At 61.7% G+C, this 55290-nt stretch carries 59 protein-coding genes and 1 other RNA gene (1 of these 60 cut by a window edge); 37 read left to right on the top strand and 23 right to left on the bottom strand.

The features are described from left to right. Positions 1–320, top strand: the 3' portion of a protein-coding gene (locus AAD018_RS03470; protein WP_367313524.1) for a Hint domain-containing protein. The gene continues 856 nt to the left of window position 1, outside the view; only the last 320 of its 1176 coding nucleotides appear in the window; its start codon lies beyond the left edge, outside the window; it ends in the stop codon at positions 318–320. Positions 321–327: 7 nt separating this feature from the next. Here the strand turns inward: AAD018_RS03470 and AAD018_RS03465 are convergent, their stop codons facing one another. Next, positions 328–2019, bottom strand: a complete 1692-nt coding sequence (locus AAD018_RS03465; protein ID WP_367313525.1) for a tetratricopeptide repeat protein — start codon at positions 2017–2019, stop codon at positions 328–330. A gap of 146 nt (positions 2020–2165) precedes the next feature. On the opposite strand from AAD018_RS03465, the gene AAD018_RS03460 reads away from it, so the two are divergent. The 7 genes from AAD018_RS03460 to AAD018_RS03430 all read left to right on the top strand — a co-directional run bounded on the left by AAD018_RS03460 (position 2166) and on the right by AAD018_RS03430 (position 10155). After that, positions 2166–2495, top strand: coding sequence for a response regulator transcription factor (locus AAD018_RS03460; protein WP_367313526.1), 330 nt, complete (start codon positions 2166–2168; stop codon positions 2493–2495). Between the two features lie 91 nt (positions 2496–2586). Continuing rightward, complete coding sequence (locus tag AAD018_RS03455; RefSeq protein ID WP_367313527.1) at positions 2587–5400, top strand: molybdopterin oxidoreductase family protein; 2814 nt, start codon at positions 2587–2589, stop codon at positions 5398–5400. Between the two features lie 28 nt (positions 5401–5428). Next, positions 5429–6466 (top strand): M42 family metallopeptidase, encoded by a 1038-nt coding sequence (locus tag AAD018_RS03450; protein WP_367313528.1) that lies wholly within the window; start codon positions 5429–5431, stop codon positions 6464–6466. Beyond that, entirely contained in the window at positions 6466–7221 is a 756-nt protein-coding gene (locus AAD018_RS03445; RefSeq protein ID WP_367313529.1) for a 4Fe-4S dicluster domain-containing protein, read from the top strand. The genes AAD018_RS03450 and AAD018_RS03445 overlap by 1 nt, the downstream gene beginning before the upstream one ends. A 78-nt stretch (positions 7222–7299) precedes the next feature. Further along, entirely contained in the window at positions 7300–8187 is an 888-nt protein-coding gene (locus AAD018_RS03440) for a dimethyl sulfoxide reductase anchor subunit family protein (protein WP_367313530.1), read from the top strand. Next, on the top strand, positions 8184–9167 hold the full coding sequence (locus tag AAD018_RS03435) for an ester cyclase (protein WP_367313531.1): 984 nt from the start codon (positions 8184–8186) through the stop codon (positions 9165–9167). Before AAD018_RS03440 ends, AAD018_RS03435 begins: the two co-directional genes overlap by 4 nt. Position 9168: 1 nt before the next feature. After that, positions 9169–10155, top strand: coding sequence for a nuclear transport factor 2 family protein (locus AAD018_RS03430; protein ID WP_367313532.1), 987 nt, complete (start codon positions 9169–9171; stop codon positions 10153–10155). Between the two features lie 68 nt (positions 10156–10223). Here the strand turns inward: AAD018_RS03430 and AAD018_RS03425 are convergent, their stop codons facing one another. After that, positions 10224–11282 carry an ABC transporter ATP-binding protein gene (locus AAD018_RS03425; protein WP_367313533.1) on the bottom strand — a complete coding sequence of 353 codons (1059 nt, stop codon included), beginning with the start codon at positions 11280–11282 and terminating at the stop codon, positions 10224–10226. Positions 11283–11287: 5 nt separating this feature from the next. Further along, on the bottom strand, positions 11288–12085 hold the full coding sequence (locus tag AAD018_RS03420; protein ID WP_367313534.1) for an IclR family transcriptional regulator: 798 nt from the start codon (positions 12083–12085) through the stop codon (positions 11288–11290). Positions 12086–12213: 128 nt separating this feature from the next. Here AAD018_RS03420 and AAD018_RS03415 point away from each other — a divergent pair, with 128 nt between their 5' ends. From AAD018_RS03415 to AAD018_RS03365, 11 genes are all read left to right on the top strand, one after another. Then, positions 12214–13470 (top strand): ABC transporter substrate-binding protein, encoded by a 1257-nt coding sequence (locus AAD018_RS03415; RefSeq protein ID WP_367313535.1) that lies wholly within the window; start codon positions 12214–12216, stop codon positions 13468–13470. 112 nt (positions 13471–13582) lie between these two features. After that, the gene (locus AAD018_RS03410) at positions 13583–14512 is read left to right on the top strand and encodes a carbohydrate ABC transporter permease (RefSeq protein ID WP_367313536.1); all 930 of its coding nucleotides are present in this window, start codon (positions 13583–13585) and stop codon (positions 14510–14512) included. Next, entirely contained in the window at positions 14509–14868 is a 360-nt protein-coding gene (locus tag AAD018_RS03405) for an MmcQ/YjbR family DNA-binding protein (protein ID WP_367313537.1), read from the top strand. Before AAD018_RS03410 ends, AAD018_RS03405 begins: the two co-directional genes overlap by 4 nt. Positions 14869–15057: 189 nt before the next feature. Then, a complete protein-coding gene (locus AAD018_RS03400; protein ID WP_367313538.1) occupies positions 15058–15906 on the top strand; it encodes a carbohydrate ABC transporter permease in 849 nt (282 codons plus the stop codon). Continuing rightward, positions 15906–17249, top strand: coding sequence for an alpha-glucosidase/alpha-galactosidase (gene melA / locus AAD018_RS03395; protein WP_367313539.1), 1344 nt, complete (start codon positions 15906–15908; stop codon positions 17247–17249). Before AAD018_RS03400 ends, melA begins: the two co-directional genes overlap by 1 nt. After that, the gene (locus tag AAD018_RS03390; RefSeq protein WP_367313540.1) at positions 17246–18010 is read left to right on the top strand and encodes an SDR family NAD(P)-dependent oxidoreductase; all 765 of its coding nucleotides are present in this window, start codon (positions 17246–17248) and stop codon (positions 18008–18010) included. Before melA ends, AAD018_RS03390 begins: the two co-directional genes overlap by 4 nt. Continuing rightward, a complete protein-coding gene (locus tag AAD018_RS03385) occupies positions 18007–18900 on the top strand; it encodes a 2-dehydro-3-deoxygalactonokinase (RefSeq protein WP_367313541.1) in 894 nt (297 codons plus the stop codon). Before AAD018_RS03390 ends, AAD018_RS03385 begins: the two co-directional genes overlap by 4 nt. Further along, positions 18897–19499 (top strand): 2-dehydro-3-deoxy-6-phosphogalactonate aldolase, encoded by a 603-nt coding sequence (locus AAD018_RS03380; protein ID WP_367313542.1) that lies wholly within the window; start codon positions 18897–18899, stop codon positions 19497–19499. Before AAD018_RS03385 ends, AAD018_RS03380 begins: the two co-directional genes overlap by 4 nt. After that, entirely contained in the window at positions 19496–20344 is an 849-nt protein-coding gene (locus tag AAD018_RS03375) for an SMP-30/gluconolactonase/LRE family protein (protein ID WP_367313543.1), read from the top strand. Before AAD018_RS03380 ends, AAD018_RS03375 begins: the two co-directional genes overlap by 4 nt. Before the next feature lie 25 nt (positions 20345–20369). Beyond that, positions 20370–22265 carry a beta-galactosidase gene (locus AAD018_RS03370; protein ID WP_367313544.1) on the top strand — a complete coding sequence of 632 codons (1896 nt, stop codon included), beginning with the start codon at positions 20370–20372 and terminating at the stop codon, positions 22263–22265. Beyond that, positions 22262–23251, top strand: a complete 990-nt coding sequence (locus tag AAD018_RS03365; RefSeq protein ID WP_367313545.1) for an aldose epimerase family protein — start codon at positions 22262–22264, stop codon at positions 23249–23251. The genes AAD018_RS03370 and AAD018_RS03365 overlap by 4 nt, the downstream gene beginning before the upstream one ends. A gap of 24 nt (positions 23252–23275) precedes the next feature. Here AAD018_RS03365 and AAD018_RS03360 read toward each other — a convergent pair whose 3' ends face one another. Next, positions 23276–24496 carry a urate hydroxylase PuuD gene (locus AAD018_RS03360; RefSeq protein WP_367313546.1) on the bottom strand — a complete coding sequence of 407 codons (1221 nt, stop codon included), beginning with the start codon at positions 24494–24496 and terminating at the stop codon, positions 23276–23278. 182 nt (positions 24497–24678) lie between these two features. On the opposite strand from AAD018_RS03360, the gene AAD018_RS03355 reads away from it, so the two are divergent. After that, entirely contained in the window at positions 24679–25629 is a 951-nt protein-coding gene (locus tag AAD018_RS03355; protein ID WP_367313547.1) for a DUF808 domain-containing protein, read from the top strand. 11 nt (positions 25630–25640) lie between these two features. On the opposite strand, the gene uraH is transcribed toward AAD018_RS03355, so the two are convergent. Further along, positions 25641–25976, bottom strand: coding sequence for a hydroxyisourate hydrolase (gene uraH / locus AAD018_RS03350; RefSeq protein ID WP_367313548.1), 336 nt, complete (start codon positions 25974–25976; stop codon positions 25641–25643). 67 nt (positions 25977–26043) lie between these two features. Here uraH and puuE point away from each other — a divergent pair, with 67 nt between their 5' ends. The 3 genes from puuE to AAD018_RS03335 are packed head-to-tail and all read left to right on the top strand — an operon-like array spanning position 26044 to position 28738. Continuing rightward, entirely contained in the window at positions 26044–27453 is a 1410-nt protein-coding gene (puuE, locus tag AAD018_RS03345; protein WP_367313549.1) for an allantoinase PuuE, read from the top strand. Further along, positions 27450–28274, top strand: coding sequence for a bifunctional allantoicase/(S)-ureidoglycine aminohydrolase (locus AAD018_RS03340; protein WP_367313550.1), 825 nt, complete (start codon positions 27450–27452; stop codon positions 28272–28274). The genes puuE and AAD018_RS03340 overlap by 4 nt, the downstream gene beginning before the upstream one ends. Further along, positions 28271–28738 carry an ureidoglycolate lyase gene (locus tag AAD018_RS03335; protein WP_367313551.1) on the top strand — a complete coding sequence of 156 codons (468 nt, stop codon included), beginning with the start codon at positions 28271–28273 and terminating at the stop codon, positions 28736–28738. The genes AAD018_RS03340 and AAD018_RS03335 overlap by 4 nt, the downstream gene beginning before the upstream one ends. A gap of 4 nt (positions 28739–28742) precedes the next feature. Here the strand turns inward: AAD018_RS03335 and AAD018_RS03330 are convergent, their stop codons facing one another. Genes AAD018_RS03330 through nudC form a run of 3 tightly spaced genes read right to left on the bottom strand, consistent with a single transcriptional unit; the run spans position 28743 to position 30457 of the window. Continuing rightward, positions 28743–28958 carry a lipoprotein gene (locus tag AAD018_RS03330; RefSeq protein WP_367313552.1) on the bottom strand — a complete coding sequence of 72 codons (216 nt, stop codon included), beginning with the start codon at positions 28956–28958 and terminating at the stop codon, positions 28743–28745. A 38-nt stretch (positions 28959–28996) separates the two neighbouring features. Then, the gene (locus tag AAD018_RS03325) at positions 28997–29458 is read right to left on the bottom strand and encodes an SRPBCC family protein (RefSeq protein ID WP_367313553.1); all 462 of its coding nucleotides are present in this window, start codon (positions 29456–29458) and stop codon (positions 28997–28999) included. 48 nt (positions 29459–29506) lie between these two features. Continuing rightward, positions 29507–30457, bottom strand: a complete 951-nt coding sequence (gene nudC, locus AAD018_RS03320; protein ID WP_367313554.1) for an NAD(+) diphosphatase — start codon at positions 30455–30457, stop codon at positions 29507–29509. Positions 30458–30514: 57 nt separating this feature from the next. Between nudC and AAD018_RS03315 the strand changes: the two genes are divergently transcribed. After that, positions 30515–32518 (top strand): bifunctional 2',3'-cyclic-nucleotide 2'-phosphodiesterase/3'-nucleotidase, encoded by a 2004-nt coding sequence (locus AAD018_RS03315; RefSeq protein ID WP_367313555.1) that lies wholly within the window; start codon positions 30515–30517, stop codon positions 32516–32518. A 42-nt stretch (positions 32519–32560) separates the two neighbouring features. Beyond that, positions 32561–32658, top strand: an RNA gene (gene ffs, locus AAD018_RS03310) — signal recognition particle sRNA small type. Between the two features lie 25 nt (positions 32659–32683). Here ffs and AAD018_RS03305 read toward each other — a convergent pair. Continuing rightward, complete coding sequence (locus AAD018_RS03305) at positions 32684–33562, bottom strand: alpha/beta hydrolase family protein (RefSeq protein WP_367313556.1); 879 nt, start codon at positions 33560–33562, stop codon at positions 32684–32686. A 90-nt stretch (positions 33563–33652) separates the two neighbouring features. Here AAD018_RS03305 and AAD018_RS03300 point away from each other — a divergent pair, with 90 nt between their 5' ends. The 4 genes from AAD018_RS03300 (at position 33653) to recR (ending at position 37058) form a co-directional block, all read left to right on the top strand. Beyond that, the gene (locus AAD018_RS03300) at positions 33653–34219 is read left to right on the top strand and encodes a TetR/AcrR family transcriptional regulator (protein WP_367313557.1); all 567 of its coding nucleotides are present in this window, start codon (positions 33653–33655) and stop codon (positions 34217–34219) included. 80 nt (positions 34220–34299) lie between these two features. Continuing rightward, a complete protein-coding gene (locus AAD018_RS03295) occupies positions 34300–36027 on the top strand; it encodes a DNA polymerase III subunit gamma/tau (RefSeq protein WP_367313558.1) in 1728 nt (575 codons plus the stop codon). A 70-nt stretch (positions 36028–36097) separates the two neighbouring features. Continuing rightward, positions 36098–36433, top strand: a complete 336-nt coding sequence (locus AAD018_RS03290) for a YbaB/EbfC family nucleoid-associated protein (protein ID WP_367313559.1) — start codon at positions 36098–36100, stop codon at positions 36431–36433. A gap of 31 nt (positions 36434–36464) precedes the next feature. Then, on the top strand, positions 36465–37058 hold the full coding sequence (recR, locus tag AAD018_RS03285) for a recombination mediator RecR (RefSeq protein WP_367313560.1): 594 nt from the start codon (positions 36465–36467) through the stop codon (positions 37056–37058). Between the two features lie 54 nt (positions 37059–37112). Here recR and AAD018_RS03280 read toward each other — a convergent pair whose 3' ends face one another. Then, complete coding sequence (locus AAD018_RS03280; RefSeq protein ID WP_367313561.1) at positions 37113–37883, bottom strand: DUF1013 domain-containing protein; 771 nt, start codon at positions 37881–37883, stop codon at positions 37113–37115. Positions 37884–38007: 124 nt separating this feature from the next. Here AAD018_RS03280 and AAD018_RS03275 point away from each other — a divergent pair, with 124 nt between their 5' ends. From AAD018_RS03275 to AAD018_RS03255, 5 genes are all read left to right on the top strand, one after another. Further along, a complete protein-coding gene (locus tag AAD018_RS03275) occupies positions 38008–38637 on the top strand; it encodes a ribonuclease T2 family protein (RefSeq protein ID WP_367313563.1) in 630 nt (209 codons plus the stop codon). Between the two features lie 98 nt (positions 38638–38735). Next, the gene (locus AAD018_RS03270; protein ID WP_367313564.1) at positions 38736–39077 is read left to right on the top strand and encodes a hypothetical protein; all 342 of its coding nucleotides are present in this window, start codon (positions 38736–38738) and stop codon (positions 39075–39077) included. Between the two features lie 9 nt (positions 39078–39086). Then, positions 39087–39644 carry an RNA polymerase sigma factor gene (locus AAD018_RS03265; RefSeq protein ID WP_412005171.1) on the top strand — a complete coding sequence of 186 codons (558 nt, stop codon included), beginning with the start codon at positions 39087–39089 and terminating at the stop codon, positions 39642–39644. After that, a complete protein-coding gene (locus tag AAD018_RS03260; protein WP_367313566.1) occupies positions 39641–39895 on the top strand; it encodes a hypothetical protein in 255 nt (84 codons plus the stop codon). Before AAD018_RS03265 ends, AAD018_RS03260 begins: the two co-directional genes overlap by 4 nt. Then, the gene (locus AAD018_RS03255) at positions 39895–40335 is read left to right on the top strand and encodes a periplasmic heavy metal sensor (protein WP_367313567.1); all 441 of its coding nucleotides are present in this window, start codon (positions 39895–39897) and stop codon (positions 40333–40335) included. Before AAD018_RS03260 ends, AAD018_RS03255 begins: the two co-directional genes overlap by 1 nt. A 242-nt stretch (positions 40336–40577) precedes the next feature. Here AAD018_RS03255 and AAD018_RS03250 read toward each other — a convergent pair whose 3' ends face one another. Beyond that, positions 40578–41558, bottom strand: a complete 981-nt coding sequence (locus AAD018_RS03250) for an NAD(P)H-quinone oxidoreductase (RefSeq protein WP_367313568.1) — start codon at positions 41556–41558, stop codon at positions 40578–40580. Further along, entirely contained in the window at positions 41559–42254 is a 696-nt protein-coding gene (locus tag AAD018_RS03245; RefSeq protein ID WP_367313569.1) for a COQ9 family protein, read from the bottom strand. Positions 42255–42359: 105 nt separating this feature from the next. On the opposite strand from AAD018_RS03245, the gene rpsU reads away from it, so the two are divergent. Next, positions 42360–42566, top strand: coding sequence for a 30S ribosomal protein S21 (gene rpsU, locus AAD018_RS03240; RefSeq protein WP_018302784.1), 207 nt, complete (start codon positions 42360–42362; stop codon positions 42564–42566). Between the two features lie 266 nt (positions 42567–42832). Continuing rightward, on the top strand, positions 42833–44212 hold the full coding sequence (locus AAD018_RS03235; RefSeq protein ID WP_367313571.1) for a calcium-binding protein: 1380 nt from the start codon (positions 42833–42835) through the stop codon (positions 44210–44212). Positions 44213–44259: 47 nt separating this feature from the next. Here AAD018_RS03235 and mscL read toward each other — a convergent pair whose 3' ends face one another. Further along, on the bottom strand, positions 44260–44694 hold the full coding sequence (mscL, locus tag AAD018_RS03230) for a large conductance mechanosensitive channel protein MscL (RefSeq protein ID WP_367313572.1): 435 nt from the start codon (positions 44692–44694) through the stop codon (positions 44260–44262). 148 nt (positions 44695–44842) lie between these two features. On the opposite strand from mscL, the gene AAD018_RS03225 reads away from it, so the two are divergent. Continuing rightward, on the top strand, positions 44843–45535 hold the full coding sequence (locus AAD018_RS03225) for a glutathione S-transferase N-terminal domain-containing protein (protein WP_367313573.1): 693 nt from the start codon (positions 44843–44845) through the stop codon (positions 45533–45535). Between the two features lie 149 nt (positions 45536–45684). Here the strand turns inward: AAD018_RS03225 and pheT are convergent, their stop codons facing one another. The 10 genes from pheT to AAD018_RS03175 all read right to left on the bottom strand — a co-directional run bounded on the left by pheT (position 45685) and on the right by AAD018_RS03175 (position 55167). Beyond that, a complete protein-coding gene (gene pheT, locus AAD018_RS03220) occupies positions 45685–48084 on the bottom strand; it encodes a phenylalanine--tRNA ligase subunit beta (protein ID WP_367313574.1) in 2400 nt (799 codons plus the stop codon). Between the two features lie 66 nt (positions 48085–48150). Further along, positions 48151–48642 (bottom strand): hypothetical protein, encoded by a 492-nt coding sequence (locus AAD018_RS03215; RefSeq protein ID WP_412005170.1) that lies wholly within the window; start codon positions 48640–48642, stop codon positions 48151–48153. 172 nt (positions 48643–48814) lie between these two features. After that, entirely contained in the window at positions 48815–49240 is a 426-nt protein-coding gene (locus AAD018_RS03210; RefSeq protein WP_412005169.1) for a hypothetical protein, read from the bottom strand. 146 nt (positions 49241–49386) lie between these two features. Beyond that, positions 49387–50460 (bottom strand): phenylalanine--tRNA ligase subunit alpha, encoded by a 1074-nt coding sequence (gene pheS / locus AAD018_RS03205; protein ID WP_367313577.1) that lies wholly within the window; start codon positions 50458–50460, stop codon positions 49387–49389. A gap of 333 nt (positions 50461–50793) precedes the next feature. Beyond that, positions 50794–51867, bottom strand: a complete 1074-nt coding sequence (locus AAD018_RS03200) for a Hint domain-containing protein (protein WP_367313578.1) — start codon at positions 51865–51867, stop codon at positions 50794–50796. Positions 51868–52146: 279 nt separating this feature from the next. Next, positions 52147–52509 (bottom strand): 50S ribosomal protein L20, encoded by a 363-nt coding sequence (gene rplT, locus AAD018_RS03195; protein ID WP_367313579.1) that lies wholly within the window; start codon positions 52507–52509, stop codon positions 52147–52149. 12 nt (positions 52510–52521) lie between these two features. Next, positions 52522–52722, bottom strand: a complete 201-nt coding sequence (gene rpmI, locus AAD018_RS03190) for a 50S ribosomal protein L35 (RefSeq protein ID WP_367313580.1) — start codon at positions 52720–52722, stop codon at positions 52522–52524. 118 nt (positions 52723–52840) lie between these two features. Next, positions 52841–53062, bottom strand: a complete 222-nt coding sequence (locus AAD018_RS03185; protein ID WP_367313581.1) for a hypothetical protein — start codon at positions 53060–53062, stop codon at positions 52841–52843. A gap of 35 nt (positions 53063–53097) precedes the next feature. Next, positions 53098–54543 carry a pyruvate kinase gene (pyk, locus tag AAD018_RS03180; RefSeq protein ID WP_367313582.1) on the bottom strand — a complete coding sequence of 482 codons (1446 nt, stop codon included), beginning with the start codon at positions 54541–54543 and terminating at the stop codon, positions 53098–53100. Between the two features lie 198 nt (positions 54544–54741). Further along, positions 54742–55167 carry a hypothetical protein gene (locus AAD018_RS03175; RefSeq protein WP_367313583.1) on the bottom strand — a complete coding sequence of 142 codons (426 nt, stop codon included), beginning with the start codon at positions 55165–55167 and terminating at the stop codon, positions 54742–54744. Positions 55168–55290 lie beyond the last annotated feature (123 nt).

Genomic DNA, 55290 nt, shown 5'->3' with positions numbered 1-55290 from the left:
TGCTTGTGCCCGCGAAGGACCTGCTGGCGGTTCCGGGCGTGGACGTGGCCCCGATCGATGGGCCGATCACCTATTATCACATCCTGATGGAACGGCATGAGGTCCTGCTTGCCAATGGTCTGGCCGCCGAAAGCCTGTTTCTGGGCGACGAGACGGTCAAGACGATCCCGCCCGAAGCGCTGGAAGAGATCCGGCTGCTGCTGGGATCAGATCCAATCCCGCAGCCCGCCCGTTTTCTGGCCAAGGGCCGCAAAGCGCGCAATCTGGTGGAGCGGCATATCCTGCACGGGCGGTCCTTCCTTGAGCCGAGCGAAGGCTGATGGCCTGCTAGAGCCCCGACTGCGCGATCGCCTCTTCGAGCTTTTCGATCAGCGGCTCGCTTCGGACCCAGAAGCGCAGGCCGCCGAGGGGATCTCCGTCGAAAAGGTCTCGGTTTTCGGCGATGGTTCCGGCGCAGGCCTCTGCCAAATCAGGCTGATCGGCAAAGACGGCTGCGGCGACGATGAAACCGCAATCGTTGCGGTCTCCACTGCGGATGAGCTCGCGGCTGTAGCCCAGTGCCGTGTCGTAGTCGCTGTCCATCAATGCGTAGATCAGGGGCGCAACGAAGTACCAGGCCGGAGGCTGCGCGGTCAGGGACAAGGCACGCTCGGACAGAGGTTCGGCCTCGTCGCAGCGGCCATAGAGGCACCCGAACAGGGCGAGATCGGCCATATGCTGCGGATCGGAGGGATTGAGCGCCATGGAGCGGCGAAAGCTTTCGAGCGCGGCCTCTTCCTGTCCGTTAATCCATTGCACGAGACCGAGATGGGTATGGACGAAATCGCTTCCCGGCGAGGCCTGCACCGCGTCGAGCGCGAGCGACAAAGCGCGCTGGCGCCGCCCGTCAAGATTGCCGGGCTGATAGAAGCCCCGGGAGGCATCGGTCGAGAGCGCAAGGATCCAGGCGCGCGCGGCAAGTGCCGAGGCGTTGGCGGGATCGTCGCGCACGATCCGGTCGAGGCAGGCGCTGGCCGCCGCCGCACCCTGATCCGAGCCGCGCTGCACCCAGGCGGCGTAGCGCAGCAGGCAGACATAGCTGTCGACGCCCTCGTTCTGATCGAGGCCGATCCCATCGCCCAGCGTGTCGAGCACATCCTGTCCGACAACGCCGAGCGGTTGACCGACCTCCGCCGAGATCCGGGCCGACATATCGGTCAGCAGATCGCTGTAGCTGCTTTGTCCCAGACGGGCGACGTCGCGGTTGCGCCACAGTGCGGTGTTGCTATCGGCGCGCCTGAGCGAGGTCGAGATCGACATGGCCGCCTCGTTGCTGAGGATCGCGCCGGAGAGAAGATAGTCGACCTCCAGATCTTCGGGCACATAGAGCAAGCGGCCATCCACAACGCGCAATTCGGCGGGATCGTAGATCGTGAAGACGCGCATCGTCTGGAAGCGCCAGAGATCGGACGCGATCTGGTGCTGGATCCCGGTGCCGAGAAAGTCGAGCCGCTCCTCCCCGGTCAGGTTGGCGAAGGGCAAGATGCCGGTGATCGGACGCTCGGACGGCGGAATGGCAGAAGCGTCCGCCCGGTAGAGCACGGCGAGGCTGCCGATGACGACCGCGAGAAGCAGCGCCGCGGTCACACCGATCCGCCGGATGCGGGATGTGCCCAGCCACGAGGTCGAGGTTCCTTTCGTGCCAGCGCGCGCGGCTTGCCTTGCAAACCGCAGCCGGTAGCTACGTTGGGGAAGAGAGATGCGCACGGCATCCTCTGCGCCGTCGGTTTTGGCATCCTGATCGAGCGCCTTTCGCAGGCGCGCCATCGCAACACGAACGATCGGATCGGTCGAGGGATCAAAGTCGTCCCCCCGTCCGAAGACGTCGAAGGCGATGGCATAGGGCGTCAGCTCGCGCCCCGAAATCGAGGCCTCGCCCAAGTACTTGAGCAGGCTCGTGCTGCGATCCGACCGCGAAATCGCTGGTCGGTCCAGAAGACGCGCAAGTGCCGCGCGCTGTTCGCTTTCTGTCAGGGACACTTGGCCACTCCCCCCCGATATCAGACCCTTATACCCCAAATTCGCTGTCACGGTAACGCGTTACATGGCCGCTCGTATCACCCGTTACTTCCTGCATTGTCCGGCGCCGGTCTATTCGGCGGCACCGTCCCGTCAGGAGATCCGCGATGCAACCCGCTTTCAAGTCCGCTACCCCTTCCCCCCGAGCCTCCCGCATTCAGCCCGTCTTTGCCGTTCGGCGTCCTATTCCAGCTTCCACCGTTCCGTTGCCGGAGCCTGGAAAAGTCCAGGATTTCGGACGCCTCGCCCCGCGCGAGATCGAGGTGCTGACCTGGATCGCCTTCGGCAAAAGCAACACGGTGATCGCCGATATCCTCGGGATTTCGATCCACACGGTCGATACGCTGTGCCGCCGGGCGATGCGCAAGTTCGAAACCTCGAGCCGGACGACCGCCGCCGTGCGCGCCGCGCAGATGGGTCTGCTCCCCCGGGTCTGACGCCGGGTTACGCGAGAATGACGCAATCGCCCCGGCGGAGCGTCGCTTTTGCATCTCGCATCGGCACCGGAAATCTGGTCTTGTGCAGGCAATGACACAGCCCAGCCTCGACACCTCGCCTCCCGTCTCGGACGAGGTGCGCCAGACCACCTGCTACATGTGTGCCTGCCGCTGCGGGATCAACGTCCATCTCAAGGACGGCAAGGTCGCGTATATCGAGGGCAACCGCGATCACCCAGTCAATCGCGGCGTTCTTTGCGCCAAGGGATCGGCGGGCATCATGCAGCACAATTCGCCCGCCCGGCTGCGCGCGCCGCTGCGCCGGACCGGGCCGCGTGGATCGGGCGAGTTCGAGGAGATCACCTGGGAAGAGGCGCTCGAGACGGCAGTATCCTGGATGGCGCCTTTGCGCGAGACGGCGCCAGAAAAACTGGCCTTTTTCACAGGACGCGATCAGTCGCAAAGCTTCACCAGCTTCTGGGCGCAATCCTTCGGCACGCCGAACTACGCGGCCCATGGGGGGTTCTGCTCGGTCAACATGGCGGCTGCCGGGATCTCGACCATGGGCGGGGCGTTCTGGGAGTTTGGTCAGCCCGATTGGGATCGCGCCAAGCTGTTCCTGATCTTCGGCGTGGCAGAGGATCACGACAGCAATCCGATCAAGATGGGGATCGGCAAGCTCAAGGCGCGGGGCGCGCGGGTGATCGGGGTGAACCCCATCCGGACGGGATATAACGCCGTGGCCGATGACTGGTTCGGGATCACGCCCGGCACGGATGGGCTGCTGATCACGGCGCTGATCCACGAGCTGTTCAAGGCGGGGCAGATCGACCTGGACTACCTCGCCCGGTTCACCAACGCGCCTTGCCTCGTCGATGCGCGCGAGGGCGCAACGCAGGGCCTGCTGCTCAAGGATGGCGAGGGGCGCGCTTTGGTCGTGGACCGGCGCACGGGCAGCCTCGCGCCCTGGGACGGCAAGGGCGTCGAGCCGGATCTCGCACCCGGCAAGACGCTGAGCGGGACGAAGCATCGGACCGTCCTCGATCATATGGCCGAGCATTTCCTCGACCCGTCCCACGCACCGGATGCGGTCGCAGAGCGCACCGGCATCCCGGCGGACCGGATCCGCGCCCTCGCCGCGCTACTGGCCAAGACGGCCTTTGATGATCCCATCGTGCTGGACCGGCCCTGGACAGACTTCCGCGGACACCGGCACGAGACGATGATCGGACGGCCCATTGCGATGCATGCGATGCGCGGCATCTCGGCCCACTCCAACGGCTTTCAGACCTGCCGCGCGCTGCATATCCTTCAGATCCTGCTGGGGACGGTCGAAGTGCCCGGCGGCTTCCGGTTCAAGCCGCCTTATCCCAAGCCGATGACGGCCCATCCCAAGCCGCATGCGAAATGCGAGCCGGGTCAGCCCCTGGCCGGGCCGCATCTGGGCTTTCCGCACGGTCCCGAGGATCTGGCGCTCACCCCCGAGGGCGATCCGATCCGCATCGACAAGGCCTTCACCTGGGACAACCCGCTCTCGGCCCACGGCCTGATGCATATGGTGATTGCCAATGCCCATGCGGGCGATCCCTACAAGATCGACACGCTGTTCCTCTACATGGCGAACATGGCGTGGAACTCGTCGATGAACACGCGCGCCGTGATGGATATGCTGTCCGATACGGAGGAGGATGGCAGCTACAAGATCCCGCATATCATCTATTCGGACGCCTATGCCTCGGAGATGGTCGCCTATGCCGACCTGATCCTGCCCGACACGACTTATCTGGAGCGGCACGACTGCATCTCGCTGCTCGACCGGCCGATCTGCGAGGCGGATGCGGTGGCCGATGCGATCCGCTGGCCCGTGGTCGAGCCGGACCGCGACGTGCGGGGGTTTCAGTCGGTGTTGGTCGATCTGGCAAACCGGATGAAGCTGCCGGGCTTCACCCATGAGGACGGCACGGCGAAATACGCCGACTACGCCGATTACATGGTAAACCATATGCGCCGCCCGGGCATCGGTCCTCTGGCGGGTTGGCGGGCGGGCGAGGCCGGGTCCGGAGGACGCGGCGAGTCCCGGCCCGACCAACTCGAGAAGTATATCGAAAACGGCGGCTTCTGGATGGAGCATGTCCCCGAAGAGGCCGCCTTCTTCAAGCCGTGGAACGCTGCCTATCAGGACTGGGCCGTCGCCAAAGGCTTTTACGACAGCCCGCAGCCCTATATCTTCAATCTCTGGCTGGAGCCGCTGCGCCGCTTCCAGCTCGCCGCCGAAGGTCATGGCAGCCGCCAGCCTCCCGATCACCTGCGCGAGCAGATCCGGACCCATCTGACGCCATTGCCGCATTGGCACGCGCCCCTGTCGGACAGGCTGACGGATCCCGAGACCTATCCGATCCACGCTCTGACCCAGCGGCCTATGGCGATGTATCACAGCTGGGGCAGCCAGAATGCGTGGCTGCGCCAGATCCACGGGCGCAATCCGCTTTATGTGCCGACGGCGCTGATGGCGCTTCATGCGCTGAGTGATGGCGATTGGGTGGCGCTTACCTCCCCTCATGGGCAGATTACGGTGCCCGTTGCCCATATGGCCGCGCTGAACCCGCATACGGTCTGGACCTGGAACGCCATCGGCAAACGCAAAGGGGCCTGGGCGCTCGAGGAGGATGCGCCCGAGGCCACCAAGGGCTTTCTGCTCAACCACCTCATCCACGAGCTTCTTCCGCCGCGCGGCGATGGCCTCAGGTGGTCGAACTCCGATCCCGTTACCGGACAGGCGGCCTGGTTCGATCTGCGGGTCCGGATGGAGAAAACGGCCGCCCTGCCCGAGACGCTGCCCAAGACTGGGCGCCAGACTTCGCCGGTGCCCGAAGCGCCGAAGAGCCTCGCCTGGAGCGTCCGATGACCCTCTTCCCCGATCAGGATCCCCAGCCATGAATATCGATCTCCTCAAACGTCTATGCGAAACCCCCGGTGTGCCTGGCCATGAGGCCCGCGTGCGCGATCTTATCCAAGACGAGATCGACGGCCTCTTCGACCATATAGAAATCGACCCGATGGGCTCGCTTCTGTGCCGTCGCGACGCCGCGCCGGGCACGGATAATCCGATCCGCATCCTGCTGCTCTGCCATATGGACGAGATCGGATTTCTGGTCAGCCACATCACCGAGACTGGCTTTGTCCACATCCTGCCAGTGGGCGGTTTTGATCCCCGCAACCTCTTTTCCCGACGGGTGCTGATCGCGGCGCGGGACGGGGATCTGAAAGCCGTGATGAACCCGGCGGGTCCTCCGGTTCACATCGCGTCGAAAGAGGACGTGAAAAAGGTGCCGGATCCGCATGAGTTCTTCCTTGATACCGGGTTGGGCAAAGCGACCAAGGACAAGGTGCGCGTGGGCGACATGGTTGTCATGGATGAGCCGCTGATCGAGATGGGCGAGCGCATCGTTTCCAAAGCGCTCGACAACCGGATCGCCTGCTGGCTCGGGATCGAGGCAATCCGGGGGCTGGGCGATCATCGCGGCGCGGCCGAGATCCATGTGGTCTTCACCGCGCAGGAAGAAGTCGGCCTGCGCGGGGCGCGCACTTCCTCCTATGCAGTGAAGCCCGATATCGGGATCGGCATCGATGTGACGCTGGCCTGCGATACGCCCGGCGTGCCCGAGCATGACCGGACGAGCGAGCTGGGCAAGGGGTTTGGGCTGCATCTGCGCGATGGCAGTTTCATCTCGGACACGGCTTTGGTCGACGAGATCGAGGCGCTGGCTATCCGCGAAAAGATCCCGTTCCAGCGCACGATGCTCCGCTCGGGCGGGCAGGACGGAGCCGCGGCCCAGCAGGCCGCCGCCGGAGCTCGCGCGGTCGGGATCGTCGTCGGCACCCGCTATATCCATACCGTGACCGAGATGATCGACCGCAATGACCTACAGGCGGCGCGGGATATTCTCGTGGCCTATCTCAAAGAGACCTGATGACCCAGCTGCCGCCCCCCTCGGAGGTCAAGCTTGGCCTTGTGATCGATCTCGATACCTGTGTCGGCTGCCATGCCTGTGTGACGGCGTGCAAGGGCTGGAATACGGAGAACTATGGCGCGCCGTTGGCGGATACAGATCCTTATGGGGCGGAGCCGTCAGGGACGTTTCTCAACCGGATCCATTCCTATGAGGTGCAGCCCAAGGACGGGGCGGCTCAGCTGGTGCATTTTCCGAAGAGTTGCCTGCATTGCGAGGACGCGCCTTGCGTGACGGTCTGTCCGACCGGCGCGAGCTATAAGCGGGCCGAGGACGGGATCGTCTTGGTGAATGAAAGCGCCTGTATCGGCTGCGGCCTATGCGCCTGGGCCTGTCCTTACGGCGCGCGCGAGAAGGATCCGACCGAAGGCGTGATGAAGAAATGCACACTTTGCGTAGACCGGATCTATAACGAGAACCTGCCCGAGGAGGATCGCGTACCCGCCTGCGTGCGCACCTGTCCGGCGGGCGCGCGTCATTTCGGGGATCTGGGCGATCCCGGTAGCGACGTCTCCCGTCTGGTCGCCGAACGCGGCGGGATCGATCTGATGCCCGAGCAAGGCACCAAGCCGGTCAACCAGTACCTGCCGCCGCGCCCCAAGGATGCCGATCTGAACGTGCTTGCCCCCCTGCTCGCGCCCGTCGCCGAGACGCCCGAGGGCTTTTTGGGTTGGCTGGACAAGACGCTCTCCAAACTGCCGGGAGCCTCGCAATGAACGGCACGGCCCTGGGTCGGTGGGCGGGCGAGGCCGCGGCACGCGGCGAGTCCCGGCCCGCCGACTAAAGAGAGCCCCATGCATCCTGCCCCTTCGATCATCCTCTTTTCCACGCTTTCGGGCCTGGGCTTTGGTCTTCTGGCCTTTCTCGGCCTCGGCGCGCCTGCCCCCACCGGATGGGTTGCTTTCGTTTTCTACGCCGTCGCCTTCGCGCTGGCCGTGGGCGGTTTGATCTCGTCGACCTTTCACCTTGGCCGACCCGAACGCGCCTGGCGCGCCTTCACCCAATGGCGCACAAGCTGGCTGTCGCGCGAAGGCTGCGTTGCGGTTGCCGCCCTTCTCATCATGGGCATCGTCGCGCTGGCGCAGATTTTCTGGGACCGCCCGCTGCCGCTTCTGGGCGGGATTGGAGCAGTGCTGTGCCTTATCACGGTCTTCTCGACCTCGATGATCTACGCGAGCCTCAGGACTGTTCCGCGCTGGCACGACCTCACGACGCCTGCCCTGTTCCTGGCGTGGTCGGTTGCAGGCGGCGCGCTGCTGGCAGCTCACACGACACTCGCCGGTGGTCTTTTGCTTGCGGCTCTCGCAATCCAGATCGCCCATTGGCTGCGCGGCGATACGGCGCTTCGCCGCTCGGGTACGACGCTGGGCACCGCCACCGGACTGACCGGCGGCGCTTTGCGCAGCTTCGAGCCGCCGCATACGGGCGGCAATTACCTCACCCAGGAGATGGTCTTTCTGATCGGGCGCAAGCATGCCCGCAACCTTCGGATCATCGCTGCCGTGCTGGGCGGAGCACTCCCCGCCGCGTTGCTACTGCTTGCGCCGGCAGGCCATGTTGTGGCCGGGCTCGCCCTGCTTAGTCACCTTGCCGGGCTGATCGTGACACGCTGGCTCTTTTTTGCCGAGGCAGAGCATGTGGTGGGCCTCTATTACGGGGCGCATAGGGGCAAGACCGCATGAGCTTTGCCGTCGGGTTTGACGCCAGATGGATCGATCAGGCCGACTACGTCCTCGGCATCACCCGCGCCATCTGGGAAGATCGCGGAGTTCATTCGCTTCACGACTATTACGGGAAGGATCTGATCGTCCGGTCTCCCGCCGGGATCGTCAAAGGCAATGACGGGATTATCGCGGCGACGCTGGCTACGCTGGCCGAGTTTCCGGACCGCGAATTGCTGGGCGAGGACGTGATCTGGCAGATGACGGGGGAGGAGAGTTTCCTGTCCTCCCATCGTCTCTATTGCACCGCAACCCATAGCGGTGCGGGCGTTTACGGCGCGCCGACCGGGCGGCGGCTGGCCTACCGGATCCTCGCCGACTGCTTTTGCCGTGCGGATGGGGTCCATGACGAATGGCTGGTGCGCGATCAGGGCGCCATTGTCGCCCAGATGGGGCAGCAGGTCCCGGACTGGACACGCGCGCTGATCGCCCGCGAAGGCGGTCCGGAGCGGTGCGCTTCGCCTTTCCGTCCAGATATCGACAGAGCCGGGCCCTATACCGGACGCGGAAATGACAATGAATGGGGGCAGCGGCTCGAGCGGATCCTGACCGAAGCGATGGCGGGCGATTTCTCGGTTTTCGAGCGGGACTACGATCGGGCGGCCCGATCCTGCTATCCGGGCCATGTGACAGCCCGCGGGCCGCGCGCGGCCGCAGATTTCTGGCTGTCGCTGCGGAGCGCCCTGCCCTCGGCGCGCTTCGAGGTTCATCACCGCATCGGGCGCGCCGATGCGCGGATGCCGCCCCGGGCCGCCATTCGTTGGTCGCTGGACGGGATCCATGACGGCTATGGCCGATTCGGGCCGCCGACCGGCGCCCGGATTCATATCATGGGGATCACACATGCGGAATTTACGCCGCATGATCTTAAACTGGAATGGACTCTGATCGACGATACGGCAATCTGGAAGCAGATTCTGCTCGCGACCGGAGACCTTTGATATGCTTGATATCCACCTGCCGAGCTCCGGTCTGCGCGAGGAGATCCGGTCGGGTCTGGATGCCCTGTTCAAGGACCCGGAGCAGGCGGATGTAATTGCGGCCGATGCTGTTTTCGATCTCGCGTGGCCCCTGCCGCAGACCACAGGCCAGGGCAAGATCATTGAGCAGTTTGTCGCCCCGTTACAGGCGGCCTTTACCGGGCTCCACCGCCGGGATCTGATGTTTATCGGAGGCGAGAATATCCGATCCGAAGGTGGCTTCTGGTGCACGGCGGTGACCCATTATGTCGGCAATTTCGACGCGCCTCTCTGGGGGATCTCTCCGTCGCACAAGCTTTCCTTCCTTCGCGCCGGAGAGTTCTTCCGGATCGAAGACGGCCAGATCATCAAGGCCCGCATCATCTTCGATCTGCCCGATCTGATGCGCCAGATCGGCCGCGCGCCCCTTCCCTCGCTCGGGAACGAGATAACTTTCCCGGCCCCTGCCACGCAGGACGGGCTTTGCCCCGATCCGGCGGGCGGCGCGGCCTCGCTCACGCTGGTCGAGCGGATGCTGGCCAGCCTTCATGTCTTCGATCCCCGGACGATGACCTCGCCCGAACAGACCGGAGAGCATGGGACCTGGGCGAATGACATGATGTGGTACGGGCCCGGCGGGATCGGATCGAGCTATCTCTGGGACGGCTTCGTGAAGGACCATCGCGAGGCGTTTCTGACCGCCTTTCCAGACCGTAAGGGCGGCAATCACTATTGCCGGATCGGCGATGGCGCCTATGCCGCCGTTTCGGGCTGGCCGTCGATGACAATGACCCATCGAGGGGATTATCTTGGCGTGCCCGCGACAGGAAAATCGCTGACCCTGCGCGTGATGGATTTCTACCGGACGGCATCGGGCCGGATCGCCGAAAACTGGGTACTGCTCGATTACGGGGAGCTGTTCGATCAGATGGGTATCAACCTCATCGAACGGTCGGAGGCCCTGCGCTAACATCACCGCGGGGGGCAGAATTTTCTAGAAAATTCTGACTTTCAAAATCTTCTAGAAGATTTTGGCACCTAGCGGATCCGGTGGCCGGTTTCGGCATCGAAGAGATAGGCCTGTTCGGGATCGACCGTGAGGCCGACCATCTCGCCTTCTTTGGAACGGATGTCGCCCCGCTCTTCGACGACGATCTTCTCGCCGCTCTGTCCTATCAGATGGACATAGGAGACCCCGCCCAAGCTTTCAGCAAGATCGACGCGGTGGCTGTCTCCTGCGCGATCGACGCCAAGATGTTCGGGCCGCAGCCCCAGATCGACCGCCCGGCGGCTGTCGGCGGCCGCGAAGCTGAATGGAACCGGCGCCGCGAGACCCGGCGTATGGACTGCGCCGTCATAAAGCTCTCCGCGCAGAAAGTTCATGGCGGGCGATCCGATAAAGCCGCCGACGAATTTGTTGTCCGGATCGCGGTAAAGATCCATCGGCGCGCCCACCTGTTCGATCCGGCCCGCGCGGAGGACGACGATCTTGTCGGCCAGCGTCATCGCCTCGACTTGATCGTGGGTGACGTAAATCATCGTCGCGCCGATTTCCTTATGCAGGCGCGCGATCTCGACCCGCATCTCGACGCGCAGTTCCGCGTCGAGGTTCGACAGCGGCTCGTCGAAGAGAAACACTTCAGGGCCGCGCACGATGGCGCGCCCGATCGACACCCTTTGCCGCTGACCGCCAGAAAGGGCGGCGGGCTTGCGCTTGAGATACTCGTCGAGCTTGAGGATCCGGCTCGCCTCAGACACCTTGCTGTCGATCTCGGCCTTGGGATGGCCGTTCATCTTGAGCCCGAAGCCCATATTCTGCTCGACCGTCATATGCGGATAGAGCGCGTATGTCTGGAACACCATGGCCACGCCGCGCTCGGACGGATCCATGCGGGTCACGTCCCGGTCGCCGATGTGGATCTGTCCGTCCGTTGTTTCTTCCAGCCCTGCGACCATCCGCAAAAGCGTGGACTTGCCGCACCCTGACGGGCCGACGAAGACGCAGAACTCCCCGTGGTCGATCTGAAGATCGATCCCATGGATCACCTGCGTTTCCCCGTATTTCTTGATCACATCGCCTAGAACGACACCCGACATGGTCTTTACCTCCCTTTCGCCTCCACCGGGCGGTCCGGAAACCGCCAGTGCTGCGCCTCTTCCGAGATCGCCTTTGCCGCCGCCTTGATGCGCGGCACATATCCTTCGAGCGCCGCCAGTCTGGTCCGCGCGGTCGTGCCCGTCACCGAAAGCGCGCCCAGAAGCCGCCCGCGCGGCGTCAGGATCGGCACCGCGACACAGATGATCCCGGGCTCGTGTTCTTCGCGGTCAAAGCCGTAGCCATGACGCCGGATTTCCGCCAGTTCCGACCGCAACGCATCTTCGTCCGCCAGCGTCGCCCCTGTGAAGCGGTGAAAGCTTTGCTGGGGCAGCACCCGCGCCAGATCGGGCTCCGGCAGATGGGCCAGCATCGCCTTGCCCACACCGGTGCAATAGGCCGGCCCCACTTTGCCCGATTGCGAATACATTTCAACCGGCTCGGCCGCATTGCGCTTGTCGACATAAAGGACATGCCCCCCGTCGAGTTGCGCCAAATGCACCGTCTCGCCGACCTCGCGGCTTAGCGCCTCCAGATGCGGCCGTGCGATGGGCGCGAGTGAAGATTGCGCCCAGGCCGCATGGGCCAGCCGCACCAGCCGGATCCCGGGACTGTAGACGCCCCGGTCTGGCTCGTAGATCAGCATCTCCTGATTGGTGAGCGTCTGCAGCAGCCGGTAGAGCGTCGCCTTGGGCAGATCAGATGCCTCGAGCAATTCGGAAAAGCGCACCGGACGACCGAAGCCCGCCACCTGGTCGAGCACGCCAAGGGCCTTTCCGACGGTCCCGTCCCCGCGTCCGGTCATTTGTCCTCCCTGGGGTCGGGTCTTCGCCCGCCACCTGTTGACAAGCATGGGTGAGTCGGGGTGTCATTTCAATATCCAAAACCAAGTTCCGAATAATGGAACTGAATGGGATGCAAAGGGAGGAACCAATGTCATCCATTCTCAAGGGTGCGGCGCTGGCCGTGCTGATGGGCTCGTCCGCCTTCGCGGCAGGCCATTCCGAACCGCTCACCGGCGATCTTACGATCTTCCTCGACACATCGAACCCCGCGCCCCGCGCGACGATGGAAGAGATGATCGGCCGCTTTCAGGAGATGCATCCCGATCTGAACATCGAGACCACGATCATCGATCGCGAGGCCTACAAGACGCAGATCCGCAACTTCCTGACGGCCAACGCGCCCGACGTGGCGACTTGGTACGCGGCCAACCGGATGCGTCCCTACGTCGATGCGGGTCTCTTCGAGGATGTGTCTGACCTGTGGGAAGAGCCCGAGATCGCCGAGAATCTCGCCTCCACCAAGGGCGCGATGACGATCGACGACAAGCAGTGGGGCGTGCCGTACACCTACTACCAGTGGGGCGTCTATTACCGCGAGGATATCTTCAACGAGCTGGGCCTCGAAGAGCCGACCACTTGGGAGGAAGAGAAAGCCAACTGCCAGGCGATCATCGACTCGGGCCGCAAATGCTACACGATCGGCACCAAGTTCCTGTGGACCGCCGGCGGCTGGTTCGACTACCTGAACATGCGCACCAACGGGTTCGACTTCCACATGGATCTGACGCAAGGCGAGGTGGAGTGGACCGATGACCGCGTTCGCCAGACCTTCGCCAACTGGCGCGAGCTGATCGATATGGGCGCCTTCATCGACAACCACCAGACCTATAGCTGGCAGGAGGCCCTGCCCTTCATGGTCAACGGCGAGGCGACGGCCTACCTGATGGGCAACTTCGCCGTTGCGCCTTTGCGCGAGGCGGGTCTGGGAGACGATCAGATCGACTTCTACCAGTTCGTGCAGATCAACTCGGAGGTGGAGATGTCGGAGGATGCACCGACCGATACCTTCCATATCCCGGCCAATGCCGAGAACAAGGAGAATGCCCGCGAGTTTCTGCGCTTCGTCGTCTCGGCTGAAAACCAGACGATCATCAATGGCGGAGACGCTCTGGGTCAGCTTCCGGTGAATGCCGCATCATCGGTGGATGATGACGAGATGCTGCAGCAGGGCTTCGAGATGCTGTCGTCGAATTCGCCTGGCGGTGTCGCGCAGTTCTTCGATCGGGATGCACCAGCCGAGATGGCCTCGATCGCGATGGAAGGCTTTCAGGAGTTCATGGTCTTTCCCGACAATCTCGACGATATCCTCGGGCGCCTCGAACAGGCGCGCCAGCGAATCTACTGATCGCCTTGCCACGGTGCCTTCGGGTGCCGTGGCGCCAAAATCTTCTAGAAGATTTTGCCTTCGCAGATTTTTCTAGAAAAATCTGGCCCTTGACAGAAACCGGAGCCGCCCCATGACCGTCTCCCCTGCCGTACCGACAGACCGCTATGTTCCGCCGCGCGGCTGGTACAAGCGCAACGAGATTCGCGTGACGCCCTGGCTCTTTCTGGCGCCAGGGATCCTGTTCTTTCTCTTCTACGTGATCTTCCCTGTCTTTCAGAGCTTCAACCTGTCGCTCTATCGGTGGGACGGGCTGGGCGAGGCCGAATATGTCGGCCTGCGCAATTATCAGGAACTGGCCACCGACCGCGCTTTCGAGACCTCGCTCTGGAACAATCTCAAATGGTTGCTGCTCTACCTGCTGGCCATTCCCGCCGGGCTCTTCATCGCGCTTTTCCTCAACCAGACCGTCACCGGTATCCGGCTTTACAAATCGCTTTTCTTCTTTCCATTCGTGATCTCCCAAGTCGTGGTCGGCCTTGTTTTCACCTGGTTTTACGATCCAACCTTCGGTCTTCTGAACACGATCCTCGGCTGGTTCGGAGCGGGCCCCATTGCCGTTCTCGGCGATCCAACGCTGGCCACTTACGGCATCATTGCCGCCGGTCTTTGGCCTCAGACGGCCTATTGCATGATCCTCTACCTGACGGGCCTCAATGCCGTGGATCCCGAGCAGGTCGAGGCTGCGCGTCTTGATGGCGCAAAGGGATGGCGGATGCTGTGGTACGTCATCATTCCGCAGCTCAAGCCCGCCACTTTCATCGCCTTTGTCGTGACGATCATCGGCGCGCTCCGCAGTTTCGATCTGATCTCGATCATGACGAATGGAGGACCCTTTGGCTCGACCCGGGTCCTGTCCTTCTACATGTTCGAGAAAGCGCTATCGGAATACGGTTTCCGGATGGGCTATGGCGCGGCGATTGCCGTCGTCCTTTTCCTCATCATGTTGCTGTTCATCGCCTACTTCCTCTGGTCGATGTGGCGCGAGGAGCGCGGCCGATGATCAGCCGGGACGAGATCGACCGCCTCTGCGCCCGGTTTGCCGGTGCGACGTTTGCGCATCCGCCAGAGCTAATGAGCTGGAAGGTTGGCGGCAAGATGTTCGTCTGTTTCGGCGGCGAGGCGGATATGGAAGGCGTGTCGGTCAAAACGGATAGCGTCGAGACCGCAGAGATGCTGATCGAGGCCGGGGCTGCGATCAAGGCGCCCTATTTTCACCGCTCTTGGATCCGCCTTCCGTTTGCGGACACGGACCCCGAGGAAGCGCATCTTCGCCTTCGAACGAGCTATGACATCGTGTTCAAGAGCCTTCCCAAACGGACCCGCGAGACGGTCGCGGTGGCGGGGGACACAGCATGACCCGCCTTCCTAAGCCCCACATGCCCCCCCGCATTCGCTGGTCCGATCAAGCATTAACCTTAACGCCGCGCTCACCAAGGCCCGCATTAACCTTAACGCGCAATGTCCGGATCAAGGGCGCTCCGCTCCCTCTTCATCTTGTCATAAATATGCAAGATCCTGCCGCAGCCGCCGGGAGGACCGTCTGAGATGTTTCCGACCCCGATCGCAAAGACCTCCCGCACGTGGCAGCTGACCTATCAAGGGCTTTTGCCGTTCGCGCTCATCATGTGGCTTTTGCCGCTGATCGCGGTGGCGCTCTTTTCGATAAAGCCCGCCGTAGATTTCACCCAAGCCAATTATTGGGGCCTGCCATCGGCCTTCGCGGGGTTCGAGAACTATGGCAAGGTTTTTCTGGAATCCCAGATGCCGCGCTATCTGCTCAATTCGCTGCTGATTACCATTCCGACCGTGATCGGGGCCGTTGCTCTGTCGGCGATGACAGGCTTTGCGCTTGGGATTTACCGATTCCGGGGCAATCTTCTGATCTTCTTTATGTTCGTAGCGGGCAACTTTGTGCCGTTCCAGATCCTGATGGTGCCGGTTCGCGATCTGACGCTGGATCTGGGGCTCTATAATACCAAGACCGGCCTCGTCCTTTTCCATGTCGCCTTCCAGACGGGCTTTTGCACGCTCTTTATGCGTAATTTCATCCGTGCCTTGCCCTATGAACTGATTGAGGCGGCGCGGGTCGAGGGTGTCGCGGAATGGCGGATTTTCTGGTACGTTGTCTTGCCGCTGATGAAGCCCGCCATCGCTGCGCTGGCCGTCCTGATCTTCACCTTTATCTGGAACGATTATTTCTGGGCCGTCGTCCTGACCCAAGGTGCTGAAAGCCAGCCGGTCACCGCCGGGATCACGTCCTTCAATGCGCAGTATCGCGCCGCCTATCACCTGATGAGCGCGGGCAGCATCGTTGCCGCCCTTCCCCCCGTTGCGATGTTCTTTCTGATGCAGAAACACTTCATCGCAGGTCTCACTCTCGGAGCTGTCAAGTAATGACCGTCAAGATCGCCTTTATCGGCGCCGGATCCACGATCTTTATGAAGAATATCGTGGGCGATGCCCTTCACTACGATGCCCTCAAGAGTGCCGAGTTCGCTCTGATGGATATCGATACCAAGCGGCTCGAGGAAAGCGAGCTGGTCGCGAAAAAGTTGATCGAGGCGATGGATGCCCCCGCGACGGTCACCGCCACGACGGACCGCGCTTGCGCGCTGGACGGCGCCGATTTCGTCGTTACCGCGTTTCAGATCGGCGGATACAAACCGTCCACTATCATCGATTTCGAGATCCCCAAACAGTATGGGCTACGCCAGACCATTGCCGACACGCTGGGCGTGGGCGGGATCATGCGGGGGCTCAGGACGGTTCCGCATCTGTGGGCCGTGGCCGAGGATATGGCGCGACTTTGTCCGGATGCGTTGATGCTGCAATATGTGAATCCGATGGCAATCAACACCTGGGCTTTGGCGAAGCGCTATCCGCATCTGAACCAGGTCGGTCTGTGCCATTCGGTCCAGAATACGGTTGAGGAGATTGCACATGATCTGGATCTGCCCAAGGACGAGATTCGCCACCGGGTTGCAGGCATTAACCATGTCGCATTCTTTTTGAAGCTCGAGCATCAAGGCCAGTCGCTCTACCCTCGCCTAATGGAGGGCTATCGGGGCGGCCGCCTTCCAAAAGCTCCGCTTTTAATGCCGAGGTGCCCAAACAAGGTGCGGTACGAGGTGATGGATCATCTGGGCTATTTCTGCACCGAAAGCTCGGAGCATCTGGCGGAATATGTCCCGTGGTTCATTAAGGAAGGCCGGGAGGATCTGATCGAGACATTCGGCATCCCGCTCGATGAATATCCGACCCGCTGTATTGAACAGGCCGAGGGTTGGACCAGCCAAGCGGCCGACTTCCGCACCCCCGAGAAGGTGGAGGTCAAGAAATCCCACGAATTTGCGGCCGAGATCATGAATGCGGTGATCACGGATACGCCAACGACGATCACCGGGAACCTGCCCAATCGCGGTCAGCTGCCTCAGCTGCCGATGGGGGCGGCTGTCGAGACGCCGACGCTGATCGATGCAAACGGGCCGCAGCCCACGCTGATCGACGATATTCCGCCGCAGCTTGTCGCGCTTATGCGCAGCCAGATCAACGTGCATGAACTGACCGTGCGCGCGCTGCTCGAGGAGAACCCTGAGCATCTCTATCACGCCGCTTACATGGATCCGCATACGGCCGCCGAACTGGACTTGAGACAGATCCGGAGCCTTGTGACCGATCTGCTCGCGGCACATGGGGACATGGTCCCGGCTTGGGCCCAGCGGAGGCAAGCGGCATGAGTGCGATCTTCCCGGATCTGGAGGGCGCTTCCATCTACATCACCGGGGGCGGGTCGGGCATTGGTGCAGCCCTGACCGAAGGGTTCTTGCGGCAGGGGGCCAGGGTTGCCTTTGTCGGGCGATCGGATGCGACCGCCTTTTGCGATGAGATGGAGGCTCAGACCGGTAATCGGCCCCATTTCATGCAGTGCGATATCACCGATATGGCGGCCCTCAAGGCGACGCTGGAGGAGGCATCAGATCGCCATGGTCCTGTCTCGACGCTGGTCAACAACGCGGCCAACGATCAGCGCCATTCTCTGGACGAGGTGGACGAGGCGTTTTGGGACTGGATGATTGCGATCAATCTCAAGGCCTATTTCTTTGCCTGCCAGACGGTCGCGCCGATGATGAAAGCGGCGGATGGTGGCTCGATCATCAATTTCAGCTCGATCAGCTACATGATGGGGAATGCGGGCTATCCGATCTATACGACCGCCAATTCCGGCATTAACGGGATGACCCGGTCGCTGGCCCGCGAACTGGGGCCCGACAAGATCCGGGTGAATGCACTCGCACCTGGCTGGGTGCTGACGCAAAAGCAGAAGGACATGTGGGTGACTGAGGAGGGCCTGCAGGCGCATCTGGACCGGCAATGCCTCAAGGAGCCGCTTGAGCCGGAGGATATCGTAGGAGGGGTTCTCTTTCTGGCCTCGGGCATCTCGAAGGCGATGACCGGGCAGGCACTTGTCATCGATGGCGGCGTGGTGGTCACGGGATGAGTGTCGAGCCCGACTGGATCGCGGTCGATTGGGGGACCTCTAACCTTCGCGTCTGGGCAATGTCATCGGCAGACACGGTTCTGGCAGAGGCGTCTTCGGACAAGGGGATGGGCGGGCTGGACAAGTCAGAGTTCGAGCCGGCCTTGCGGGAGTTGATCGACGATTGGCTGGTCAAATCTCCACTGATCCTTTGCTGCGGCATGGTCGGCGCGCGGCAGGGCTGGGCCGAGGCGGGATATCTTTCCGTGCCTTGCGAGCCGCTGTCGGGGACACCGTCCAAAGCCTCGTCCGAGCTTGATGTGCGGATCCTGCCCGGCCTCAAGCAAACGGCTCCACCTGACGTGATGCGCGGAGAGGAAACCCAGATCGCAGGATTTCAGGCGCTCAATCCCGGTTGGGATGGGGTTCTTTGCCTGCCCGGCAGCCATACCAAATGGGTTGAGATCAGCGCGGGCGAGATCGTCAGCTTTCAGACGTTTCTGACCGGAGAGCTGTTCGCCAGTCTCTCCGAACATACGGTGCTGCGCCATACGGTGGTGGCGGACGGAGTTGATGACGAAGCCTTTGCGAGCGCCGTGTCGGACGCCATTGCGCGGCCCGAGCGACTTGCCTCTGGCCTTTTTGCCTTGCGCGCGGCGCATCTGCTTGAGGATCTTTCGCCCAAAAGGGCGCGCGCGCGCCTTTCAGGGCTTTTAATCGGGGCGGAATTGGCGGCTGCGCGCCCTTACTGGCTGGGCCGCGCAGTGGCAGTGATTGGAGCGGGCGGCCTCTCGCGGCTTTATACGGCGGCCCTGGCCGCGCAGGGCGTGCCCGCCATTCAGGCAGACGCCACCCGGATGACGCTTGCCGGTCTTACAAAAGCCCGCAACCAGTTGAGAGTAGCCTCATGAGCCGCCCTCTCATCGCCATTCTCCGGGGTCTGACGCCACGTGAGGCGCTTGCCCATACCGATGCCCTTCTCGAGAACGGGATCGACCGGATCGAGGTGCCGATGAACTCCCCCGATCCGCTGGTGTCTATCGAACGCATGGCCCAAGCCCATCCCAACGTCGAGATCGGGGCGGGCACCGTCCTGACGCCAGATCAGGTCCGGCAGGTCGCGGATGCGGGTGGCCGGTTGATCGTTTCACCCAATTGCGCAACGCCCGTCATCGACGAGGCCGTCCGCCTGGGCCTCGCCTCGTGGCCAGGGGTGATGACGCCGACGGAGGCATTTACAGCGCTGCGTCACAAGGCGACCGGGCTGAAGCTGTTTCCTGCAAGCCTGATTGGTCCTGCCGGTCTGAAGGCGCTCAAGGCTGTGCTGCCGGAGGGCACGGACGCCTATGCGGTGGGCGGCGCGGGAGCCGAGAATTTTACCGACTGGATCGCCGCCGGAGCGACCGGCTTTGGCATTGGAACTGCACTTTACACCCCCGGCCAGAGCCCCGCCGAGACGGCGCAGAAGGCCAAATCCATTACCGCCGCCTATGACAGAGCTACCTCATGACACATATCCACGACCCCCGCCCTTGCACTCTTGGTGAAGGTGCCCTTTGGCATCCCGAGCGCGAGGAGCTTTATTGGTTCGACATCCTCGGCAAGTCGCTGATGACCAAGGGCGGCACCTTTCAGTTCGATCATCACGTCTCGGCTGCGGGCTGGGTGGATCGCGATACGTTGCTGATCGCCTCGGAAGTGGAGCTTTTTACCTGCAACTTCGCAAGCGGCGAGTGCGAGACCATCGTGCCGCTGGAAGAAGAAAACGAGGGCACCCGGTCGAATGACGGCCGCGCCGATCCCTGGGGCGGGTTCTGGATCAGCACGATGGGTCTGAATGCAGAGCCTGATGCAGGCGCAATCTATCGCTATTATCAAGGCGAGTTGCGCCAGCTTTATGCGCCGCTCACCATTCCCAACGCGATCTGCTTCTCCTCTGACCGGCGGTTCGCCTATTTCACGGATACGCCGACGCAGATCATCCTGCGCGTTCCGCTTGAGGAGAAGGATGGATGGCCTGCGGATGATCCCGATATTTGGCTGAATCTGTCCGAAGAGAACTGGCGACCGGACGGGGCTGTTTGTGATGCCGAGGGCAACCTCTGGAATGCGCAATGGGGCGGGTTCCGCGTGGCCTGCTATGCACCTGATGGCAGCTTTCAGCGGGCGGTCACTTTCCCGTCGAGCCAGACAACCTGCCCTGCCTTTGGCGGTCCTGATCTGACGACGCTGTTCTGCACGTCCGCGACAGACGGGCTTAGCGAGACCCATCGCGCGCAGCATCCGTTCAGCGGTCAGACGTTTTTTGCTCCCGATACCGCGCCGGGGCAGAAGGAGCATCAAGTAGAGCTTTAGCCGCCTTACATATGGATAATATCAAATGACCACGCTTCCCCGCACTCTGGGCGTTTGTTTCTACCCCGAACACTGGCCGGAAGATCGCTGGCCCATCGATGCGCGTCAGATGCGCGAGGCAGGTCTGACCTGGGTCCGGATCGGTGAATTCGCCTGGTCGCGGATGGAGCCTGAACCGGGACGGTTCGACTGGGATTGGCTGGATCGCGCGATCGAGGTGCTGGCGGCTGAGGAGCTCAAGATCATCCTCGGCACGCCGACGGCGACGCCGCCGCGATGGATGCTCGACAAGCATCCGGATATGCTGGCAGTCGACGAGATGGGCCACCCGCGCGGGTTCGGATCGCGGCGGCATTATTGCTTTTCCCATGACGGCTACCGTGAGGAGAGCGCAAGGATCGCCCGTATATTGGGCGAGCGGTATGGGCGGGATCCTCGGATTGCGGCCTGGCAGATCGACAATGAATATGCCTGCCACGACACGACCGTCAGCTATTCAGACGCGGCGGCAAAGGCGTTTCGGGATTGGCTGGCCCAGCGCTATCAGAGCCCGGAGGCCTTGAACCGCGCCTGGGGTAATGTCTTCTGGTCGATGGAATACGACGAGTTCGATCAGATCGACCCGCCCAATTTGACTGTGACGGAAGCGAACCCGGCGCACCGCCTCGCCTTTGCTCGGTTCTCGTCAGATCAGGTCGTTCGCTACAATCGTGTGCAGGCCGAAGCTCTGCGTCCTCTGACCGATGCGCCGCTGATCCACAACTATATGGGCCGCGAAGTATCGTTTGATCACTGGGCTGTGGGGGCGGACCTCGATATCGCGAGTTGGGACAGTTATCCGATCGGGTTTCTGTCGGACCGGCTGGATGCGAGCGAGGCGCATAAGCTGCGGTTTCTGCGGCAGGGCGATCCGGACAATCAGGCGTTTCACCACGACCTTTATCGGTCCGTGGGCAACGGCCGCTGGTGGATCATGGAGCAACAACCGGGGCCTGTGAACTGGGCGCCGCACAACCCCGCTCCGCTTCCCGGCATGGCGCGCCTCTGGGCGTGGGAAGCCTTTGCTCACGGAGCGGAGACCGTCTGCTATTTTCGCTGGCGGCAAGCGCCCTTCGCGCAGGAGCAGAACCATGCGGGGCTTTTGCGCCCGGATGCCGAGCCTGCCCCGGCCCTGGCCGAAACACGGCAGGTCGCCGATGAGCTGGTCGAGGCGCCAGAGGCGGGTGTGGCCCAGGCGCAGGTGGCGCTCGTTTTCGATTATGAAAGCTGCTGGGCCTGGCAGATCCAGCCGCAGGGGGCTGAGTTCACGGGCTTTGATCTGGCGCTCTCCGCCTACCGGGCGCTACGGCGGTGCGGATTCGACATCGATGTGGTGCCTAAGGACGCGGATCTGAGCGGCTATGCTCTTGTGCTCGCGCCGGGTCTCATGACGTTGCCTGAAAGCCTTGAGACCGTGACCGGACAACTTCTGATGGGGCCGCGCACGGGCACCAAGACGGGCGAGCTGTCGGTGGCTCTGCCCTTGGGGCCGTCACTTCCTGGATTGGATGTCAGCGTCACGATGACCGAGAGCCTACCGCCGGCGGAGACGATCCCGCTGGATGGCGGGGGCCGGTTCCATCGCTGGTTCGAGCATCTGGACGGCACGGCGGAGGCGACGCGAACGACGACAGAAGGCCAGCCGGCGCTCGCCAGTTCGGGCAACCGCCACTATCTGGCGGGCTGGCCGGATGACGAGACCTTCCATGCCATCGTATCTGAAATTGCAGGCGCGGCGGGGCTTGATCCGCTGGATCTACCCGATGGGTTGAGAGTTCGGCGGACGGACCGGCATCTCTTTGTCTTCAACTACGCACCGGAAGCGCTATCCTGGAATGGAACCGAGATCCCGCCTGCAGGCGTTCATCGGGAGGATCTATGACAGTTATCGGCACAAGCCCAGACGGCGAGGCCGTCCAGCAGATCACGATTGGCAGCCACAGCTTGACGGCCAAGATCCTGACCTGGGGGGCGATCCTGCAGGATGTGCGTCTGGCGGGAGTTCCGCATTCGCTGACCGTCGGGACCGATATGCTGGATCCTTATCTGACCCGGATGGCCAGTTTCGGCGGACTTGTGGGACCCGTTGTGAACCGCATCGCCGGAGCAACCGCCTGGATCGGCGACCGAGTTCACCATTTCGAGGCCAATCATGAGGGGCGCAATACGCTTCATTCCGGCAGTGCGGGCACGCACCGGAAACTTTGGAGCCTTACCGAGCAAAGCGACGACACGGTGACCCTGGCAATCACGCTGCCCGATGGGGAGGGCGGCTTTCCCGGCAATCGCACAGTTACGGCAATCTATGCTGTTGAGGGCAGCGTCCTGACGCTGACGATCGAGGGGCATACGGACGCGCCGACCTTCCTCAACTTCGCCAATCACAGCTACTGGAGCCTCGACGATACCGGCACCATCGACGGACATCACCTTCAGATCGACGCCTCGCGCTTTCTGATCCATGACGAGACGGGATTGCCGACCGGTCAGATCGCGGGCGTCGATGGCACGCCCTACGATTTCCGAAAGCCTCATCCCCTAAGCATCGGGCGCGACTACGACAACAACATGATCCTTGCAGAGGCTCGGCGGGATCTGACCGAGGTGGCAACATTGACCGGCGCGACGGGGGTCACGATGCGGCTGGCCACGACCGAGCCGGGGCTGCAGCTTTATGATGCCTATAAGATGACCGATCTTGGTGTGTCCGATCACTCCGGAAGGCCTCTCGCTCCCCATCGGGGCCTCGCCCTTGAGGCGCAGGGCTGGCCGGATGCGCCCAATCACGCGGACTGGCCTTCGATCCGGCTTGATCCGGGCGAGACCTACAGGCAGGTCACAAGCTGGAGCTTCTCCTCAGAGAGCTGATCCTCTTCATCTGGCCCAAAATACTCAAAATCCGGACCGGACCGTCCTGTACCAGCTCCGGATCAAGGCGCGTTCGTCCTCGGTCATGAAGGACAGGTTTCCGGGAGGCATAGCGTGGCTCCAGCCCGATTGCATTGCTACCCCTTTGGCGGCCATCGCCACTTGCTCCGGTGTTTCGAGGATGACGCCTTTCGGGGCCCAGTAAAGACCCGGCCAGACCGGCTCTTCGGCGTGGCACATGGAACAGCGGCCGGTCACGATGCGGTGGACCTCGTCGAACCCGTCGGTGGCCGCGAAGCGCTCGGCGCCGCGCGTCATCGCCGTCTCGTGCGTTGGTCCGGGGGCCACCGAAAGCCATGCGATCAGAAGGAAGATCACGGCAGTCGCGGCCCACGTCCAATTAGGGCGGCCTTTGCGGGCGTGCATCGTGTTGAAATAGTGCCGGATCGTCACGCCCATCAGGAAGACGAGGCTCGCGATAATCCAGTTGTATTGGGTCGAGGTCGCGAGCGGGTAGTGGTTGGAGAGCATCAGGAAGATCACAGGCAGGGTCAGGTAGTTGTTGTGTGTCGAGCGCTGCTTGGCGATGACGCCGTATTTCGCGTCCGGCACCTGTCCGGCCTTGAGATCGGCGACGACGATCCGCTGGTTGGGCATGATGATGAAAAAGACGTTGGCGCTCATGATCGTGGCGGTGAAGGCGCCCAGATGCAGCAGCGCGGCGCGGCCCGAGAAGACTTGCGCATAAAACCAGGACATCGCGACGAGCACGCCAAAGAGCAGGACCATCAGGCCGGTCGTATGCTGCCCCAACGGTGATTTGCAGAGCTGGTCGTAGATCACCCAGCCCAGCGCCAGAGACGCCGCGGATATCCCGACTGCCTGCCAGATTGCCAAATCCATGACGGTCGGATCGATCAGGTAGAACTCAGCCCCGAGCCAGTAGACGAGCATCAGCAGCGCCGCGCCCGAGAGCCAGGTCGCGTAGCTTTCCCATTTGAACCAGACCAGATCGCCGGGCATGCGGTCCGGCGCGACGAGGTATTTCTGGACGTGATAGAAGCCGCCGCCATGGACCTGCCACTCCTCCCCGTCGGCGCCCGAGGCGAGGTCGCGGTCCCGGTGCAGACCAAGGTCCAGGGCGATGAAATAAAAGGAGGATCCGATCCAGGCGATGGCGGTGATGACGTGCAGCCAGCGCACGGCGAATTCCACCCATTCCATCAAGATCGCCCAGTCGTACATGATCCGTCTCCGCAGTCCTACGATCTTTCAGACACCCTATCAGAGGTCCGAACGCAATGGGGCTGACGCGCGCAGATGGCCAAAATACAGCGACGTTCCAGACCCGATGGGAATTGAGACGGTTGGAACAAGTCGGTGCTCCAGTCGTTTGGCCAGAACGGTAAAGAGGCGGGAGCCCTTTCATGAGCGGACTGATTTCTCTTCTCGACGACGTCGCGGCCATCGCCAAGCTCGCCTCCACACAGCTCGATGATATTGCCGCCCAAGCGACGAAAGCGGGCTCCAAAGCTGCCGGTGTCGTGATCGACGATGCAGCCGTAACGCCGAAATATGTGACAGGACTGCCGGCCGCCCGAGAATTACCCATCGTCTGGAAGATCGCGCGCGCTTCGTTCTTCAACAAGCTGGTGATCCTGCTGCCCGCGGCCTTGTTGCTCAACGCGTTTCTTCCCTGGATCATGACACCCCTTCTGATGATCGGTGGAGCGTATTTGTGTTTCGAAGGGGCGGAGAAGGTCTGGCACGTCTTTCATCACCATGAAGAGAAAGGCGCGCAGAAGGCCGAGACGCTTGATGCGGCCCACCTCGAAGAGAAGCGGGTCAAGGGTGCGATCAAGACCGACTTCATCCTCTCGGCCGAGATCATGACGATCTCGCTTTCTGCGATCGAGACCGACAGCTTCATGGTCGAGGCGATCACGCTCGCCGCTGTCGCGATCGGGATCACAGCGCTTGTCTATGGGGCCGTTGCCCTATTGGTGAAGGCGGATGATGTGGGTCTGAAACTCAGCCAAATCGGACGCCTCGAAGCCACGCGCGCGGTCGGACGCGGGATCGTCGCGGCGATGCCGAAGGTGTTGACCGTCATTTCAGTGATCGGGACGGCTGCGATGCTTTGGGTCGGCGGCAATATCATCGTTCACGGTCTGCATGATCTGGGCTGGCATTTGCCCTATGATACGATCCACGACATCGCCGTTGCAGCAAGCGGCGGGGCCGGTTTCGTGGAATGGCTGGTCACCGCGATCCTCGATGGGATTATCGGTATCCTGCTTGGCCTGGCGCTGATCCCGTTTGTCACGCGGGTGATGGTGCCGCTTATGCAGCCGTTCTTTACTGAAAAGCAGGCGTAGGGGCCTAGACCCTAGCTGCCGCGATAGGTCGAATATCCAAAGGGAGAGACGAGGAGCGGCACATGATAGTGCGCCTCTTCGGACATGACGAAGCGGATCGGGACCTTGTCCAGGAACGCCGCCTCGCCCAGCCAGTCTCCGACGTGGAAGACCAATTCGTAGGTTCCTGTCTGAAAGCTGCTTTCAGGGAGGATCGGGCCATCGGTGCGCCCGTCCGCATTCGTCACGGTTCGCGCCAATTCGGCCCTTGTGTCATTGACGATGTGGTAAAGAACCAGCGTCATCCTGGCAGCAGGTCGCCCCCTGGCCGTATCGAGCACGTGGGTTGTCAGGTAGCCGTCGGACATCGCAAACTCCTCTCTGCCCTTTTCAATCCTGCCGCGGGCGGGCAATCAAGGGGCGAAAGGACCTGCAATGCACCGATACCCCCGCGATTTCCATGGACACGGCGAAACGCCGCCGGATCCCAAATGGCCGGGCGGGGCGCGGATCGCGGTTCAGATCGTCCTGAACTACGAGGAAGGCGGCGAGAATTCGGTGCTGCACGGCGATCCGGCGTCGGAAGCGTTCCTGTCCGAGATCGTGGGCGCGCAGGCCTGGCCGGGCCAGCGGCACTGGAACATGGAATCGATCTACGATTATGGCGCCAGAGCCGGTTTCTGGCGCCTGCACCGTTTGCTCAGGGATCTGCCGATCACCGTTTACGGGGTGGCGACTGCGCTGGCGCGCGCGCCCGCACAGGTGCGTGCCATGCAGGAGGTGGATTGGGAGATCGCCTCTCACGGGTTGAAATGGATCGAACACAAGGACATGCCGGAGGCCGAGGAGCGGGCGCAGATGGAGGAGGCAATCCGGCTGCATACCGAGGTCACCGGGAAGAGGCCAAGGGGTTGGTATACGGGCCGCTGTTCGGAGAATACCGAACGGCTCGTCGCCGAGGAGGGCGGATTTCTCTATTCCGCCGACAGCTACGCGGATGACCTGCCCTATTGGGTCCGCTACGGCGAGCGAGATCAGCTTGTCGTGCCCTATACGCTCGATGCCAACGACATGCGATTTGCGACGCCGCAGGGGTTCAATGCGGGCGATCAATTCGAAGCATATCTTCGGGACAGCTTCGATACGCTTTATGCCGAAGGAGTGGAGGGCGCGCCGAAGATGATGTCGGTCGGGCTTCATTGCCGCCTTGTCGGCCGTCCGGGCCGCATCGCCGCGCTGCGCCGGTTTCTGGACCATGCAAAGAGCCATGAGGGCGTCTGGTTCGCCACGCGCGCGCAGATCGCGCAGCACTGGATCGACACCCATCCGCCCGAGCCGCGCGAGCGCCCAAGCCAGCTTGATCGCAAGACCTTTGTCGAGCGGTTCGGCGGGGTGTTTGAGCATTCGCCTTGGATCGCGGACCGTACGTTTCAGTCTGAGCTCGGCCCGGCGCATGACACGGCCATCGGTCTTCACAGCGCCATGGCTCGGGTGTTTCGCAGCGCAGCAGCGGAGAAGCGGCTAGAGGTTCTGAAGGCGCATCCCGACCTTGCCGGGAAACTCGCGGCGGCGGACCGGCTGACATCGCAGAGCAAGTCAGAGCAGGCGAGCGCCGGGCTTGATGCCTTGACCGACGAGGAGCGGGCGCGGTTCACGGATCTGAATGACGCCTATACCAAGAAGCATGGCATCCCGTTTATCATCGCCGTGCGCGACCATGACAAAGCCGGGATCCTGAAAGCCTTTGAGCGGCGGATCGATCACGACACGCCAACCGAGATTGCCGAGGCGGCCCGTCAAGTTGAACGGATCGCCGAATTTCGCCTGAGGGATCATCTGCCATGACCCGCACCTACTATTCCCCGCGCGGAGGTCTGCCGGACCCGCGGACGCGCGCGCATGACCGGGCGCGCTTTACCACCGCCTATGCCGTCATTCCGCGCGGGGTGATGTCTGATATCGTGTCGAGCTTCGTGCCCGGTTGGACCGGCAGCCGCGTCTGGATTCTGGCTCGTCCGCTGTCGGGCTTTGCCGAAACCTTTGCGCAATACATAGTCGAGCTGATGCCGGGCGGCCGGGGCGACAAGCCAGAGCCCGATCCAGAGGCACAGGCCGTCCTGTTCGTTCTGCGCGGCACGGTCGATCTGATCATCGATGAGGAGACGACGTATAACCTGGTGCCCGGCAGTTTTGCCTATATTCCGCCGGGGCTGAAATGGCAGCTACTCAACACCCATACGGACCGGACCAACCTGATGTGGTTCCGCAAGCGCTATGAACCCGTTCCCGGACTTGAGCCGCCGGATCTGGTGATCGCGCATGACGACGATGTCGAGCCGGAGCCCATTCGCGGCACGGACAATGCCTGGTCCACGACGCGGTTCGTCGATCCGGGTGATCTTCGGCACGACATGCATGTGAATGTCGTGACCTTCTATCCCGGTGCGACGATCCCCTTTGCTGAAACCCATGTGATGGAGCATGGGATCTACATTCTTCAGGGACGCGGGGTTTATTATCTGAACGAGCAATGGGTCGAGGTGCAGGAAGGGGATTTTCTGTGGCTGCGTGCCTTCTGCCCTCAGGCCTGTTGCGCGACCGGGACCGAGCCATTTCGCTATCTGCTTTATAAAGACGTGAACCGGCATCCGAAGCTAAGCCTATGACGCCCGAGCCGCTTTCTGCAGAGGCCTTTGCGCCGTTCGGAGACGTGTTGGAGGCGTCAGGGCCGTCCTTCAAGATCAACGAGGGGTTCTGCGACAGGTACACTGACAGGGCGCGGCTGGATCTGGATGGGGGGCGCTTCGGGATCAGTCTGTTTCAGGCGGCGCCGCGCGCCCTGCCCTACCGCTGCAATCTGCTGGAACGGCATCCGCAAGGCAGCCAGAGCTTTGTTCCGATGACGGACGATCCGTTTCTGGTCATCGTCGCCGAAGACGAAGGGGGACGCCCGGTTCGGCCCCGGGCCTTTCTTACCGATGGTCGTCAGGGTGTCTCTTATCTGCGAAACACGTGGCACGGGGTTCTAACGCCACTGGCGGGATCGGGGCTCTTTGCAGTTGTCGATCGGATCGGCGACGGGCCCAATCTTGAGGAATACGTCTTGGATCCGCCGCTCATCATCGGCTGAGCGTTCAGCCCGCCGCGATACGGCGCTCCCGTTCGATGTCTTCCAAAGCGCCTTGAACACACGGCTCGAAACCGAAGGATGTCTCGGTCAAGCCGAGGTCCTTGCATCGCTCCTGCGCGATTTCCTGATCGGTCGGCGGAATGATAAGATCCCGCGTGGCACCGCATCCGGCCAGGGTTCCGCACAGTGCGATGAGGGAAAGAGATTTAAGAGCCTGCATCGGGAATTCCTTTCTGTTCAATATCATGGATCGAGAGACTATGCGGATGCCCGGGATTCGAGCTCGCGGCCATATTCCTCCAGACGTTCGGATAGCTTCGCTTCGATCGAGCCCTTCGCCAGCTTGAGCGACTGCACAAGAAGCCGGGCAGACAGCGTTCGGGCTGTCATGTCGAACGACAGGGCAAGACGGGTCCGGGTCGGGGAAAGTGCGATCAGATCCACCTGCGTTCTGAGATCGATCCCGGAAGTCTCTGTTTCGATTTCAACGATTTCAGGCGCGTCGAAGCGAACGATTTCCGACATGGCTTTCCGGCTTCGACCGCGAAACTGGAACTTGAGCCGCCAGGCGGTCCCGACATCGAGCGGACCTTGACCGCTCGTGCGCTTGACCTCGATATCACGGCGCATCGCCCGTTTTTCGAGCCGTTCGAAATCGCTGACATGATCGAAAACAATCTGCCGGGGCAGGGAGATATCTTCCTTGGCATGAAACTTCATGGGCCACCATCTTGCTGCCGCGTGCCACTCCCCGACCTGTTCTTCGCGTCAATCGAGCCGATCCGCAAGCCAGTTCCGCAAGATGAAATGCGCGATCGCGCCGGGCCGGGCGCCTAGAAGCTCAGGGTGGGTTCCAGCGAAGACGTCCATCATCTCTTCCCGGCTGACCCATCGGGCATCTTCCAATTCGACCGGGTCGAGCGTGATCTCGCGGGTGAGCGCTTTGGCGTGGCAGCCAACCATGAGCGACGCAGGAAAGGGCCAGGGCTGGCTGGCGAGGTAGGAGACCTGTCCGATCTCGATGCCCGCCTCCTCGATCGTCTCGCGCCTGACGGCGGCCTCGATCGTCTCGCCCGGTTCGACAAATCCCGCGAGCAGGGAATACATGCCCTCCGGCCAGCCGGGAGACCGGCCGACAAGAACGTCGTTTCCATGGGTGACCAGCATGATGACAACCGGGTCGGTGCGCGGGAAGTGGCGCCGCTTGCAAGCCGGGCAAACCCGCTGCCATCCACCATCGGCGGGTGTGGATCGGGCGCCGCAGTTGGCGCAAAAGCCGTGGCTTTCGTGCCACTCGATCAGCGCCTTTCCCGTCGCCGCAAGTTCGGCGTCGCGTCGATCAAGCTGCGTCATGACCATCCGAAGATCGGCAAAGCCGCAATTCGGGGGCAGAAAAGGAAAGCGTTGTTCGCTTCGGTCGAAGAATTCGGGGGAGATCTCCGGCTCTCCTTCTTCCGGGATCCAATGACTGACATCGACAGCAAAGGTCGGCGTGGAGCCGTCCTGTCCAAGCAGGATCCAAAGCAGGTCTTCCTGTAACCTGTCGTGCCTGGCGGGAAGGCGGTGCAGTCGGCCCGCCCCGTCGAGAAGTGGCTTTTTGTGCGAGAATGGAATCGCGACGGCGTCGTCCCGGTTACGCAACGCCGCGGCGTCAGCCCGCGCTGTGGCCGCGCGATCCCAACCCGACCCTCCGAACGTGACCTGTTCTGCGATCTTCATCCTGTCGTTCCTTGCATTCGGCTGCTTTGACGCATGTCATGCCTGAATTCAGCTGTCATGTTCATCTTCGACCTGTTCGCTGTTGAAGACAGTCCCGTGATTGGGCAGGGTCACGGTCTCGCATCTTCTTCGCAGGTTTGGAGCCTCGACGCAGCTTTGACGGATCATGGACCTCCCTTCCCCGTTCGTCCCGGCCATGCGAGCCTTCGGATCCTGGGAACGACCGATTTGCATGGCCATGTCATGGCCTATGACTATCTGGGGGATCGTCCGTCCCATAAGGTCGGCCTTGCCAGAACAGCGCGGCTGATTGACGAGGCCAGGCAAGAGGTTCCGGTTTCTGTTCTGTTCGACAATGGCGACTTCCTGAACGGCACCGCCATGTCGGACCTGCATGCCCGGCAGCAGATCAACGCGCCTCATCCGGTGATCGCGGCGATGAACGAGTTGGGCTATGACGCCGTCGCTCTTGGGAATCACGAGTTCAACTACGGTCTTGAGACGCTGAGTCAGGCCTTGGAGGATGCCGAGTTTCCAATCGTCTGCTCGAACATTCATCCGGTCGGAGTGCGATCGATCTGGCCCGAACCGGACGGGCACCCCTTAGTGCGCCGTCAGGTCATTATCGAGCGACGCCTGAAGACCGGGGAAGGCCTGAGCTTTCCCATCAAGATCGGGGTCGTCGGCCTGCTGCCGCCGCAGATCATTCATTGGGACCGGCGCCATCTGCTGGGCCGGGTCACCACGTCTGGGATCCGGGAGACCGCAGAGATCGAAGCGCGCGCGTTGCGGCGGCGGGGCGCGGATATTGTCATTGCGCTGAGCCATTCGGGGCTTTCGAACAAGTCCTATGAACCGGGCGATGAAAACGCATCAGTCGCGGTGGCGGAGTTGCAGGGGATCGACGCGGTTCTGGCGGGCCATACCCATCGTGTCTTCCCTGCCGAAGACGGCGTTCTGGTCGATGGCGCCCATCCTGTGACGGGAACGATCCGCGGCACGCCCGTGGTTGAGGCCGGTTTCTGGGGCTCTCATATGGCCGTGATCGATCTGGAGCTCAGACGGACCCAGTTCGGCTGGATCGTTGTCGCGGGTCGGGGGGAGGCCAGACCGATCGCGAGACGGGACCATAACGGCAATGTGCACGCGCTGGTCAAATCGATGCCTGATGTGGAGGCGTCGGTTGCGTCCGCGCATGACAGAACCCTGACCGAGATGCGCCGTCCGGTCGGACGGACACAGAAACCTCTGCATTCGTTCTTCACGCTGCTTGGTATGGATCGCGCACTGAAGGTCGTTGCCGATGCGGAGGTCAAGCAAGTGTCCCGGCTGCTTGAACGCCAAAGCGGCGGCGCGCTCCCGCTTCTTTGTGCGACAGCTCCCGCGAAGTCTGGCGGGCGCGGCGGGCCGGATTTCTATACGCTGGTTCCCGAAGGTCCGATCACCCTGCGGGGCCTTTCGGATCTGTATATCTTCCCGAACACGATGACGGTGCTCGGCGTGAGTGGCGCGGTCCTGAGAAAATGGCTTGAACACAGCGCGGGGGCCTTTCACCAGATCCATCCGCATCTCGAGGATCAGCCTCTTTATGACGCGGAATATCCGTCCTTTAATTTCGATGTCATGGATGGCCTGACCTACGAGATCGATCTGTCCCAGCCAGCACGCTACGATGTGGACGGGCGGCTTAGGGCGCCCGAGAGCCGGCGGGTGCGGCACCTTCGATATGCAGGCCGGCCCGTCCGCGATGCAGACCGTTTCGCGCTTGCGACGAACAACTATCGCGCCACGGGCGGCGGCAGCTTTCCCGGTGTCGAGGAGGCCGAGGTACTGGTGGAGACGCTGATGACCAACCGGGATGCGCTCGCGGCTTATGTGGAGGCGGAAGGGACGCTGGATCCAGAGCCCGATCCGGTTTTTACCTTCACCGATCTTGGCGGCGTTTCGGTGATCTTCGAAACCTCTCCGGCGGCACGGGACTATCTGCAAGACATGCCGATGCCGGGAGAGGATCTTGGCAATACCGAAGAGGGGTTCGCGCGCTTTCGTCTTAGGCTTTGACCGCTGCTTGCGGAACGGATGCATCTGCCCTAAATAGCGCGGTGAGAGGTTGGTGCGGGCAGGCGCCTCGCCAACCCGGTCAGATCCGGAAGGAAGCAGCCGTAACGAGCCCCGCTTGGGTCGTTATCAGCCTCTCACCTTTTTCCCCGATGTCTTGATCGTTAGCTAGAGGCCGACAATATCCGGCCAGCACGCTTTGGCCCGTTTGTGAAACGCGCCGATATGACCGATCTCGGGAAGGTCGTAATCCCGCGGGTTCAGGGTCTTCTGAGATTGGGTCGTTTCCGGATAGAGGCGCATCAGTCGCCAAACTGCTGCGGGAGGCACCATCTGATCGTCCGTAACGGCCACGACCCTGAGCGGGCATGTCGGGCGATGACGATCCGGCCATGGCAGCTCCCTCCCGGTTTCGCAGGCGTAGAAGGTCCGGCTTGTGCACCAGCGGCGCCATTGCCGGTAGACGCCTTCGGGAAGATCTGCCCCGAAGCCGATCCGCGCTCCCGGCATATAGCCCAGCGCGCGGGTCGCCAAAGCGGTCGGGCCCGACCAGAAGGCATGGGCCACCGCGCGATAGGGCCAGGGATGGTCGCTCACATGGACGGGGCCGCTTGCGACCGAAATGATCCGATCAATCCGGTCCAGCCCCCGCTGCATCGGGAGCATCATCGCCCCAAGGGAATGTCCGATCACCCAGATGAGTGTCGTCGGGAAAAGGCCGCTCAAATGATCGCGGGCCGCTTGTTGATCGTGAAGGCCCCATTGGGTCATCGTGGCAGGCGAGCCGCGAACAGGTCCGGCCGCAGATTCGCCGAAGTCGCTGTAGTCGAAGGTAAGGCAGGCGAGTTGGTGATCGGTCACAAGCCACTGGGCAAAATCGGCGTAGTAGCGTTGTGGAACGCCTGTCGCACCATTCAGCACGACGGCCGCAAGAGGAGGAGTGCTCGGCCGGTAAAGATGCCCTGCCAGTCGGTTCATCCCGGAGGGGATGAACTCGGTCGTCTCGACAACACCATCAGAACGCTCAATCGTTGTCATCCGGGTCATTCCGCCCCTCCCGTTGGACCGATCAGTCTAGACCATTCAGTCCAATAGCATGACTAGACCAATCGGTCTAGTCTCGTGTAGGGGGAGGCGATGACAACGACACTGTCCACTCGCGATCGGCTGATCATTCACGCTGCGCAATTGTTTCAGCAGCGCGGGTATCATGGGGTGGGTCTGACCGAGATCCTCGAAACGGCCGGTGTTCCGAAGGGATCGCTTTACCATCATTTTCCCAACGGGAAGGCGGATCTCGCGGTCGCAGCGGCCGATTGGGCGTCGGTTGATCTGCTGCGGATCGTAGATGATGCATTTGGAGAGGCGGTCGATTTTCGGCACGGGGCCACGACGCTCTGCTTCAAATTGGCCAAGCTGTTTGACCTGTCCGGCCACTGGCTGGGCTGCCCAATCTCCTCGACGCTCTTCGAAGGCCCGGCGAATGACCTTTTCCGAACCGAAGCGGCCCGGATCTTTGATGTCTGGATCGAGGCCGTGAAAGCCCATGGGGTCCGCTTGGGTCTCCCTCCCGCTAAGGCGGCGACATCATCGGAGGCGCTGTGGATCGGTCTGCAAGGGGCCTGGACGTTGAGCCGGGCGCGACGCGATTCGAGCCCGCTGCGCCATGTGCCCGACTTCGTTTTCGGCTCTGATCCGCAATAGGGTCAGGGCGCTGCGCGGATCTGGACGGTAGGCAACGGGGGGCCTAGACTAGAGACTGACCCAGAATCCGGATCCCCCTTATGACCGATCAGCCCGCCTATCAGGTTCTTGCGCGTAAATACCGCCCGGAGACCTTCGCCGATCTTGTCGGGCAGGAGGCGATGGTTCGCACGCTCAGGAATGCATTCGAGGCAGACCGGATTGCGCAGGCCTTCATCCTGACGGGGATCCGGGGGACGGGGAAGACCACCACCGCGCGGATCGTGGCGAAGGGGCTGAACTGCATCGGCCCCGATGGGAATGGCGGGCCGACGACAGAGCCTTGCGGCGTCTGCGATCCCTGCAAGGCAATCTCGGAAGGGCGGCATGTCGATGTGCTCGAGATGGATGCCGCGTCCCGGACCGGGGTTGGCGATATCCGCGAGATCATCGAGAGCGTCAATTATCGTGCCGCGTCGGCGCGCTACAAGATCTACATCATCGACGAAGTGCATATGCTGTCGACCAGCGCCTTCAATGCGCTGCTCAAGACGCTTGAAGAGCCGCCCGCGCATGTGAAGTTCATCTTTGCGACGACCGAGATCCGCAAGGTTCCCGTAACGGTTCTCTCGCGGTGTCAGCGGTTTGATCTGCGCCGGATCGAGCCTGAGGACATGACGGCCTTGCTGCGCAAGATCGCAGAGGCGGAAGGGGCTGCGATTGCAGATGACGCGCTGGCCTTGATCGCGCGCGCAGCGGAGGGGTCGGCGCGAGATGCAACGTCGCTTCTGGATCAGGCGATCTCACATGGTGCAGGCGAGACGTCGGCGGACCAGGTCCGGGCGATGCTTGGGCTCGCGGATCGGGGACGGGTTCTCGATCTTTTCGATATGATCGCGAAGGGCGATGCGGCGGGTGCCCTGTCAGAATTGGGGAGCCAGTATGCATCAGGGGCCGACCCGATGGCCGTTCTGCGCGATCTGGCCGAAGTCAGCCATTGGGTCAGCGTAATCAAGATTACGCCTGACGCGGCGGCGGATCCCACCGTCTCACCCGACGAGCGGGACCGGGGCCAGCGGATGGCTGAAGCGCTCCCAATGCGGGTGATGAGCCGGATGTGGCAGATGCTGCTCAAGGCGATGGAAGAGGTCGCGCAGGCGCCGAATTCGATGATGGCAGCCGAGATGGCGATCATTCGTCTGACCCATGTGGCGGATCTGCCAACACCGGGTGATCTGGTCGCCAAGCTGAAAGACCAATCGCCGCCGCCGCAAAGTGCCGCCTCCCAGCCTGCGCCCGCTTCCGCGCCGTCCGAGCCGGGAGTGAAGGCCTCTGCCGTCTCGTCAGGTTCGATTGCGGTCGCTCAGCCCGCAGTGACGGCCGACACGGCGCTGGCGCGCTATGCAAGTTTCGAGGATGTCGTCACGCTGATCCGGCACCACCGGGATGTGAAGCTCTTGCTTGAGGTCGAAGCGGGCGTGAAGCTGGTCTCTTACAGCCCGGGTCGCATTTCATTTGAGCCAGCCGAGGACGCGCGTCCGGATCTGGCCCAGCGCCTTGGCAGCCGGCTTCAGTCCTGGACGGGCAACCGTTGGGCGATTTCGGTCGAAAGCTCTGGCGGGGATCGCACAATCGCGGAGGTCCGGGACGAAGAAGCCGCATCGCTGCACGCCACCGCAGAGGCGCATCCGATGGTGAAAGCGGTTCTTTTGCAGTTCCCGCAGGCGCGCATCACCGAAATCCGAACACCCGATGCGATCGAGGCCGAAGCGTCGGAAGAGGCGCTGCCCGAAGTCGATGATGAATGGGATCCGTTCGACGACGCATGAGAAGAGGGGGTTGTGAGCCTATCGCCGCATCCCTAGGACAGACAGAACACATTCGATCAGGAGAGAGCAGATGTTCAAAGGCCTCGGCGATATGGGCAAGATGATGAAAGCTGCCCAGGACATGCAGGAGAAAGTCGGCCAGTTGCAGGACGACATGGCCGCGATCACGGTTGTCGGAGAGGCCGGCGCCGGGCTGGTCAAAGCGACCTCTACCGCGAAGGGAGAGCTTGTCGGGCTCGACATCGACCCATCGATCTTTTCCGGCGACGACAAGGAGGTCGTCGAGGACCTGATCCTTGCGGCGATCAAGGACGCTCAGGCGAAGGCCAAAGAGCGTGAGCAAGAGGAGATGGGCAAGCTTGGCGAGAGCCTTGGACTGCCAGCCGGAATGAAGCTGCCTTTTTGAGCTTGCGAGTTCGTCATTCAAGGCGGGTGAGATGACCGATATCCCGCCCGAGATCGAGACATTGATCGAACGGATGTCGAAACTGCCGGGCCTTGGCCCGCGATCTGCGCGGCGCGCGGTGCTTCACCTGATCAAGAAACGCGGACAGCTTCTTGTCCCGCTGGCAGACGCCATGGCCGATGTCGGGCGCACCGCGCGGGAATGCGTGAGCTGCGGTAATATCGGGACCTCCGATCTATGCGCAATCTGCTCCTCTGAAAAACGTGCGACAGGCGAGATCTGCGTGGTTGAGGACGTGGCCGATCTTTGGGCGATGGAACGCTCCGGCGTTTTCAAGGGACGCTATCACGTGCTTGGCGGAACACTCTCTGCGCTGGATGCAGTCGGGCCCGAGGATCTGGGTATTCCGCGGCTTCTGGTGAGACTTGAGGAAGAAAACGTGACCGAGGTCATCCTTGCCCTTGGCGCGACGATCGACGGTCAGACGACCGCTCACTACATCGCCGATCAGCTGGGCGAGATGAACGTGACCTCGCTGGCGCAAGGCGTTCCGGTGGGCGGTGAGCTGGACTATCTGGATGACGGGACGATCTCGGCGGCGTTGAAGGCGCGAAAGGCGCTTTAACGTAAAAAGCGCCCCTGAAAGGGACGCTTTTCTTTGTTGTCCAAGGATAAGACCCTAGCGGTCGCTGGTCTCATCCTCGGCCTCATCCTTCGGCTCGTCATCCGGCAGGTTGAAAAAGCTGTCGGCATCCGGGACCTCGTCGGTCACTTCCTCGATGCTTTCGCCCGTATCGGAAAGGGTGAAGGTCTCGAGACCCGAGATCGAGCTTGGGATACGCGGCTCCGGATCCATGCCCAGCGATTGCTCGGTCGAGACAAGCTTGCGGCGCTCGTCATCGGACATCACCTCGCCTTCCTTCGCCTTCTTGGCGTTGGCCTTCTGCACGGCAAGATCCAGCTCGGACTGCTTGCACAGACCCAGGGCAACCGGATCGATCGGCTGAATGTTCGAGATGTTCCAGTGCGTTCTCTCGCGGATCGACTGGATCGTCGGCTTGGTCGTGCCGACCAGCTTGGAAATTTGAGCGTCGCTCAGTTCGGGATGGAACTTGACCAACCAGAGGATCGAGGCAGGACGATCCTGCCGCTTGGAGAGCGGGGTATAGCGCGGGCCGCGCCGCTTTTCCTCACCAACCGAGGCGGCATTGAACTTGAGCTTCAACTTGTGGGTCGGATCTGCCTCGCCCTTCGTGATCTCGTCCTGCGTCAGCTGGTTGTTCGCGACCGGATCGAACCCCTTCACGCCCTGAGCGACATCGCCGTCTGCGATTCCCTGAACCTCAAGCTCGTGCAGACCGCAGAAATCGGCCACCTGCTTGAAGGTCATTGTTGTATTGTCCACCAGCCATACGGCGGTGGCCTTGGCCATGAGCGGCTTGTCGGACATATTGGTCTCCTTCGCGTATAGCATCCCCGGTCCCCGGCTGGGGGGCGGACCCAAGGTCCTGGTTCACGTTGTCGGGGAACTTGAGCCTTATATAGTGGCGCGGGTTTCGGAGGAAAAGGTGAAAATGGGTCGTTTCATAGCAGCAGCCTTGGTGCTTTTGACAAGCTTCGCCCGTCCGGCGGTTGCCGAAGACGTGGCGGGGGAGTTTGACTATTGGGTTCTGGCCCTCTCGTGGCAGCCAAGTTGGTGCGCGCGAGAGGGCGAGGGATCGGACCAATGCGAGCGTCCGGCGGGCTGGACGCTGCACGGTCTTTGGCCGCAATATGATCGCGGCTGGCCCAGCAATTGCCGGACACCGCATATGGCACCGACGCGCAGCATGACGGCGGACATGACGGATATCATGGGGAGCAGCGGGCTGGCCTGGCACCAATGGCGCAAGCACGGGACCTGTTCGGGACTGACAGCGGGTGACTACTTTGCCTTGTCGCGCATCGCTTACGAGCAGGTCGAGCGCCCTGCCCTTCTGCGGCAGCTCAAGACCGCCGTCACCCTGCCTGCCAGCGTCATCGAGGGGGCGTTTTTGGAAGAGAACCCGACCCTGAGCGCCGATGGGCTCACGATCACCTGCAAATCCGGCCGGATCGCAGAAGCCCGGATCTGCCTCTCTCGCAAGATGGAGCCCATCCAATGCGGACCTGACGTCCGGCGCGATTGCGATCTGACCGATGCGCTGTTCGAGCCGATTCAATAAAAAACGAGATCCTCCGTAGGACATTCCGGATCCCATCGTAAAAGAGGGGTCAGGCAGCAAAGCCCGGCGTAAGATCCTATCAAATGGAGGCAGATACAATGAAATTCGCTCTTATCCTTGCCGGTCTCGTGATGGCTGGCGCCGCGAGCGCCCAAACGACCGTAGAACGGATTGGACCCAATGGCGGCATCGGAACGTCAGTTCGGTCGATCGAGAACGGCACCTATACGAATGACTATGCCTTTAGCGGCCCGAATGGCGGCACGGTGGACCGGACGACGACGTGCCAGGGGCGGGTCTGCACGACCGAGCGGTCGGCAACAAACCGGAACGGTGTGACCCGGGATCAAAGCCGGAGGACGGTCAAGACAGTTCGCGGATCGCGAACCCACGTGACCAGAGACAATGGCCGGACGCGGACCGTCATCCGCAGGCGCTGATCCGCAGACGTGGAGGGCGAGGAGGATGACGCGTTGCTGTCCAAGGCAGGGCAAGGTGATGAACGGGCGTTCAATACGCTGGTTCTGCGACACTCCTCCTTCGTTCACACGATCGCGCTTCGGTTCACGCAGAATGCGGCCGATGCGGATGAGATTACCCAAAGCGTCTTCTGGACGCTTTGGCGTCATGCGGCACGCTGGAGCCGTGAACGAGCCCGGCTCCGAACCTGGCTTTACCGCGTGACGGTTAATCGCTGTATCGACCATGGTAGGGGTAAAGGCCGGTGGCGGCGCCTCTTTCGAGGCGGATCACCCGATGTCGAGCCTGCCGATCCTGCGCCGACAGCAGAGGCGCGGCACGGGGCAAAGGACGATCTGAGCCGTGTGCAAGCGGCCCTGTTGACGCTTGCGCCACGGCAAAGAATGGCGCTTTTTCTGGTGGCCTATGAAGGTCTGAGCGGAGCCGATGCGGCCGAGGCGATGGGAACAAGCCCGGGCGCTGTGGAGCAACTTCTCGCCCGGGCGCGAAAGCGGCTGCGGGAGCTGACCGAAGGAGAGACGACATGAATGATGGGGATCAGACAGACCCGAAGATCAAGGCAGCCTTCGATGCGGTCCATCCCGATCCGGATGCGCCTGCGCGGACGGTTGCCGCCTTGGTGCGGCGGCGGTCAAAGGATCTGCTGGTCCCCGCGTGGTGGACCGCCGGGGCGGGTTTGGCCGGGTTTGCCCTCGCCTATTTCGGGCAGGGTGCCGAGATGGAGGCGACCTCTGCCATCGCTGACGGCACCGCCTTGCTATTTGGAGGGCTGCAATAGTGCGCACCCGCACGCGATATCTTCTGATTGGCTCGCTGGTGCTTAACGGGCTTTTGATAGGGTTCATCCTGGGTGATCTGAGCCGCCCAGTCGATACGGCACGGGCCCTGTCGCAGTTCAATCACCCCTATCCCGAAGAGATGCAGCGGGATCTCAGACGCGGGTTCCGGCAAAACCGGGCAGAGATCCGCGGCGAGTTGCGTGCCTTGGCCCAGTCCCGGCGGGATCTGTTGGGCGCCATGGCCGATCCGGGGATGGACCGCGCGGAGATCGCCTCTCGGATGGCCGATATCAGGACGCGAACCACTGCGCTGCAGGAGCGGTTTCAGGGCATCACGCTGGACGTTGTCGACAGCGCTGCGCCCGAGATACGTGGGCAGATCAGGCCGCCTTCCAATCGCAGAGGGCAAGACTTTTTTAGCAGGGCTTTGGGCGACTGAAGCTAAAGGTCAGGAATACCTGACTGTCCCGGATCCGCGCCACATCGTAATATCTGTCTTGTTGAAGGGTAACAGGAGGACATCGTGGTCGACACTTTCATAGCGCGCCGAGTTATTGTTCGCCGGACGCATGTGCTGACCCTGCAATTATCGCAAAAGAGTCTCACGGTTTGGCTCACAAATCCTCCAAGTTGGCGGCCGATCATGCTGGATGATCGGCCGTTCCCCCTTAGTCCCGCAAGCTAGAGATCGAGAACGATCTTGCCGATATGCGCTGAGCTTTCCATCCGGGCATGGGCCTTTGACGCCTGCTCGAGCGGGAATGTCTGATCCATGACGGGCGCGATCTGACCTGCTTTAAGAAGGGGCCAGACGGTCTTGCGCAATTCGGTGGCGATGGTCGCCTTGGCCGCATCCGATTGCGGGCGCAGCGTGGAGCCGGTGAGCGTCAGGCGGCGTGTCATGATCTGCACGAAATTCAGCTCGACCTTCGGGCCTTGCAGGAAGGCGATCTGAACGAGGCGGCCATCATCGGCGAGCGCCTTTATGTTGCGCGGTATATAGCTGCCACCAACCATATCGAGGATCAGGCTCGCGCCGCCCTCGGCGCGCAGGATCTCGACAAAATCTTCTTCGCGGTAGTTGATCGCCCGCTCGGCGCCCAGAGTCTCGCAAGCGGCGCATTTCTCGGGAGAGCCGGCGGTCGCAAAGACGCGGGTGCCGAAGTGCCGGGCAAGCTGGATCGCGGTGGTGCCGATCCCGGAGGAGCCGCCATGGACGAGAAAGCGCTCTCCGGCCTGCAAACCGCCGCGCATGAAGACGTTCGACCAGACCGTGAAGAACGTTTCGGGCAGGCAGGCTGCTTCGCGCAGGCTCAGTCCCTCGGGGATGGGAAGGCAGTGGGCGGCGGGAGTGGTGACGTAGTCTGCATAGCCTCCGCCGGGAAGCAGGGCGCAGACCTCGTCACCGACCTTTAGTTCCGTCACGCCGGGGCCGAGCTCGACAACCTCGCCTGCCCCTTCGAGGCCCGGCAGATCTGAAGCGCCGGGCGGCGGATCGTAGAGACCGGCCCGCTGCAGCGCGTCGGGGCGGTTCACGCCTGCATGGGCCAGGCGGATCAACACTTCGCCGTGACGCGGCTTAGGGATTGGCCGCTCCGCCAGTTTGAGGACATCGGGGCCGCCGGGCGCCGTGATTTCGACGGCGCGCATCGTCTTGGACATTTAGTAAGGCCCGGACCAGGAGCCGGGCAGATCGACCTTCGGCGTCCGCAAGGGCGGCTTGATCCGGCTTCCGGCCCAAGTGATGGGCGCGGCGAGGCGACTGAGGAGCGGGTTTGCATTGACCCGCGATTTTATCTTCTCGATCCGCATGACATCCTCGATCCGGCGGTCGATGAAGGCCCATGTGGCTTGGCAGTTACTGGAATCATCGCCCAGCCAAAAAAGGACCGCTGAGCCGTAGACGCCCGACAGCGTCGCCCGTTTCGTGTACCAGTTCACATCCGTGGAGCTGTCGCCGAGCGTATCCCAGATCAGATCGGCCGTGCCCCAGATCAGCTTGGCTCCGTCAGCGGCCAGATGGGGAAGTGCAAAGAGCGTGGTGCCGCGACGGACGGCCTCTTTGCTTTCAATGGCCTCGATACGGTAGCGGACGGCTGCTGCGACCTTTTCCGAGAAGCGCAAAGTCGAGAAATCCTCGGTTTTCAGCCTCTCAACCATGGCGGTGTCGCCGCGCTTGTGAAAGGCGATGGCCAAATCCACAGCCCCGCGCGGACACAATGTGTCGGCCACGGCGGGGTCGGTGCCGGTATCGCGAACGGCGGCGGCAAAGGTTGTCTCGCTCCATCCGTCGAATGGGACGTGAACCAAAGCGGCATCCAGCAGCTTGGATTTGAGCGGGTCAATATGATCGGGCATGGTGCGAAGCTCCTTCCGGGTGTTGCTGGACAAGGTAGGAGGCTCTTGCTATAGGGCCATTTCCTGCACTTCCGCAACTCTATCCAGAAAGGTGGTGACACCCACATGCAGGTCAGTGTTCGTGATAACAATGTCGATCAGGCGCTTCGTGCCCTGAAGAAAAAGCTCCAGCGCGAAGGCGTATTTCGCGAGATGAAGCTGCGTCAGCACTTCGAGAAGCCCTCTGAGAAGAAGGCTCGCGAGAAGGCTGAGGCCATTCGCCGCCAGCGTAAGCTTGCGCGCAAGAAGGCACAGCGCGAAGGGCTGCTGTAACAGGCGACCTCCGACATTGCGTCGAAACGAACCCCGCAGCGTCAGGCTCGCGGGGTTTTGTTTTGTGCGCCTTTGTCCTGGTCCCATCGGCGATAACCGGCTGGGACTGGGCGACATTTTTCTGAGCAAAGTGCGAAGGCGGAACGATCCCACGCCACTTCAGGTTGCTGCGGCAGGGTGATGTCCACCCCTTTTGAACCGTCGCCTCCCCTTTTTCCCGTGCCCGGGCTTCACCCTTTTGAAGACAATTCACGAAGGAGAAGACCATGGCTATGTTCACCCTCACACGGCGCACGGATTCCATTTCCGGCACGGCAGGCGATGACGAGATCACTGGCGGGGCCGCGACGCTCCAGACAACGGACACGATCGATGGAGGCGCGGGATTCGACACGCTTCGCGCGGAGACCGAACAGAACGGGATTCAGGCGCCGACGATTTCCCGGGTCGAGGATATCTTTGTCGATACCGGCGGCCTTGGCTTCGACATCTCGAATATCAGTGGAGCCCAGCGGATCATCACGATGAGCGCTTCGCTCATCATCGAGCCGATTGAAACGGAAGATCTGGAGATCCGGTTCGGAGCCGAGGATGTGGGGAGCGGAACGGTCAAGGTTCAGTTCGCCGACGGCGCTCTGGAGGGGGCAAGCGACGTTCTCAATCTGGAAGCCATCGACAGCAATGTCACCTTCACCTCTGATTCGACCTTCGACAGCACCAATGACGGAGAGCAAAACGAGACCGAGGACAGGCTGAGGGTCGAAGAGATCGATCTGGTCCTGAGCGGCGGTGAAAACCAGGTCGATATCTCGGACTTTACCCGCATTGAGACCTTGGTTCTGTCCGGGGATGCGACATCCGATGTCGTTGTCGATTCGACCGACCTGTCCTTTGTCGATGCCAGTCAAACGACGGGAGGTGTGACGCTGACCTCCGATATTGCGGGCGATCAGCGGGTGCTGGGCGGCAGCGGGAACGACGATATCAAGACCGGATCGGGCAATGACACGATCGAGGCCGGGCGCGGCGCTGACGAAGTGAATGCCGGAAGCGGCAACAATGATATCTTCACCGGAGCGGGCGCGGACGAGATTTTTAGCGAGCAAGGTAATGACCGGATCTTCGCTGGCAACGGAAACGATTTCATCTCGTCCGGGAGTGGTGAGGACACAATCTTTGGCGGCCGCGGGCGGGACGAAATCGTCGCGGGTGATGGGGCCGATACCATCTTCGGCGGACGCGGCGCGGACGATATCCGCGGACAAGGCGGTCAGGACAGGATCTTTGACGGGGCTGGCGACGATATCGTGCGGGCCGGGAGCGACAATGACACGATCCTTGCAGGCCGGGGCAACGACGAGTTCATCGGGGGCGGCGGCGTCGATGAATTCCGCTTCTTCGGCTCAAATCTGGGCGAGGATGTCGTGTCGGACTTCACTCTCACCAGCGATACGGCCACGAACGATATCGTCGCGTTTCAGTTCAACGGTAGCAGCCGGACGCTTCAGTCGCAGGAGGAGTTCGAGGATTTCATCGATGCGAACCCGAACCAGACGTCGTTCGATACCAACACCGATGAGATCGTGATCGAGGCGGATGGCGGCCAGATCACTCTGGTTGTCAGCGACGCCGACTTCCTCGCCTGACCGAGACGCGGCGCATCCCCGCAAGGGATGCGCCATATTTCGAAGGGTTAGGCCGCGCGGTCCGCTTTGAGCGCGTCGCGTATTTCGAGAAGAACGTCGAGCTCGGACGGGCCGCTATCGACTTCGGGGGCCGCATCATCGGGCCTTTCGGCGGCAGCCTTGATGCGGTTGACCATCTTGACCAGCATGAAGACGACGAAGGCCACGATCAGGAAGTTGATGACGGCCATGATGAACTTGCCGACGGCGAAGACGGGAACGCCTGCTTCGGTCGCGGCTTCGATCGAGGCGAATTCACCGTCGCCCAGAACGTAGAACCAGCCCGAGAAATCGATCCCGCCGGTAAAGAGCGCGATCACCGGGTTGATGAGATCCCCCACCAGAGAGGTTACGATGGCGGTAAAGGCCGCGCCGATAATGATACCGACCGCCATATCCATGACGTTGCCCTTGGCGATGAAGTCTTTGAATTCGTTGATCATTGGTAGTCCCCACACGAAGTTACACGGCGCCTTAACTCAGTTTAACGCGCGCCGCTGCACACTCATACCGCAGCCTGCCCGCAGAACGATGGGTTTTTTGTTCCGGCGGGGCGCCTAGGTTGAGGGAAGATCATCCAGGGAGCTTTTGATGTCCGATCTGTCGCACTTTCCGATCACCGAAAAATGGCCCGCCAAGGACCCGGCGGTTCTTCAGCTGTATTCGTTTCCGACGCCAAACGGTGTAAAAGCCTCGATCATGCTTGAGGAGACCGGGCTGCCCTATGAGGTCCACAAGGTCACGCTGTCCGATGCGGACGTGAATAGCGATGCGTTTCTGTCGCTCAACCCCAACAACAAGATCCCGGCTATTGTAGATCCGGACGGACCGGACGGCCCAATCGGCCTGTTCGAGAGCGGGGCGATCCTGATCTATCTCGCTGAAAAGACGGGAAAGTTCATAGGATCCGGTGCCGATAAGGCCAAGGTGATCCAATGGCTGATGTTTCAGATGGGCGGGGTCGGTCCGATGTTTGGGCAGCTTGGGTTTTTCTATAAGTTCGCGGGATCCGAATGGGAGGATAAGCGCCCCCAGGAGCGTTATATCAACGAGGCGAAGCGGCTTCTGGGCGTGATCGACGGTGAACTGGCGAACCGGGATTGGATCGCCGGAGACTATTCCATCGCAGATATGGCGCTGGCGCCGTGGTTGCGCGCGCTGGATTTCTACGGTGCCAAAGAGGTGCTGGGATGGGACGATCACAAGAACGCCGTCGCCTATCTGGATCGCTTCCTCGAGCGGCCTGCGGTTCAGAGAGGATTGACGATCCCGTCGCGCGACTGATTGTTAACCATCTGTAAACGATCCGAGCGTTGCGATGAGGCCCCGCAACGCTCGGAAGAACTTGATACACATGGACTAGCGATCGTCCGACGAAGTGATCTATGCCTTATCAAAGTTTATATTAGGTTAACAATCAATCCTTGAGTTGCCTATTTCTGGCCTCTCAGCGTGCCTCCGGTCGCTTTTTTGACCTTTTCTACAATTCTTTGGGACACAGCCTCGATCTCACTCTCCGTCAGGGTTGAGTTCTTCGGCTGAAGTCGCGCGGTGATCGCGAGCGATTTGCGGCCTTCGCCGAGGTTTCCACCTTCGAAACGATCAAAGAGGCGAACATCCTCGATCAAGGCCTTGTCGGCCCCTTGCGCGGCATTGAGAAGCGTTGCCGCCTCGACCTGGCTGTCGAGCTCAAACGCGAAGTCGCGTTCGACCGCCTGCAGGTCGGACGCGCCAAGCGCGGGGCGTGCGGCGGAGCTGTTGCGCGGCAGCGGGATTTCGGCGGGCCAGATGGTGAAGCCGACGGCGGGGCCCTTCACGTCTAGGGCTTGCAAAACGCGCGGATGAAGCTCTCCGAAGACAGCGAGCGTCTTCTTGGGGCCGAGGCAAATCCGGCCATGACGGCCCGGATGCCACCAGTCGGGCGCCTCGCGAAAGATCTGGGTCTTTGCGGGCGCCCCGAGCGATGCGAGAACCGCCTCGGCATCGGCTTTGGCGTCAAAGAGATCGACCGGGCGGCTTTGACCGTGGATGTCCTTGGGACCCGTGCGGCCGATGCGGATGCCGGTGACGAGCGTGTGCTGCTCTTCGGGTTCTCCGCCATGGAAGGCCGCGCCGACCTCGAAGAGCGCAAGATCGGCGATGCCGCGCGCCTGATTGCGGGCGGCGGCCTGCAGAAGGCCCGGCAGAAGCGCGGGGCGCATATGCGACATCTCGGACGAGATCGGGTTCTCGAGCCGTGCCGCATCCGAGCCGCCAAAGAGCAGCGCCGCCTCTCGGTCGATGAAGCTGTAGCTGACGCATTCGTTCAGGCCCCGCGCCGCAGTGGCACGGCGGGCGGCGCGTTCGCGGATCTGGTTTGTCGTCAGGATCGGCTTGGGGATGCCCGGCTGGGTGCGGAACATGGGCCGTCCCTTGAGCTTGGTCAGGGAAGCGATGCGGGCGATCTCCTCGACCAGATCGGCCTCGCCCAGGATATCCGGGCGCCAGCTGGGCGGATGGGCCATGTCGCCCTCGAGCGTGAAGCCCAGATCCTCGAGCGTCTTGCGCTGGGTTTCCGCCGGAATGTCCATGCCCACGAGCGAGGCGCAGCGTTCGGTGTCGAGCCTGTAGGCGCGAGTGGTCTCGGGCACGGCCCCGGCGACGACCACCTCGGAGGGCTCGCCGCCTGCGTGATCGAGGATCATACGGGTCGCGTGGTTCAACCCCTCGAGCGTCCAGGCCGGGTCGATCCCCCGCTCGAAGCGGTAGCGGGCGTCGGAGTTGATCTTGAGCGCGCGGCCCGTCAGCGCCGTGCGGATCGGGTCGAAATAGGCCGCCTCGATGAAGACATCCGTCGTCTCGAGCGTGACGCCGGTGGGCAGACCGCCCATGACACCGGCGATGCTTTCGGGGCCAGCCTCGTCCGAGATGACGGTCATGCAGGGCTCAAAGGTATAGTCCTTCTCGTCGAGGCCGGTCAGGGTCTCTCCGCCCTGCGCCTGATGGATCCTGAGGCCGCCCTTGACCTTGGCTGCATCGAAGACGTGGAGCGGGCGGTTGCGGTCGTAGGTGAAGAAATTCGTCACATCGACGAGGAAACTGATCGGGCGCAGGCCGATGGCGCGCAGGCTGTCCTGCAGCCAGGCGGGGCTGGGATCGTTCTTGACGCCGCGAATGAGCCGCCCGGTGAAGAGCGGGCAGGCGTCCTGCGTATCGGCGTCGATGGTCACGGTAATCGGGCACGGGAAGGTCCCTTTGACCTCGCCGGTGTCGCGCGGGATCATCGTACCGAGCCCCCGTGCCGCCAGATCGCGGGCGATGCCGCGCACGCCCAGCGCGTCGGGGCGGTTGGGGGTGATGGCGATCTCGATCACCGGATCGACCTTGGCCGGATCGTTCTCGGCCAGCCAGTCGGTGAAGCTTTGGCCGACCTCGCCGGAGGGCAGCTCGATGATGCCGTCATGCTCTTCGCTCAGCTCCATCTCGCGTTCGGAGCACATCATGCCGTAGCTTTCGACGCCGCGGATCTTGCCGACGCCGATGGTCGTGTCGATGCCGGGCACATAGGTGCCGGGCTTTGCGATGACGACGGTGATGCCTTCGCGAGCATTGGGCGCGCCGCAGATGATCTGGGTCTCGCCTTCGTCGGTCTGGACCTGACAGACCTTGAGCTTGTCCGCGTCGGGGTGCTTTTCGGCGGAGTTCACGAAGCCGATGGTGAAGTCCCTGAGGCGCTCAGCGGGGTTGGATATGTCTTCGACCTCGAGCCCCAGATCGGTGAGCGTCTCGGCGATTTCATCAAGGGACGCCTCGGTGTCGAGGTGATGCTTGAGCCAGGAGAGGGTGAATTTCATGCCGGTATGCCTTTGCGCCTGTCGGGAGCGCGTTTAGCCTAGCTGCGGCGGGGGCGGAAGGGGTTATTACCCCTCCGTACGGAGCATCGCGTCGACACCGACAAGGATCGACATCGCAAAGAAGAGGATCGAGGTCAGGACGGTCAGCACGATCACCCGGTTGAAATAGCGGACCTGCTTGATCGCCTCGATCTGCATGGAGTGTTCGGAGGCCACGCGTTTCATCTCGAAAATGTGGTGCAGGCGGGGCGAGGGTTCGTAGATCAGGCAGCGCAGCAGGAAGAGGATCGAGACGGAGACAGTGACAACCTGCGCGAACATGAGCGTGAGGGTCAGCCAGGTCTGATCCAGCGAGAAAATAAAGGTGGATGCGGCGAGGATGATCGCCAGCACGGCGAGAAGGGCCGAGGATTTGGCGTCGATCTCGGCCATGATCTGGCGCGCCTCCTCCATGTCCATATCGGCGATGGCGACATCGGCTTCGACATCGAGGCAAACGGGCTGAAGGCTGAGCGCCTCGGCCCCCGGCATCATCAGGCGGTCCATGGTCTGGATCATCTTGGGGAGGGTGGGGAGGAAGGGCATAGTTCGATTCAGAACTCTACGTCGATAAGTGGCTCGCTAATCCTATCAGCAAAGGCTCGGTTCAAAAGACGATAATTAAGCTAAGAGAGGGCAAATCTTATTCGGCTTCTTTCTTATCAGTGCGTCTGCAAAGACTTGTTTGCCGCTAATTATCTGACCGTGCTCCTAAAACTAGTTTGTCGTTTAAGCTGCTATACTGATCCGCAGCGCTTTCCTTGACTTCCGCATCGTTAGATTTTCTGAGAAGTGCCGCAGCGTCTGAGGCAATTTTTGCGAAAGTTGGCTTTCCGTCAATCCGTATTCTTGAAGTCAGTAGGAAGAAGCGCTCAATATCTTCGTTCGATTTTTCCTCGCCATTTAAATCTATATAGGAAAATTTCTGAAGAAGATAAGATAATTCAACCACATCTGTGAGGCCGCGGCTGTCCGTGACTGAAGGACGACCAGATTGTTTTACCAGGTATAAACGTCGACGGTAGTCAAGCAGTACTCTGGATAGCAAATAAAGAAATAAGAGTAGTAGTAGAAGCGCCAGACCGGAGATTATCAGTACCGGGATTGCGTCAAACATTGCGTAATAAATTTGTGTCCAAAGGAATGAATCTGGGATCACGACTGGAGCTACCGGCTCTGCGAACGGAGTGCTTCCGTCGGGGAACACATGGTAGTCTGCACCAAAGAAGAGAGCTGCGTCCGTGTTGGGATTTCTCAAACTATTCACCTGCTCAACCCGCCCACCAAATCCGGGCGGTCGAGCGCTCCGAAGCCGTAATGGCGCAACCATCTGAGATCGCTGTCGAAAAAGGCGCGGAGGTCGGGGATGCCGTATTTGAGCATGGCGATGCGGTCGATGCCCATGCCGAAGGCGAAGCCTTGCCAGGCGGCGGGGTCGATGCCTCCGGCTTCGAGGACCTTGGGGTGGACCATGCCGGAGCCGAGGATTTCGAGCCAGTCGTCGCCCTCTCCGACCTTGAGCGTTCCGCCCTCCCAGGAGCAGCGGATGTCGACCTCGGCTGAGGGTTCGGTGAAGGGGAAGTGACTGGCACGAAAGCGTAATTCGACGTTATCGACGTTGAAGAAGGCCTTCACGAATTCCTCGAGAACCCATTTGAGATTGGCCATGGAGATGTCGGTGTCGATCGCCAAACCCTCGATCTGGTGGAACATGGGGGTGTGGGTCTGGTCGTAGTCGGCGCGGTAGACGCGGCCGGGGCAGATGACGCGGAGGGGGGCACCGTGCTCTTGCATGGAGCGGATCTGGACCGGGGAGGTGTGGGTGCGCAGGACGTGGGGAGGACGGTTATCCCCTTGATCCCTATGCATATAAAACGTGTCCATCTCGGCCCTAGCCGGATGGTGGCCGGGGATATTGAGGGCGTCGAAATTGTACCAGTCGCTTTCGATCTGCGGGCCTTCGGCGACGGAGAACCCGAGATCGGCGAAGATGGCTGTCACCTCTTCGGTGACCTGGCTAACGGGGTGAATTGTTCCGTGATTTGAATGCCTTGCGGGCAGCGTCACGTCGAGCCATTCGGCCTTGAGCCGTTCGTTCAAGGCGCTGTCGACGAGCGCCTGTTTTTTGGCGGCCAGCGCCGATGTGATCTCGGATTTCAGGGCATTGAGCCGGGGGCCGGCGACTTGCCGTTCTTCGGGGGTCATGCGGCCCAGCTCTCGCATCTGGAGGCTGATTTCGCCTTTTTTGCCAATGGCCTGGACGCGTAGATCCTCAAGGGTCGCCTCGTCGGAGGCGGCCGAGATCAGGCCGATATACTTGTCTCTGAGATCGTCCATGGCCCTGCCCTTGCTGCGCTATCGTCCGCGAGCGGTGCTACCGTCTGGGGCGGTGCAGCGCAAGCTGTGCGGAGTTTTGCGCGAATCATTCGTAAACAAAGGGGTATCCGGCGATTTGGGCCTTCGGTATCCGGTCGGTATTGCGTCGGTATTTGGTCGGTGGATTTTCAGCGCCATCGCCGGTTAATGGAGCGCACGGCGGTGCAACCGGTCCGCCGCGTGCGGCAGCGCACCCTTGCGTGAGATCCCTTGCTAAACCAACGGAAGAGCCGCGCATAGAAATGGCGCCGGGATGAGGGTCCCGGCGCCATTCAAGATCGAGACGCGTCCCGATCAGGCGGCGTCGATCAGATCGGCTTCCCAGCGTTTGAGCGTCGGACGAGCGGTGTCGCCGAAGGTCTCGCTGTTGTCGAACAGATCGGGGAAGAGCGCCGCAAACTCGGCGCGCATGTCCTCGGTCATCAGGGACATACCGTTGGCTGCAACGAAGAAGCTTTCGGTCACGGTGTCGTTTGCCCAGACTAGTTCGTGACGGTCGAACATGATGTGGTGATATTCGACCGTGCCGCCTTCGGCGCGGGTGATGGTGTCGTCGTTGACGAGATGCGTCGCCGCAACGAGGCCCTGGGTCATGCCGAACATCATCTCGAGCTGGGCACTGGCGATGAGCATCCGGTGCTGCGGGGAGACCATGAGCGGTGTCGTGGCGCCAAGCGTGCCCTTGGCGATGCGAACCGGAGCCATCTTGCCGGTCGCCTTGACCGTGCTGTGGCCGTGCCAGCGGATCGGCTGGGGGCCGTTGTCGACGGTCAGAACGAGGTCGCCCTCTTTCAGGTCCTCGACCTTGCGGTCGCCCTCGGGTGTGCGGATCAGGGTTCCGCGGCAGAAGCAGACGCCGTTGTCGCCGGGAGAGACCTCGGCATAGACGAGGTTCTCTTCGTCGGGTTCGTTGAACTGGATCGAGGTCCGTGTCGCGCCGGGGTTGTTTTCGGTCGGCACGTTGGTCGAGACCGCGCTATCGGCAAGGCCGCCCTGAGCTTCGATGTTCTGGGTGCCGCCGCCGATGTCGAGGAACTGAAGGACGGTGGTGTCGCTGTCATCCGCTTCGACGAGCGCGAACGCTTCGTAGTTGTTGTCGGCGGTGCCATCCGGATCGGTGACCCTGAAATCGAAGTCATCGCGGGAGATGACGTAGACCGTATCGCCGGTTTCGGGATCGACGGTGACCTGTCCTTCGGGGACATCGGCCAGGTTAACCTCGAGGCCGGGGGTGCCGTCGGCCTTGTAGAATGCAAGGATGTATTCGGACGGATCGTCGCCGGCATCGAGGGACACCTCGACAAATTCCGACACGCCGCTTTCACGGGCGTAGGTGTCGGCGTAGTGAATTTCGCTGATAAAAGCCATTTTTACCTCTCGCAGATAGAGACCTGGGGGGAAGTCGGTCTGTTGGCGTTCGGGAAAGAAAGTACGGGATACTTCAAACCACTCTGTCTCAGGCGTATGACGAGTTTCCCGGATCGAACAACGGTCCTTCCCGAAATGAGCGGGAGAACGCTGCTTTGCAGCAAAATTCGCCTCGCACGGGCAGCATCCCGCTCATTCCGGCGGTGATCTGCCTGATACGAGAGCACAAAAAAAACCGCCCCCGAAGGAGCGGCTTTTGCAACCTGGGCGTGATCCGAATCAGGCCAGAGCGGCTTTCGCCTTGTCGACGATCGATCCGAAGGCGTCGGGTTCGTGCACGGCGAGGTCTGCGAGGACCTTGCGGTCCACTTCGATCCCGGCGAGCGCCAGACCGTTGATGAAGCGCGAATAGGTCAGACCGTCATCGTGGGCGCGGACGGCGGCGTTGATCCGCTGGATCCAGAGCGCGCGGAAGTTGCGCTTGCGGTTCTTGCGGTCGCGGGTCGCGTATTGGTTGGCCTTGTCGACGGCCTGACGGGCGACTTTGAACGTGTTCTTGCGGCGACCGTAATAGCCTTTGGCGGCGTCGGTGACCTTCTTGTGGCGGGCGTGCGTGGTGGTTCCACCTTTGGTGCGGGACATGTCAGCCTCTCCTTATCGCGCGTAGGGCATCATCGGCTTGATGATCTGTTCATCCGCCTTTGAGAGGGTCGTCGTGCCGCGGGCATTGCGGATGAATTTGTTGCTGCGCTTGATCATGCCGTGGCGCTTGCCTGCCTGACCGGCGAGGATGCGGCCCGTAGCCGTCACCTTGAACCGCTTCTTGCAGCTCGATTTCGTCTTCATCTTCGGCATTTCGGTCTCCTTGGATATCGGAACGTGAACGGGGACCTCGGCATGCCTATGGGCCGGATCCCCGGTAAGAAGCGCCGCAGATACGTCAGCTTTGCAAGTTTGACAAGGGGATTTAGGTCTAGAGAAACTGGCCGATCACATTGACGAAGGCCTGCGGGATCTCTTCGAGCGTGTAGCCGCCCGGGCGTTGGCTGATCGCGTAATAGACGGTGGCCGCGCCAAAGAGCAGAACAAGCGCGGCAAGGCGCGGCGCCTCCCCGTCCTTGATGGAGCCGAAAATCGCCGGAATGGAGGCCAAGATCGCCAGCACGCCGATACACATGAAGAGGTCTGGTGTCATACCGAAAGCCCTAAGGTCCTGATGTCGCTTGGATCTTATTCGGGGTCGGTGTTGAAAATCAAACGTTCGTCGCAAGGCGCGACACGAAGGATATTGGTTGTGCCCGAAACGCCAAAGGGCACGCCTGCGGTCACGACGATCAGATCGTCGGCGGTTGCGAGATTTTCAGCCCGGGCAGCCCGGGCCGCGGCGACGACGGCGCCCTTGAAGCGCTCGATCTCGTCGGAGACGACGCAGTTGGTCCCCCAGGAGAGGCTGAGCTTGCGCGCCGTCCGTTCGGAGGGGGTGAGCGCGAGGATCGGCACGCGAGGGCGTTCGCGCGAGACGAGGACGGCGGTGTTGCCCGATTTGGTGAAGCAGCAGATCGCCTTGATCTCGGAGGTTTCGGCGATCTCGCGGGCGGCGGCGACAATGCCGTCGGCAACGGTGGAGCGTTTGGCGGCGCGGGAGGCTTCGATAATCTCGGTATAGGTCGGATCGCTCTCGACCTCGCGGGCGACGTTGTCCATCGTCGTGACCGCCTCGATCGGGTAGTCGCCAGCGGCGCTTTCGGCCGACAGCATGATGGCGTCAGTGCCCTCGTAGATCGCAGTGGCAACGTCCGAAACCTCGGCGCGGGTGGGCATCGGGCTTTCGATCATGGATTCGAGCATCTGGGTCGCGACGATGACCGGCTTGGCGGCAGCGCGGCAGCGGCGGATCAGGCGCTTCTGGATCGGCGGGACGTTCTGGACGGGCAGCTCCACGCCCAGATCGCCGCGCGCGACCATGATACCGTCCGAGACCTGCAGGATGGCGTCGAAATTTTTGACGGCGGTGGGCTTTTCGATTTTGGAGAGGATCGAGGCGCGGCCCTTGGCGAGACCGCGCGCCTCCTCGACATCGGCGGGGCGCTGCACGAAGGAGAGCGCCAGCCAGTCGACGCCCAGATCGCAGACGAATTCCAGATCCTTGCGGTCCTTGTCCGACAGGGCAGCGAGCGGAAGCTCCACGTCGGGGACGTTCACGCCCTTGCGGTTCGAGATCGTGCCGCCGACGATGACGTCGCAAATCGCGTGATCGGCGGCGCAGTATTTGACGCGCAGGGCGATCTTGCCGTCATTGACGAGAAGGCGGGCGCCGGGTTCCAGAGCCTGGAAGATCTCGGGATGGGGGAGCTGGACACGGCGCTTGTCGCCCTCGGCCTCGTCGAGATCGAGGCGGAACGTGTCGCCGACCTCAAGCTCTTCCTCACCATTGGCGAAGACGCCGACGCGCAGCTTGGGGCCCTGAAGGTCGGCGAGGATGCCGATGGGATTGCCCAGATCAGCCTCGATCTTGCGGATGATGTCGTGACGGGCGCGGATTTCGGAATGATCGCCGTGGCTCATGTTCAGCCGGAAGACATCGGCGCCGGCCTCGTGCAAGGCACGGATCGTCTCGTAATCGTCGGAAGCGGGTCCGAGCGTGGCCACGATCTTGACGTTGCGATGGCGTCTCATGAGGCGTGTCCTTCCGGTCTGTTACCGCTAACCCTGCGGTCGCGGGCGGTATGAGCGATTTTTTCGGGCCTCACAACTGGGGATGCAATTGTTCGCGTGCCGTGTGTGGCGCGGGGCCCCCGGGACGGTCTTCAAAGATGAGAATATTATAGCCATAGGCATGCTGAATGCGCGACCTAGGGTTGGCGCGTCTTGTCCTTACGGCTCGGAGTAGACAAAGCGGAGATAACTCTTACCCTCCTGATTATATTTTACTGTTGCCCAAAGACCGATCAGCACCTCTTCATCAGATACTTGCCGTCGATACTCTTTGCACTTTCTAACCCAGCCATTCTTAAGCTCTTTGTCCAACAGTTTTTGCCCCGGAGTAAAATCCGAGAACCTCAGGTACATATAAACGAACGCCATTAACTGACGCTTTTCTAGCAAAGAGAGGTATTCTTCGATGCTGAGCGAGGCAGACTGAACAGCATCAAAGCTGCCTTCACGTGCTGCTCGCTCAAGCTTAACGAACAGAGAAAATAGTTTCTGATCATTCAATGTAAGAAGACCGTCACGCGTGTTCTCAACACCGTGGGTGATGAGCTTTTGTTTGACGAATTGGTAAATCGAGATCTCGTCCATGGGCTTGATATATATGAGCGCCGCCTTGCCTGTAAAATAGCTGAAATCGATCGCCCCCAGACCTTTTCAGCCACGCGATATCCGGGGGCTCCGGGCTGCGAAGCCTTGCTCTCGGGAGGTGAC

Source organism: Aestuariibius insulae, assembly GCF_040783535.2.
Lineage (GTDB): Bacteria > Pseudomonadota > Alphaproteobacteria > Rhodobacterales > Rhodobacteraceae > Aestuariibius > Aestuariibius insulae.
This window is presented reverse-complemented; position numbering and strand designations above follow the sequence as displayed.

Coding starts and splice junctions, on each gene's coding strand:
- AAD018_RS03460 (WP_367313526.1), top strand. CDS start 2,166: ATGCAACCCGCTTTCAAGTCCGCTACCCCTTCCCCCCGAGCCTCCCGC.
- AAD018_RS03455 (WP_367313527.1), top strand. CDS start 2,587: ATGACACAGCCCAGCCTCGACACCTCGCCTCCCGTCTCGGACGAGGTG.
- AAD018_RS03450 (WP_367313528.1), top strand. CDS start 5,429: ATGAATATCGATCTCCTCAAACGTCTATGCGAAACCCCCGGTGTGCCT.
- AAD018_RS03445 (WP_367313529.1), top strand. CDS start 6,466: ATGACCCAGCTGCCGCCCCCCTCGGAGGTCAAGCTTGGCCTTGTGATC.
- AAD018_RS03440 (WP_367313530.1), top strand. CDS start 7,300: ATGCATCCTGCCCCTTCGATCATCCTCTTTTCCACGCTTTCGGGCCTG.
- AAD018_RS03435 (WP_367313531.1), top strand. CDS start 8,184: ATGAGCTTTGCCGTCGGGTTTGACGCCAGATGGATCGATCAGGCCGAC.
- AAD018_RS03430 (WP_367313532.1), top strand. CDS start 9,169: ATGCTTGATATCCACCTGCCGAGCTCCGGTCTGCGCGAGGAGATCCGG.
- AAD018_RS03425 (WP_367313533.1), bottom strand. CDS start 11,282: ATGTCGGGTGTCGTTCTAGGCGATGTGATCAAGAAATACGGGGAAACG.
- AAD018_RS03420 (WP_367313534.1), bottom strand. CDS start 12,085: ATGACCGGACGCGGGGACGGGACCGTCGGAAAGGCCCTTGGCGTGCTC.
- AAD018_RS03415 (WP_367313535.1), top strand. CDS start 12,214: ATGTCATCCATTCTCAAGGGTGCGGCGCTGGCCGTGCTGATGGGCTCG.
- AAD018_RS03410 (WP_367313536.1), top strand. CDS start 13,583: ATGACCGTCTCCCCTGCCGTACCGACAGACCGCTATGTTCCGCCGCGC.
- AAD018_RS03405 (WP_367313537.1), top strand. CDS start 14,509: ATGATCAGCCGGGACGAGATCGACCGCCTCTGCGCCCGGTTTGCCGGT.
- AAD018_RS03400 (WP_367313538.1), top strand. CDS start 15,058: ATGTTTCCGACCCCGATCGCAAAGACCTCCCGCACGTGGCAGCTGACC.
- melA (WP_367313539.1), top strand. CDS start 15,906: ATGACCGTCAAGATCGCCTTTATCGGCGCCGGATCCACGATCTTTATG.
- AAD018_RS03390 (WP_367313540.1), top strand. CDS start 17,246: ATGAGTGCGATCTTCCCGGATCTGGAGGGCGCTTCCATCTACATCACC.
- AAD018_RS03385 (WP_367313541.1), top strand. CDS start 18,007: ATGAGTGTCGAGCCCGACTGGATCGCGGTCGATTGGGGGACCTCTAAC.
- AAD018_RS03380 (WP_367313542.1), top strand. CDS start 18,897: ATGAGCCGCCCTCTCATCGCCATTCTCCGGGGTCTGACGCCACGTGAG.
- AAD018_RS03375 (WP_367313543.1), top strand. CDS start 19,496: ATGACACATATCCACGACCCCCGCCCTTGCACTCTTGGTGAAGGTGCC.
- AAD018_RS03370 (WP_367313544.1), top strand. CDS start 20,370: ATGACCACGCTTCCCCGCACTCTGGGCGTTTGTTTCTACCCCGAACAC.
- AAD018_RS03365 (WP_367313545.1), top strand. CDS start 22,262: ATGACAGTTATCGGCACAAGCCCAGACGGCGAGGCCGTCCAGCAGATC.
- AAD018_RS03360 (WP_367313546.1), bottom strand. CDS start 24,496: ATGTACGACTGGGCGATCTTGATGGAATGGGTGGAATTCGCCGTGCGC.
- AAD018_RS03355 (WP_367313547.1), top strand. CDS start 24,679: ATGAGCGGACTGATTTCTCTTCTCGACGACGTCGCGGCCATCGCCAAG.
- uraH (WP_367313548.1), bottom strand. CDS start 25,976: ATGTCCGACGGCTACCTGACAACCCACGTGCTCGATACGGCCAGGGGG.
- puuE (WP_367313549.1), top strand. CDS start 26,044: ATGCACCGATACCCCCGCGATTTCCATGGACACGGCGAAACGCCGCCG.
- AAD018_RS03340 (WP_367313550.1), top strand. CDS start 27,450: ATGACCCGCACCTACTATTCCCCGCGCGGAGGTCTGCCGGACCCGCGG.
- AAD018_RS03335 (WP_367313551.1), top strand. CDS start 28,271: ATGACGCCCGAGCCGCTTTCTGCAGAGGCCTTTGCGCCGTTCGGAGAC.
- AAD018_RS03330 (WP_367313552.1), bottom strand. CDS start 28,958: ATGCAGGCTCTTAAATCTCTTTCCCTCATCGCACTGTGCGGAACCCTG.
- AAD018_RS03325 (WP_367313553.1), bottom strand. CDS start 29,458: ATGAAGTTTCATGCCAAGGAAGATATCTCCCTGCCCCGGCAGATTGTT.
- nudC (WP_367313554.1), bottom strand. CDS start 30,457: ATGAAGATCGCAGAACAGGTCACGTTCGGAGGGTCGGGTTGGGATCGC.
- AAD018_RS03315 (WP_367313555.1), top strand. CDS start 30,515: ATGTTCATCTTCGACCTGTTCGCTGTTGAAGACAGTCCCGTGATTGGG.
- AAD018_RS03305 (WP_367313556.1), bottom strand. CDS start 33,562: ATGACCCGGATGACAACGATTGAGCGTTCTGATGGTGTTGTCGAGACG.
- AAD018_RS03300 (WP_367313557.1), top strand. CDS start 33,653: ATGACAACGACACTGTCCACTCGCGATCGGCTGATCATTCACGCTGCG.
- AAD018_RS03295 (WP_367313558.1), top strand. CDS start 34,300: ATGACCGATCAGCCCGCCTATCAGGTTCTTGCGCGTAAATACCGCCCG.
- AAD018_RS03290 (WP_367313559.1), top strand. CDS start 36,098: ATGTTCAAAGGCCTCGGCGATATGGGCAAGATGATGAAAGCTGCCCAG.
- recR (WP_367313560.1), top strand. CDS start 36,465: ATGACCGATATCCCGCCCGAGATCGAGACATTGATCGAACGGATGTCG.
- AAD018_RS03280 (WP_367313561.1), bottom strand. CDS start 37,883: ATGTCCGACAAGCCGCTCATGGCCAAGGCCACCGCCGTATGGCTGGTG.
- AAD018_RS03275 (WP_367313563.1), top strand. CDS start 38,008: ATGGGTCGTTTCATAGCAGCAGCCTTGGTGCTTTTGACAAGCTTCGCC.
- AAD018_RS03270 (WP_367313564.1), top strand. CDS start 38,736: ATGAAATTCGCTCTTATCCTTGCCGGTCTCGTGATGGCTGGCGCCGCG.
- AAD018_RS03260 (WP_367313566.1), top strand. CDS start 39,641: ATGAATGATGGGGATCAGACAGACCCGAAGATCAAGGCAGCCTTCGAT.
- AAD018_RS03250 (WP_367313568.1), bottom strand. CDS start 41,558: ATGTCCAAGACGATGCGCGCCGTCGAAATCACGGCGCCCGGCGGCCCC.
- AAD018_RS03245 (WP_367313569.1), bottom strand. CDS start 42,254: ATGCCCGATCATATTGACCCGCTCAAATCCAAGCTGCTGGATGCCGCT.
- rpsU (WP_018302784.1), top strand. CDS start 42,360: ATGCAGGTCAGTGTTCGTGATAACAATGTCGATCAGGCGCTTCGTGCC.
- AAD018_RS03235 (WP_367313571.1), top strand. CDS start 42,833: ATGGCTATGTTCACCCTCACACGGCGCACGGATTCCATTTCCGGCACG.
- mscL (WP_367313572.1), bottom strand. CDS start 44,694: ATGATCAACGAATTCAAAGACTTCATCGCCAAGGGCAACGTCATGGAT.
- AAD018_RS03225 (WP_367313573.1), top strand. CDS start 44,843: ATGTCCGATCTGTCGCACTTTCCGATCACCGAAAAATGGCCCGCCAAG.
- pheT (WP_367313574.1), bottom strand. CDS start 48,084: ATGAAATTCACCCTCTCCTGGCTCAAGCATCACCTCGACACCGAGGCG.
- AAD018_RS03215 (WP_412005170.1), bottom strand. CDS start 48,642: ATGATCCAGACCATGGACCGCCTGATGATGCCGGGGGCCGAGGCGCTC.
- AAD018_RS03210 (WP_412005169.1), bottom strand. CDS start 49,240: ATGTTTGACGCAATCCCGGTACTGATAATCTCCGGTCTGGCGCTTCTA.
- pheS (WP_367313577.1), bottom strand. CDS start 50,460: ATGGACGATCTCAGAGACAAGTATATCGGCCTGATCTCGGCCGCCTCC.
- AAD018_RS03200 (WP_367313578.1), bottom strand. CDS start 51,867: ATGGCTTTTATCAGCGAAATTCACTACGCCGACACCTACGCCCGTGAA.
- rplT (WP_367313579.1), bottom strand. CDS start 52,509: ATGTCCCGCACCAAAGGTGGAACCACCACGCACGCCCGCCACAAGAAG.
- rpmI (WP_367313580.1), bottom strand. CDS start 52,722: ATGCCGAAGATGAAGACGAAATCGAGCTGCAAGAAGCGGTTCAAGGTG.
- AAD018_RS03185 (WP_367313581.1), bottom strand. CDS start 53,062: ATGACACCAGACCTCTTCATGTGTATCGGCGTGCTGGCGATCTTGGCC.
- pyk (WP_367313582.1), bottom strand. CDS start 54,543: ATGAGACGCCATCGCAACGTCAAGATCGTGGCCACGCTCGGACCCGCT.
- AAD018_RS03175 (WP_367313583.1), bottom strand. CDS start 55,167: ATGGACGAGATCTCGATTTACCAATTCGTCAAACAAAAGCTCATCACC.